59 protein-coding genes (2 of these 59 cut by a window edge) are annotated in these 55015 nt (G+C 62.1%); 40 read left to right on the plus strand and 19 right to left on the minus strand.

Annotation, left to right across the window (positions count from 1 at the left end):
* The 3 genes from FFR93_RS18735 to FFR93_RS18745 form a co-directional block, all read left to right on the plus strand.
* Positions 1-3389: the 3' portion of a DUF5801 repeats-in-toxin domain-containing protein gene (locus tag FFR93_RS18735; RefSeq protein ID WP_138394315.1), read on the plus strand. Its footprint begins 163 nt before the window's first position; only the last 3389 of its 3552 coding nucleotides appear in the window; its start codon lies beyond the left edge, outside the window; it ends in the stop codon at positions 3387-3389.
* Positions 3390-3469: 80 nt separating this feature from the next.
* On the plus strand, positions 3470-5194 hold the full coding sequence (locus tag FFR93_RS18740; protein ID WP_138394498.1) for a type I secretion system permease/ATPase: 1725 nt from the start codon (positions 3470-3472) through the stop codon (positions 5192-5194).
* A gap of 17 nt (positions 5195-5211) precedes the next feature.
* Positions 5212-6546, plus strand: a complete 1335-nt coding sequence (locus FFR93_RS18745) for an HlyD family type I secretion periplasmic adaptor subunit (protein ID WP_138394316.1) — start codon at positions 5212-5214, stop codon at positions 6544-6546.
* A 17-nt stretch (positions 6547-6563) separates the two neighbouring features.
* On the opposite strand, the gene FFR93_RS18750 is transcribed toward FFR93_RS18745, so the two are convergent.
* A complete protein-coding gene (locus FFR93_RS18750) occupies positions 6564-8147 on the minus strand; it encodes a peptide chain release factor 3 (protein WP_138394317.1) in 1584 nt (527 codons plus the stop codon).
* Between the two features lie 90 nt (positions 8148-8237).
* Between FFR93_RS18750 and dut the strand changes: the two genes are divergently transcribed.
* From dut to FFR93_RS18770, 4 genes are all read left to right on the plus strand, one after another.
* Positions 8238-8708, plus strand: coding sequence for a dUTP diphosphatase (dut, locus tag FFR93_RS18755; protein WP_138394318.1), 471 nt, complete (start codon positions 8238-8240; stop codon positions 8706-8708).
* Positions 8709-8798: 90 nt separating this feature from the next.
* Positions 8799-9533, plus strand: a complete 735-nt coding sequence (locus FFR93_RS18760; RefSeq protein WP_246661337.1) for a hypothetical protein — start codon at positions 8799-8801, stop codon at positions 9531-9533.
* 12 nt (positions 9534-9545) lie between these two features.
* A complete protein-coding gene (locus FFR93_RS18765; protein ID WP_246661338.1) occupies positions 9546-10349 on the plus strand; it encodes a hypothetical protein in 804 nt (267 codons plus the stop codon).
* A 164-nt stretch (positions 10350-10513) separates the two neighbouring features.
* Positions 10514-11413, plus strand: a complete 900-nt coding sequence (locus tag FFR93_RS18770) for a GNAT family N-acetyltransferase (RefSeq protein WP_138394320.1) — start codon at positions 10514-10516, stop codon at positions 11411-11413.
* Between the two features lie 21 nt (positions 11414-11434).
* Here FFR93_RS18770 and FFR93_RS18775 read toward each other — a convergent pair whose 3' ends face one another.
* On the minus strand, positions 11435-11899 hold the full coding sequence (locus FFR93_RS18775; protein WP_138394321.1) for an Lrp/AsnC family transcriptional regulator: 465 nt from the start codon (positions 11897-11899) through the stop codon (positions 11435-11437).
* A 98-nt stretch (positions 11900-11997) separates the two neighbouring features.
* Here FFR93_RS18775 and FFR93_RS18780 point away from each other — a divergent pair, with 98 nt between their 5' ends.
* Positions 11998-12909 carry a DMT family transporter gene (locus tag FFR93_RS18780; protein ID WP_171049213.1) on the plus strand — a complete coding sequence of 304 codons (912 nt, stop codon included), beginning with the start codon at positions 11998-12000 and terminating at the stop codon, positions 12907-12909.
* A gap of 49 nt (positions 12910-12958) precedes the next feature.
* Here the strand turns inward: FFR93_RS18780 and FFR93_RS18785 are convergent, their stop codons facing one another.
* Positions 12959-13477, minus strand: a complete 519-nt coding sequence (locus FFR93_RS18785) for a DNA starvation/stationary phase protection protein (protein ID WP_064707721.1) — start codon at positions 13475-13477, stop codon at positions 12959-12961.
* 215 nt (positions 13478-13692) lie between these two features.
* Between FFR93_RS18785 and FFR93_RS18790 the strand changes: the two genes are divergently transcribed.
* From FFR93_RS18790 to FFR93_RS18800, 3 genes are all read left to right on the plus strand, one after another.
* On the plus strand, positions 13693-14310 hold the full coding sequence (locus FFR93_RS18790; protein WP_138394323.1) for a LysE family translocator: 618 nt from the start codon (positions 13693-13695) through the stop codon (positions 14308-14310).
* Positions 14311-14452: 142 nt separating this feature from the next.
* Positions 14453-15415, plus strand: coding sequence for a cysteine synthase A (gene cysK, locus FFR93_RS18795; protein ID WP_064707720.1), 963 nt, complete (start codon positions 14453-14455; stop codon positions 15413-15415).
* Between the two features lie 216 nt (positions 15416-15631).
* Positions 15632-16093: a hypothetical protein gene (locus FFR93_RS18800; protein ID WP_246661339.1), complete on the plus strand. Its 462-nt coding sequence runs from the start codon at positions 15632-15634 to the stop codon at positions 16091-16093.
* Between the two features lie 218 nt (positions 16094-16311).
* On the opposite strand, the gene FFR93_RS18805 is transcribed toward FFR93_RS18800, so the two are convergent.
* From FFR93_RS18805 to rsmI, 5 genes are all read right to left on the minus strand, one after another.
* On the minus strand, positions 16312-17844 hold the full coding sequence (locus FFR93_RS18805; RefSeq protein WP_138394324.1) for a YifB family Mg chelatase-like AAA ATPase: 1533 nt from the start codon (positions 17842-17844) through the stop codon (positions 16312-16314).
* Between the two features lie 154 nt (positions 17845-17998).
* On the minus strand, positions 17999-18946 hold the full coding sequence (gene gshB / locus FFR93_RS18810; protein WP_064707718.1) for a glutathione synthase: 948 nt from the start codon (positions 18944-18946) through the stop codon (positions 17999-18001).
* 88 nt (positions 18947-19034) lie between these two features.
* Positions 19035-19538: a cupin domain-containing protein gene (locus FFR93_RS18815; protein ID WP_138394325.1), complete on the minus strand. Its 504-nt coding sequence runs from the start codon at positions 19536-19538 to the stop codon at positions 19035-19037.
* 113 nt (positions 19539-19651) lie between these two features.
* A complete protein-coding gene (locus FFR93_RS18820) occupies positions 19652-20020 on the minus strand; it encodes a YraN family protein (RefSeq protein ID WP_138394326.1) in 369 nt (122 codons plus the stop codon).
* Positions 20010-20927, minus strand: a complete 918-nt coding sequence (gene rsmI, locus FFR93_RS18825; RefSeq protein ID WP_138394327.1) for a 16S rRNA (cytidine(1402)-2'-O)-methyltransferase — start codon at positions 20925-20927, stop codon at positions 20010-20012. The genes FFR93_RS18820 and rsmI overlap by 11 nt, the downstream gene beginning before the upstream one ends.
* 259 nt (positions 20928-21186) lie before the next feature.
* Here rsmI and dnaN point away from each other — a divergent pair, with 259 nt between their 5' ends.
* The 8 genes from dnaN to FFR93_RS40950 all read left to right on the plus strand — a co-directional run bounded on the left by dnaN (position 21187) and on the right by FFR93_RS40950 (position 27126).
* Positions 21187-22305, plus strand: coding sequence for a DNA polymerase III subunit beta (dnaN, locus tag FFR93_RS18830; protein WP_064707714.1), 1119 nt, complete (start codon positions 21187-21189; stop codon positions 22303-22305).
* Positions 22306-22360: 55 nt separating this feature from the next.
* Complete coding sequence (locus tag FFR93_RS18835) at positions 22361-23266, plus strand: DUF72 domain-containing protein (protein WP_138394328.1); 906 nt, start codon at positions 22361-22363, stop codon at positions 23264-23266.
* Positions 23267-23361: 95 nt separating this feature from the next.
* Positions 23362-23961 carry a phospholipid N-methyltransferase PmtA gene (pmtA, locus tag FFR93_RS18840; protein WP_064707712.1) on the plus strand — a complete coding sequence of 200 codons (600 nt, stop codon included), beginning with the start codon at positions 23362-23364 and terminating at the stop codon, positions 23959-23961.
* Positions 23962-24543 (plus strand): histidine phosphatase family protein, encoded by a 582-nt coding sequence (locus FFR93_RS18845; RefSeq protein ID WP_138394329.1) that lies wholly within the window; start codon positions 23962-23964, stop codon positions 24541-24543.
* A gap of 6 nt (positions 24544-24549) precedes the next feature.
* A complete protein-coding gene (pyrF, locus tag FFR93_RS18850; protein ID WP_138394330.1) occupies positions 24550-25257 on the plus strand; it encodes an orotidine-5'-phosphate decarboxylase in 708 nt (235 codons plus the stop codon).
* Positions 25258-25279: 22 nt separating this feature from the next.
* Positions 25280-25567, plus strand: coding sequence for a DUF1330 domain-containing protein (locus tag FFR93_RS18855; RefSeq protein ID WP_138394331.1), 288 nt, complete (start codon positions 25280-25282; stop codon positions 25565-25567).
* A 109-nt stretch (positions 25568-25676) separates the two neighbouring features.
* Positions 25677-26657 (plus strand): complex I NDUFA9 subunit family protein, encoded by a 981-nt coding sequence (locus tag FFR93_RS18860; RefSeq protein WP_138394332.1) that lies wholly within the window; start codon positions 25677-25679, stop codon positions 26655-26657.
* A gap of 316 nt (positions 26658-26973) precedes the next feature.
* On the plus strand, positions 26974-27126 hold the full coding sequence (locus tag FFR93_RS40950) for a hypothetical protein (protein WP_171049214.1): 153 nt from the start codon (positions 26974-26976) through the stop codon (positions 27124-27126).
* A 184-nt stretch (positions 27127-27310) separates the two neighbouring features.
* Here FFR93_RS40950 and FFR93_RS18865 read toward each other — a convergent pair whose 3' ends face one another.
* Positions 27311-28108, minus strand: coding sequence for an undecaprenyl-diphosphate phosphatase (locus FFR93_RS18865; RefSeq protein ID WP_138394333.1), 798 nt, complete (start codon positions 28106-28108; stop codon positions 27311-27313).
* Positions 28109-28338: 230 nt separating this feature from the next.
* On the opposite strand from FFR93_RS18865, the gene FFR93_RS18870 reads away from it, so the two are divergent.
* The 3 genes from FFR93_RS18870 to FFR93_RS18880 are packed head-to-tail and all read left to right on the plus strand — an operon-like array spanning position 28339 to position 31069.
* Positions 28339-29031, plus strand: a complete 693-nt coding sequence (locus tag FFR93_RS18870) for a glutathione S-transferase family protein (protein WP_138394334.1) — start codon at positions 28339-28341, stop codon at positions 29029-29031.
* Positions 29032-29042: 11 nt separating this feature from the next.
* Positions 29043-30200, plus strand: a complete 1158-nt coding sequence (queG, locus tag FFR93_RS18875; protein WP_138394335.1) for a tRNA epoxyqueuosine(34) reductase QueG — start codon at positions 29043-29045, stop codon at positions 30198-30200.
* A complete protein-coding gene (locus FFR93_RS18880) occupies positions 30200-31069 on the plus strand; it encodes an SDR family oxidoreductase (RefSeq protein WP_138394336.1) in 870 nt (289 codons plus the stop codon). The genes queG and FFR93_RS18880 overlap by 1 nt, the downstream gene beginning before the upstream one ends.
* A 161-nt stretch (positions 31070-31230) precedes the next feature.
* On the opposite strand, the gene FFR93_RS41520 is transcribed toward FFR93_RS18880, so the two are convergent.
* A complete protein-coding gene (locus tag FFR93_RS41520; RefSeq protein WP_246661341.1) occupies positions 31231-31635 on the minus strand; it encodes a hypothetical protein in 405 nt (134 codons plus the stop codon).
* Here FFR93_RS41520 and FFR93_RS18885 point away from each other — a divergent pair.
* The 9 genes from FFR93_RS18885 (at position 31535) to guaA (ending at position 41428) form a co-directional block, all read left to right on the plus strand.
* Positions 31535-31840 carry a septal ring lytic transglycosylase RlpA family protein gene (locus FFR93_RS18885; protein WP_245296596.1) on the plus strand — a complete coding sequence of 102 codons (306 nt, stop codon included), beginning with the start codon at positions 31535-31537 and terminating at the stop codon, positions 31838-31840. The genes FFR93_RS41520 and FFR93_RS18885 overlap by 101 nt on opposite strands.
* A 132-nt stretch (positions 31841-31972) precedes the next feature.
* Positions 31973-33262 carry an RsmB/NOP family class I SAM-dependent RNA methyltransferase gene (locus FFR93_RS18890; protein WP_138394337.1) on the plus strand — a complete coding sequence of 430 codons (1290 nt, stop codon included), beginning with the start codon at positions 31973-31975 and terminating at the stop codon, positions 33260-33262.
* A gap of 202 nt (positions 33263-33464) precedes the next feature.
* Entirely contained in the window at positions 33465-34742 is a 1278-nt protein-coding gene (locus FFR93_RS18895; protein ID WP_138394338.1) for an imelysin family protein, read from the plus strand.
* 47 nt (positions 34743-34789) lie between these two features.
* Entirely contained in the window at positions 34790-36328 is a 1539-nt protein-coding gene (locus FFR93_RS18900; RefSeq protein WP_138394339.1) for a di-heme oxidoredictase family protein, read from the plus strand.
* Complete coding sequence (locus FFR93_RS18905; RefSeq protein WP_138394340.1) at positions 36328-37428, plus strand: imelysin family protein; 1101 nt, start codon at positions 36328-36330, stop codon at positions 37426-37428. The genes FFR93_RS18900 and FFR93_RS18905 overlap by 1 nt, the downstream gene beginning before the upstream one ends.
* Before the next feature lie 4 nt (positions 37429-37432).
* Complete coding sequence (locus FFR93_RS18910; RefSeq protein ID WP_138394341.1) at positions 37433-38512, plus strand: DUF1513 domain-containing protein; 1080 nt, start codon at positions 37433-37435, stop codon at positions 38510-38512.
* 154 nt (positions 38513-38666) lie between these two features.
* A complete protein-coding gene (locus FFR93_RS18915) occupies positions 38667-39116 on the plus strand; it encodes a PaaI family thioesterase (protein ID WP_085776653.1) in 450 nt (149 codons plus the stop codon).
* Complete coding sequence (locus FFR93_RS18920) at positions 39113-39751, plus strand: 5'-methylthioadenosine/S-adenosylhomocysteine nucleosidase (RefSeq protein WP_138394342.1); 639 nt, start codon at positions 39113-39115, stop codon at positions 39749-39751. The genes FFR93_RS18915 and FFR93_RS18920 overlap by 4 nt, the downstream gene beginning before the upstream one ends.
* Before the next feature lie 114 nt (positions 39752-39865).
* Positions 39866-41428 carry a glutamine-hydrolyzing GMP synthase gene (gene guaA, locus FFR93_RS18925; RefSeq protein ID WP_064707697.1) on the plus strand — a complete coding sequence of 521 codons (1563 nt, stop codon included), beginning with the start codon at positions 39866-39868 and terminating at the stop codon, positions 41426-41428.
* A 96-nt stretch (positions 41429-41524) separates the two neighbouring features.
* Here the strand turns inward: guaA and FFR93_RS18930 are convergent, their stop codons facing one another.
* Positions 41525-42427 (minus strand): AraC family transcriptional regulator, encoded by a 903-nt coding sequence (locus FFR93_RS18930; protein ID WP_171049215.1) that lies wholly within the window; start codon positions 42425-42427, stop codon positions 41525-41527.
* Positions 42428-42637: 210 nt separating this feature from the next.
* A complete protein-coding gene (locus FFR93_RS18935) occupies positions 42638-43393 on the minus strand; it encodes an SDR family oxidoreductase (protein WP_138394343.1) in 756 nt (251 codons plus the stop codon).
* Between the two features lie 281 nt (positions 43394-43674).
* Between FFR93_RS18935 and FFR93_RS18940 the strand changes: the two genes are divergently transcribed.
* Positions 43675-44205 (plus strand): dihydrofolate reductase family protein, encoded by a 531-nt coding sequence (locus FFR93_RS18940; RefSeq protein WP_138394344.1) that lies wholly within the window; start codon positions 43675-43677, stop codon positions 44203-44205.
* A 278-nt stretch (positions 44206-44483) separates the two neighbouring features.
* On the opposite strand, the gene FFR93_RS18945 is transcribed toward FFR93_RS18940, so the two are convergent.
* Positions 44484-45380, minus strand: coding sequence for a LysR family transcriptional regulator (locus FFR93_RS18945; protein ID WP_138394345.1), 897 nt, complete (start codon positions 45378-45380; stop codon positions 44484-44486).
* A gap of 126 nt (positions 45381-45506) precedes the next feature.
* On the opposite strand from FFR93_RS18945, the gene FFR93_RS18950 reads away from it, so the two are divergent.
* Together FFR93_RS18950 and FFR93_RS18955 are read left to right on the plus strand one after the other, a co-directional pair.
* Complete coding sequence (locus FFR93_RS18950; protein WP_138394346.1) at positions 45507-45881, plus strand: Atu4866 domain-containing protein; 375 nt, start codon at positions 45507-45509, stop codon at positions 45879-45881.
* Between the two features lie 54 nt (positions 45882-45935).
* Positions 45936-46670, plus strand: coding sequence for an SDR family oxidoreductase (locus tag FFR93_RS18955; protein WP_064707871.1), 735 nt, complete (start codon positions 45936-45938; stop codon positions 46668-46670).
* Positions 46671-46706: 36 nt separating this feature from the next.
* On the opposite strand, the gene FFR93_RS18960 is transcribed toward FFR93_RS18955, so the two are convergent.
* Positions 46707-47270, minus strand: coding sequence for a methylated-DNA--[protein]-cysteine S-methyltransferase (locus tag FFR93_RS18960; protein ID WP_064707689.1), 564 nt, complete (start codon positions 47268-47270; stop codon positions 46707-46709).
* Between the two features lie 299 nt (positions 47271-47569).
* Here FFR93_RS18960 and FFR93_RS18965 point away from each other — a divergent pair, with 299 nt between their 5' ends.
* The 3 genes from FFR93_RS18965 (at position 47570) to ybaK (ending at position 49554) form a co-directional block, all read left to right on the plus strand.
* On the plus strand, positions 47570-48631 hold the full coding sequence (locus FFR93_RS18965) for a succinylglutamate desuccinylase/aspartoacylase family protein (RefSeq protein ID WP_138394347.1): 1062 nt from the start codon (positions 47570-47572) through the stop codon (positions 48629-48631).
* Between the two features lie 90 nt (positions 48632-48721).
* Positions 48722-49072: an ArsC family reductase gene (locus FFR93_RS18970; protein ID WP_064707687.1), complete on the plus strand. Its 351-nt coding sequence runs from the start codon at positions 48722-48724 to the stop codon at positions 49070-49072.
* An 8-nt stretch (positions 49073-49080) separates the two neighbouring features.
* A complete protein-coding gene (gene ybaK, locus FFR93_RS18975) occupies positions 49081-49554 on the plus strand; it encodes a Cys-tRNA(Pro) deacylase (RefSeq protein ID WP_064707686.1) in 474 nt (157 codons plus the stop codon).
* Here the strand turns inward: ybaK and FFR93_RS18980 are convergent, their stop codons facing one another.
* Positions 49555-49998 (minus strand): helix-turn-helix domain-containing protein, encoded by a 444-nt coding sequence (locus FFR93_RS18980; protein WP_064707685.1) that lies wholly within the window; start codon positions 49996-49998, stop codon positions 49555-49557.
* 82 nt (positions 49999-50080) lie between these two features.
* Here FFR93_RS18980 and FFR93_RS18985 point away from each other — a divergent pair, with 82 nt between their 5' ends.
* Positions 50081-50764 (plus strand): glutathione S-transferase family protein, encoded by a 684-nt coding sequence (locus FFR93_RS18985; protein WP_138394348.1) that lies wholly within the window; start codon positions 50081-50083, stop codon positions 50762-50764.
* Positions 50765-50768: 4 nt separating this feature from the next.
* Here the strand turns inward: FFR93_RS18985 and FFR93_RS41940 are convergent, their stop codons facing one another.
* Positions 50769-50903 carry a hypothetical protein gene (locus FFR93_RS41940; protein WP_259663805.1) on the minus strand — a complete coding sequence of 45 codons (135 nt, stop codon included), beginning with the start codon at positions 50901-50903 and terminating at the stop codon, positions 50769-50771.
* Between FFR93_RS41940 and FFR93_RS18990 the strand changes: the two genes are divergently transcribed.
* On the plus strand, positions 50893-52146 hold the full coding sequence (locus FFR93_RS18990; protein ID WP_138394349.1) for an aminopeptidase: 1254 nt from the start codon (positions 50893-50895) through the stop codon (positions 52144-52146). The genes FFR93_RS41940 and FFR93_RS18990 overlap by 11 nt on opposite strands.
* Here FFR93_RS18990 and FFR93_RS18995 read toward each other — a convergent pair.
* On the minus strand, positions 52094-53005 hold the full coding sequence (locus FFR93_RS18995) for an EamA family transporter (protein ID WP_138394350.1): 912 nt from the start codon (positions 53003-53005) through the stop codon (positions 52094-52096). The two genes, FFR93_RS18990 and FFR93_RS18995, sit on opposite strands and share 53 nt — an antisense overlap.
* Positions 53006-53086: 81 nt before the next feature.
* Between FFR93_RS18995 and FFR93_RS19000 the strand changes: the two genes are divergently transcribed.
* Positions 53087-53584, plus strand: a complete 498-nt coding sequence (locus FFR93_RS19000; protein ID WP_138394351.1) for a MarR family transcriptional regulator — start codon at positions 53087-53089, stop codon at positions 53582-53584.
* On the opposite strand, the gene FFR93_RS19005 is transcribed toward FFR93_RS19000, so the two are convergent.
* A complete protein-coding gene (locus FFR93_RS19005; protein WP_138394352.1) occupies positions 53585-54175 on the minus strand; it encodes an NAD(P)H-dependent oxidoreductase in 591 nt (196 codons plus the stop codon).
* 2 nt (positions 54176-54177) lie between these two features.
* Positions 54178-55015, minus strand: partial view of an exodeoxyribonuclease VII large subunit gene (gene xseA / locus FFR93_RS19010; protein ID WP_138394353.1) — the 3' portion only. The gene runs 743 nt beyond the window's last position; 838 of the gene's 1581 nt are visible here — the last part of the coding sequence; its start codon lies off the right edge, out of view; it ends in the stop codon at positions 54178-54180.

Below are 55015 nucleotides of genomic sequence, written 5' to 3' on the forward strand. Positions count from 1 at the left end.
AGAGCAATTTCGTCGTGGCCTCGGCGAGCGCCGGGGAAACCATCAGCGCGGTCGTTCTCACCCAGAACGCATCCGGCACCCCGTACTCCACCACGGTCGGCGTCAACAGCAACATTCGCACCGTCGATGGCAATTATGTCTGGCTATTCCAGGATCCGAACAATGCAAACGTCGTGATCGGCATCATCGGCACGTCCGACCCGCTCACCGCGCCGGCCGCGGGCGGGCCGCTCGCCTTTTCGCTGGCGCTGATCAGCACCAGCGCCACCAATGCCGACCTCTACACCGTCCAATACGTGCCGCTATTCCATACCGATGCGACCAATCCCGACGACCGCATCGATCTGACGAATAAGGTGTATGCCTCGGTCACGGCAACTTCGGTGGTCAATTTCAGCCAGCTTGGAGATGCCCCATCCGGGCATAATAACTGGTATATTCTCGACGCCGACGCAGCCAGCCCGCAGAAGATCCTCGTCACCGCTCACGACAATGGCGTGCAGGCGGAAGTCAATGTCAGCACGCAGGGCCTCGGCGTCGCGTCGCAAGACGTTCGGTTCGGCCGCGAGCTCCAGATCGACCTCATCACCGGCGGTACCCAGAGCGCTGGCAAGGATTTCACCAACACGCCAACCGCGCCCGACTACGGCTCTCACATCGAGAACGTCTTCAGCGCCGGCTTCTCGGTCTCGCAGTCGACTCCAACCGGCACCGTCGCCGACATCGAGATCCACGCTTATAACAATGACGACAATGTCGAAGGCGCGGCCTTCCCCACAGACGATAACGATACCGAGATCAACATCACCGGCGTGACATTCAAGCTGAACGGCGTCACAAAAACAGCCGCTGAGCTCGGTATCACGGTGAACCTCGCCGGCACCGGACTGATCCTCGAGAATGTCGGAGAGGGCGTGACGGTCGATTTCACGACCGCGGGCGGAGCTGGCGGAACCTTCGACCGATTTACCATCAAGAATATCGACACCGAGAAAGACTTTTTCGATGTGAAGGAGGTGCACTTCAGCGGTGCTGTGGGCAACGCCTACAATGAAGAAGTCGGATCCTTCATCAACTTCGACGATGACGGGCCCAGCATCACGGCAACCGGCACCCCGCCGCAACTGACAGTCGACGAGACCGTGCTGACGACCAACGCCAGTGCCGACTTCTCGGCCTTCTTCACCTCGAATGCCGGGGCCGATGGCGGCGGCGCCACCCCCATTATTTATGCGCTCGGCATCAACCAGGTCACCAATGTCAGCGGCCTCACCGACACCGCAACCGGCCAGTCCGTGCTGCTGTTCCTCGAAAGCGGCAGTGTGGTCGGGCGAGCCGGAGCTGGAGGGCCAGTCGTCTTCACCGTCAGCGTCAGCGCCGCCGGCGTCGTCACCCTCGACCAGCAGCGGGCCATCGTCCATGCCGACGCCACTAATCCGGATGACAGCCGAACCCTGGCGGCCGCCAACCTCGTCACCCTGACCGCTACCATCACCGACGGTGACGGCGATCCCGCCCCGGCCACCCACAATATCGGCCAGAACCTCAACTTCAAAGATGACGGGCCTAGCATCACGGCAAGCGGCACTGCACCGCAGGTGACAGTCGACGAGACCGTCCTGACGACCAACGGCACCGGCAACTTTGCCACCGCCTTCACCTCGAATGCCGGCGCCGACGGCGCCGCCACCGCCACCTATGCACTCGGCATCAGCCAGGTCACCAATGTCAGCGGCCTTACCGACACCGAAACCGGCCAATCCGTGCTGCTCTTCCTCGAAAGCGGCAATGTGGTCGGGCGAGCCGGAATAGGCGGGCCTGTCGTGTTCACCGTCAGCGTCAGCGCTGCCGGGGTCGTCACCCTCGATCAGGCACGGGCCATCATCCATGCCGATGCCACCAACCCGGACGACAGTCGGACACTGGCGGCCGCCGACCTCGTCACCCTGACCGCAACCATCACAGATGGTGACGGCGATCCCGCCTCGGCCACCCGCAACATCGGCCAGAACCTCAACTTCGAGGATGATGGACCGACAATCACAGTGCCGTTCGACGGCGACCCCGTTACCGCGGGCATCCAGCACGAGACTCTGGCCAACGTGCTCAACGCATCGGCCAGCGGCAACTTCGGCTACAATATCGGCGCGGATATTCACCCGGCCGCGTTCTATGCCACCGGCTCCGACTTCGTCGACCAGGATGGCGGGACGGCCGGCGTCCAGATCGGACTGACAGGCACCATCACCGGCGGCGGCGGCGGCAGTCTTCTCAGTTCGAATGTGACGCTCGCCTCGGAGAGCCTCACCTCCGCGACGTTCAACTTCACCTTCACCTATGACAAGGATCCGGCGGCCGGCAACCAGGTCGGCACAGCGGGCGGCACTCTCGTCTTCGACAAGGCCGCCGACACCTACACCATCCAACTGACGGACCCGCTCGAAGGCTTCAGCTTCGACGTGCTGCACACCAGCGAACTCTTGTCGAAGGAGCCCACAGGCAATACCGGCCATCCGCCGATCGTGGTGGAACGGTTGCAGGCGGATGATCCGAATACGCCGGATGACGAAGACTTCTACGTGCAGTTCACCGGCAATCTGATCAACAAATCTAACCCGTTCAGCTTGACCGGCAATGGCGAGGGATCATCCGGCGATTCCACCTTCACGGTCGGCGGCCACGAGATGGTCAGCAATGCCAATGAAACCTGGGTGTCGGCGACGCAGAGCACCAACGGTGTTGCCGGCGACACGATCCAGAAAGACGAACTGCTCACCTTGCGGTTCTTCAACAGCAATGTCGGCATCATCAACGAGGCCCTCACCCCGACGGCGACCGCCGGCTCGATGGCCATCAAGTTCGACGGCATCGGCAATAGCGAGGATCTGATGGTAATCCTCGACCTGATCGACAAGAACGGCGCCGACAATATCGCCGGCAACGGGGACGACAATGCGACGATCACCCGGGCCGTCTACATATCGAACTCCGACATCTTCAAGGCGGGTCAGGTCCCTGCCCCTTACAGCAGCGAGTTCACGCTCGACAACAATGACGGCCTCGTGATCATCGAGCAGAACGACTACAACGCGGCCGGCGAAGACTATGTGCTGCAGGGCGCCCAGATCATGCAGTCGGGCAACGGGATCACCGGCAACAACGCCGCGATCGATCTGATCAGGGCGACCGGCGCCAATGGCGGCAGCAATGCGACCGGCAATCTGGTGAACTTCGACGCCACAGATAACGACGTGCTGAAGATCACCGATATCGGATTCACCTCGACCGTGACCGAGACACCGAACGCCAACCTCGACTTCGCCTTCAAGGTGGCGGACGCCGATGGCGATCAGACAGAGATCCAGCACATCCTTGTCGACGTCGCCTGACATCCGACCAAAGGGGGCAGCAAGCTGCCCCCTCACTGCCTTTGCATGCTCATGTAATCTCGTACGCCAGAGATATGATGATGAAAACAAACCGGCCATCCCCTGCCCTGCAGGTGGTGATGAAAGAAGCCAGACGCGCCATCCGGCCGCTGATCTGGTTCAGCGGCGGCATCAACGTGCTGATGCTGACAGGAGCGCTCTACATGCTCCAGGTCTACCACCGTGTGTTGTCAAGCCACAGCCTAGAGACATTGGTCATGCTCTCGCTGATGGCGGCCGGCGCGCTTGCCGCAATGGCGGGGCTGGAGGTGGTGCGCGGGCGACTTCTGGCAACCGTCGGATCCTGGATGAACGCACGCCTGGCGCCGGTGCTGCTGACCGCATCGGTGGAATATGCCGCCTCGGCGCCCAGCCAGGCCAATGCCCGTCCGCTGCGGGACCTCGACCAGGTGCGGAATTTTTTCACCAGCCCCAGCATCTTCCCGATCCTCGACGCACCCTGGGCGCCGCTGTTTTTCGCCGCGATCTTCTTCATGCACCCTTGGCTGGGCTGGCTGGCGCTGGGGGGCGGAGCAGTACTTTTCGGCTTGGCCCTGCTCAATGAATGGCTCACACGCAAGCCGCTGACCGAGGCCGCAAGCGCGCAGTCGCAGGCCTATGTCCAGGCGGAAGCCGCGATCCGCAACGCCGAGGTCGTACAGGCAATGGGCATGTTGAAGCCCTTGCTGGAGAGCTGGAGGAGTCAGCAGGACGAGGCGAACAGGGGACAGGTCGTGGCCGCCAACCGTGGCGGAATCATCTCGGCCATCGCACGTTGTCATCGGCTGGCCCTGCAAATGGGCATATTGGGGCTGGGGGCTTATCTCGTGCTTCGCAACGAAGCTTCTCCGGGGATCATGGTCTCCGCCTCGATCCTGATGGGGCGCGCCTTGTCGCCGGTCGAACAGGCGATCGGCACATGGAAGGCGACGGTGGGGGCGCGGGCCGCCTATCGGCGCCTCGCGGCCGTCGCCGGCCAGCACCCCGAGGCCACGCCGGTCCTGGCGCTACCACGACCGACCGGCAGGTTTGAGGCCGACAATATCGTGCTTGCCCGACAGGGCGGCGAACATATCCTGAAAGGGATCAGCTTTCATCTCGAGCCCGGTGAAGCAATGGCTTTGATCGGCCAGAGCGCAGCCGGCAAGACGAGCCTGGCGCGAATATTGGCCGGCGCCTGGCGTCCGTCCGGCGGTCGGGCGCTGCTTGACGGCATGGATGTCGCTCAGTGGGCGGCAGAAGACCGCGGCCATCATGTCGGTTACCTGCCGCAGGACATAGAGCTCTTCGCGGGGAACGTCTGCGAAAATATCTGCCGTTTCGCCAAGGTCAGCCCGGTGGTCTTCGACAAGGTCGTCAAGGCCGCACAGCTCGCCGGCGTTCACGAACTGATCAAAGGGCTGCCGAAAGGTTACCTTACCGAGATTGGCGAATCCGGCGCGGTCCTGTCAGGCGGACAGCGCCAGCGCATCGGATTGGCGCGGGCTCTCTACGGCGACCCGGCGCTCGTCATCCTGGACGAGCCCAATTCCAACCTCGACCGCGAGGGTGAGGAAGCATTGATCGCAGCCCTCGGCACGGTCAAGGCTGCAGGCACAACCGTTATCCTGATCGCCCATCGGCCTAACATCATGGAGACGGTTGACAAAATACTGGTCCTCAATCGCGGCCAGCAAGACCTCTTCGGCCCACGTGACTACGTCTTCAATGAGCTCGCGGCACGCGTACGCAAGGTCGCTCAAATGCCGACGAAAGTGGTGAAGTAGCGAGGAACGAAACAGCCATGAAAAACATGAAGGTCGTTCCGTTGCCCGTTTCGCCGCCGCCTGCACCTGTTCCCCTGCGTCTCGCAGGCGTCACTTTCACCGGCTTCGCGATCATGTTCCTGTTCTTCGGCATGGCCGGGGGCTGGGCGACGCTCGCACCGTTGGAGAGTGCCGCGGTAGCGCCGGGCGTTATCAAGGTGGCCGGCGATCGCAAGCTCATCCAGCACCTGGAGGGCGGCATCATCGCCGATCTGAATGCCGCCAATGGCGATATCGTGAAGGCGGGCACGATCCTAATCCAACTCGACGGTACACAGGCGAGGACGAAGCTCGACCTCATCCAGAACCGCATCGCAACGCGCGAGGCGCTGGCCGCCCGCCTGAGGGCCGAGCGTGACGGCAAGACCGAGATCGAGTTCGATCCGGCCCTGCTTGCAAACTCCACCAAATCGGCAAGGGACGCGGTGGCCGCCCAGCGTGATGTATTTTCGGCGAAGCACCACAATTTGAAGGACGAGCGGGAAATTCTCAGCCAGCGCCGTCGCCAGACCGCGGAAGAGATAACCGGACTGGAGGAGCTCATCATCACCGAGGACAAGCAGATCGAGGTGTTCGAGAGTGAAACCAGAGATCTCGAAAGCCTCCTCAAGCGTGGTCTCGTCACCCGCGAGCGCGGCCTGCTGCTCAGACGGCAGCAGCGGGAAGTCGAGGGAGAGCGCGCGACCAATGTCGCGGCCATCGCCCGCGCCAGGAGCGCCGTGGCTGAGATCGACATGCAGATCCTCAACCTCACCACCTTGCGGCTGAACGAGGCCGTCGAGGAGTTGAGCAAGGTCGAGGCGGAACTGTTCGACCTCAGGCAGGAGGAGCGTTCCGCCAGGGATGTGCTCGGCCGCACCAACATCGCCGCACCCGTCGACGGCATCATCATGGACCTGAAGGTCCACACAACAGGCGGAGTCGTAAAACCCGGCGAGACCCTGATGACCATCGTGCCGCTTGGAGAGCAGCTTATCGTCGAGGCCATGGTCAGACCGGAGGATGTCGAGACCATCGCTCCCGGGCAACTGGCGCGCATCAGTTTCCCGGCCTTCGCCCGCTATAACCTGCCGCCGCTCGACGGCGTCGTGGAGATTGTATCGGCTGACAGGATGGTGGAGGAACGCAGCGGCGCGCCTTATTTCGCCGCGACCGTTTTGATCGACAAGAGCGAGCTTGCCAAGCTTGAGGGGCGTAAACTCCTGCCCGGCATGTCGAGCGAGGCGATGATCCGGACGGGTGCCCGCAGTGTGCTTTCTTATCTGGCCGAGCCGATCACGCAGAACTTCCGGCGGGCGATGCGGGAAAAATAGTTGCCTGCGCCGCCCGATCACGCCGCCTTGGCGGCGTGATATTCCTTGATGGCGACCATCTTGATCGCCGGATAGCGCTCCGCCTCGTAGCGCAGCGAGAAAGCGTCCTGGGCGAGGAAAACGGGATCGCCGTCGAGGTCGCGGGCAATATCGCCGCGTTTGACGGTGAGGAACTTCTCGAGATCGGCCGGCTGATCGGCCGAGATCCAGCGGCAGACGGAAAAACGCGACATTTCGAAGGAGACCGGCAGGCCATATTCGGCCATCAGCCGTTCCTTGAGCACGTCGAGCTGCAGAGCGCCGACCACGCCCACGATCGCCGGCGAACCGTCTTCGGGCGAGAAGAGCTGGACGACGCCTTCCTCTGCCATCTGCTGCAGCGCTTCCTTGAGCTTCTTCGCTTTCATCGCATCCTCGAGGCGCACGCGGCGCAGGATTTCCGGCGAGAAGTTCGGGACGCCCTGGAACACCAACGCTTCGCCTTCGGTCAGTGTATCGCCGATGCGGAGCGTGCCATGATTGGGAATGCCGACGACGTCGCCGGCATAGGCGGTGTCGGCGAGCTGGCGCTGCGACGCAAAGAAGAATTGCGGCGCCGTCAGGCCGAGCTGCTTGCCGGTGCGGGCAAGCCTCGCCTTCATGCCGCGCTCGAGCTTGCCCGAGCAGATGCGGGCAAATGCGATGCGGTCGCGGTGGTTCGGGTCCATGTTGGCCTGGATCTTGAAGACGAAGGCCGTCATCTTGTCGTCGGTGGCATGCACGGTCCTGGTGTCGGCGACCTGGTCACGCGGCGGCGGCGCGAATTCGCCGAGCGCGTTGATGAGGTCGCGAACGCCGTAATTGCGCAGCGCCGAGCCGAAGAAGACAGGCGTCATATGGCCTTCGAGGAAGGAATCGCGGTCGAAGGGGCGGCAGGCCTCGATGGCAAGCTCGGTCTCATCGATAAAGGCCTGGCGTTCGTTTTCCGGCAGCCTGTCGGCGACCGCCCGCGGGCCGTTGACCGGCGTCGTCTCGACCTCGGTGTCGGAACCGCGGGCGGTGCTGTTGGCCAGATGATAGGAGCCGCAGAAGGTTTTCGAGCGGCCGATCGGCCAGGTGATCGGCGCCGTATCGAGCGCCAGCTTCTCCTCGACCTCGTCGAGGATCTCGAAGGGATCGCGGCTTTCCCGGTCCATCTTGTTGATGAAGGTGATGATCGGAATGTCACGCATGCGGCAGACTTCGAAGAGCTTCAGCGTGCGCGGCTCGATACCCTTGGCAGCATCGATGACCATGACGGCGGCATCGACGGCGGTCAGGGTGCGGTAGGTGTCGTCGGCGAAATCCTCGTGGCCCGGCGTGTCGAGGATGTTGAAGACATTGTCGTTATATTCGAAGGTCATCACCGAGGTGACGACCGAGATGCCGCGCTCGCGCTCGATCTTCATCCAGTCGGAGCGCGTCTGCATGCGATCCTTCTTCGCCTTGACTTCGCCGGCGAGCTGAATGGCGCCGCCGAACAGCAGTAGCTTTTCGGTGAGCGTCGTCTTGCCCGCGTCCGGGTGGGCGATAATAGCGAATGTGCGGCGGCGGGAGACCGCCTCGGCGAGACTTTCGGCCATGATGTGAATCCTGTGGAATTGCGGCGTATCTAACGATTAAAGCCCGGCAATGCAATTGACCTTGCCCGCGCAGGCGCAAAGTAATGGGCCATGACCATTCATCACGATCTCAGCCCGACGCTGAACCTCATCCGCCTGGCCAATGGCGAAGGCCTCGATCTGCCCGCCTATGAAAGCAAGGGGGCGGCCGGCATGGACCTGCGCGCCGCCGTTGCCGAGGGCGAACCACTGACGCTCTCCCCGGGCAAACGGGCCCTGGTGCCGACCGGCTTCATCTTCGAAATCCCCGAGGGTTTCGAGGGGCAGGTGCGGCCGCGCTCCGGCCTTGCCTTCAAACACGGCATCACCTGCCTGAATTCGCCGGGCACCGTCGACAGCGACTATCGCGGCGAGGTGAAGGTGCTGCTCGTCAATCTCGGCGAGGACGCTTTCGTCATCGAGCGCGGCATGCGCATCGCCCAGATGGTGATCGCGCCGGTGACCCAGGCGCGGGTGGCGGAGATCACCGAGACAAGCGAGACGGCGCGTGGCGCGGGCGGGTTCGGCTCCACCGGCGTTTGATCGACGGTTCGAATGAAGCAGCCGAACGGCTGATAAGCAGCGTTTGTGGGGGCGCTTATGCTATTCAAGAGAGCGCCTGGGGGCGTGGTTATGGGTCTAGCGGCAGCGCTGATTTCGACTCCGGCGCTTGCGTTGGATTCAACAAAGCTCCAGGCCATTCGCTCTTCGTTATCTGTGAAAGAGATCGTGGCTTTTGCAATGACGAAATCAACAGCGCCGATCCTCAACATCGACAATCCGGTCGACGTAAACATCGTCATCAATGTGAAGGGCATGGAGCGGAACGATATTCAAGCTTTACAGCTAGAGTTTTTCCGCTTGTTTTTTGGTCTCATGGCTTACGTAGACGTTCGGCTTAATTTCGACGCCAGCCAATCCATAGGCTACTCAGCTGGAACGTCATATGCCCCTTTCGGTGATCAGAACCGGCGGTCGAATAGCCAGGCAGTTGACGTGTTCGTTGATCGTGATGCGCTCAAGCTGGCAAAATTGGGCCAGATAGCAGTGCACGACATAGACACGCTTCGAAGCAAGCCGGACACGTTGGAATGCTACCATGAGCTCCGGAAAGGATACTCGGCTATCAACGTTATCGTCGATCGCGATATCAATCCTGTAGGTTGCCTTTACACGGTTCTGCTGCAGTCGATCGGCCTAAAGGGACCTTTCGGCGGAGTTGCGGCAACATATCGTGCCGGCGAGGTTCCCGGCTTCAGGCGCAATGCCGAAATGGCGGCAGCATATGCCATTCATGAGTGCCGATCTCTCATCGATAAAATAGATCAGTTTGAGCAGTGTATCACAGGAGTTCTGAAGGGGAACTAAGGAGCCGCGGAGTTGCCCAAAATAAGCGGCGTTGGTGGGGCATTTATGCTATTCGGGAAAGTGCGTTTAGGCGTGATTGGGGGCCTAGCGGCAGCGCTGGTCGCAACACCGATGCTTGCGATTGATTCAGCGAAACTCCAGTCGATTCGGTCGTCCTTCTCCACCGAGGAGGTGGTCGCATTCGCTGTGGCGAAATCGGCAGCACCGATTTTCGACATCGACAAAACCATCGATATGCACATTGCCCTCAACGTGAAGGGTATGGACAGACGCGATATTCAAGCTTTGCAGATCGAGCTTTTGCGCGTGGTTTCCGCGATTGGGGCTTACGCGGAAATCGGTATCAATTTCGACGTCAGTCGATCCATCGATTACTCGCCTGCAACGCCGTATGTGCCTTTCGGCGATCAGAACCGGCCGCCAAACACCCAGACTCTCAACGTGTTCATCGATCGTGATGCGCTTAAACTGGCAAAGTTGGGCCAAATTGCAGTTCACGATATAGACACGCTACGGAGCAAGCCAGACACGTCGACGTGCTATCACGAGAGCCGAACGGGGAACCCGGTCATCAATGTCCTCGTCGACCGCGACGTCAATCCGGTGGGCTGCCTCTATGGAGTTCTACTACAATCGGTCGGAGTTACGGATGCTTTTGGCCGAGATGCTACCACTTTCAATTCCGGAAGGATTCCCGGGTTTAGGATCAACGCCGAAATGGCGGCAGCATATGCCATTCGCGAATGCAGATCTCTCATCGATAAAAAAGATCAACTCGGGATGTGTTTGAAAGGCGTTCTCGGTGAAGGGAAATAAGGAATTCCGGATTGGCCGAGGCTGCTTGCATTCCCTTGCAGTATACCTTCGATCGCGGATTTTTAAAGCGGGTCGCAACAATCCTGGTTCAAGCGGACGGGCTGCCGTCCTTTGTTTTTATACATCTCGTTATTCCCCGCTGCACATTTGGTGAGACACCTCTGATGGCAAATCGCCTCGACAGCGCCGGCCTGACCTTCCGGCAGGATTACTTCGACGACCCGACCGGCTGGGCGGCCTTGGTCTGTCTGCTCAAGGATATTTTCGGCATCGACATCGGCCCGCTGCAGCAGCTCGGCGGACCCGATCCCAGCAGCATGCCGTTCGGCTGGTTCGATGCCACGGGAGAGCTTGCGGCCAATATCTCGGCCTTTGCGCTGCCCTTCGTCATCAATGGCAGGGTCGTCCATGCCGCCGGGCTGCAATCCGGCGCGGTGCGGCCGCAGTGGCGCGGCCGCGGTCTCTATCGCGACCTGACGGTGAAAGCGCTCGACTGGTGCGAGCAGCAGGGCTTCGAGGCCGTCATCCTCTATACTGACAAGCCATCCCTCTACGAACCTTACGGTTTCCGCTCGATACCGCTGCACCGCTACGAAGGGGCAGCCCCTGCTCCCTCGACTCCAGGCGCACCTGCCCTGCCGCTTTCACCAACAAATGCAGACGATCTTGCCCTGCTGCAATCGCTGCTGAAAGCACGCAGCCCGGTTTCGACGACGCTCTCGGTAACAACAAATGCGGCGATGTTTCTCATCAATACGCAGCTTGATCCCGATATCCGAGTCAGCTTCCTCAAAGACCAGCAGGCGGTCATCGCCTGGAAGATCGACGAAGCGGGCCGCTTCAACCTTCTCGATGTCGTGGCGGCGCAGATCCCGACGCTTGCGGCCATCGTTGGCGGACTGGAGATGGCACCGACCGCCGTCGAGGTGTTCTTCCGTCCGGACAAACTCGGCTGGGCGGGTGTGCCGCGACCACTGGAAAGCGGCACGAGGCTGATGCTACAGGGGCTTGGTGATGTCGCCCCGGCCTCTCCGGCGATGCTGTCGCCGATGGCGGATTTCTAGAGGATACCGCCCAGTCAATCTCTACCTTTTCCGCGAAAGCGGCGGCAGACGACGTTTGACGGGCGAGGATTTGATCATCGAGGTGTTGGTTTCTGCCCTTTCGGCGACCCTATCCAGGATGCCGTCAAGCTCCGCCATGGAACGCACCACCAGGCGGGCAATGAAACAATCCTCGCCCGTCACCTTGTCGCATTCGACGATTTCGGGGATCTCCTGAATGATGCGCTCGACGATGTGCAACTGCCCCGGCAGCGGTCGAACCCGCACGATCGCCTGCAGGGGATAACCGACGGCGGCGGGATCGAGATCGATGGTGAAGGCCTTGATGACGCCGCGCTCCTCCAGCCGGCGCAGGCGCTCGGCGGCACTCGGCGAAGAGAGGCCCGCCTGCTGCGCCAGTTCTTTCAGAGAGACGCGCGCATTGCCGGCCAGCGCCTCCAGAATGGCCTGATCGATGTCGTCGAGCTCCTGCACATCATTAGCCATCGTGTTTATTTTTCCTTTTAGGATTAGGCCAAAATGAACTCTGGCCTTCCCAGTGTTATATAGAATCACCTGCTGACGCAATATTATCATCGGATCAAATGGAGGCGATCATGAGCAGCGACATCAAAAGAGGTTCGGTGGAAATGACGGCAGCGATGCTGATCTCGGGGACGATCGGCTGGTTCGTCGTCATGTCGGGTCAACCGGTCAGCGGCGTCGTCTTCTGGCGCTGCCTGTTCGGCGCGCTCACCTTGTTCGTCATCTGCGGCGCCCTCGGGCTGCTGCGGCCCGGCATCATCACGCTGCGCGCCTTCGGCATCGCCGTCTTCGGCGGCGTCGCCATCGTCGTCAACTGGCTGCTGCTCTTCGCCTCCTATTCGCATGCGACGATCTCGATCGCCACGACCGTCTACAATACCCAGCCCTTCATGCTGCTGGTGCTCGGCGCGCTGTTCCTCGGCGAGAAGATCACCGCCGCCAAGCTGTTCTGGCTGGCACTGGCCTTTGCCGGCATGGCGGCCATCGTCGAAGCGAAGCCGCAGACGGGCGGGGCATCGGACAGTTATGGGCTCGGCATTCTGATGGCCCTCGGCGCCGCCTTCTTCTACGCGTTGGCGGCGCTTGCCGCGAAATGGCTGAAGGGCACGCCGCCGCACCTGATCGCGCTGATCCAGGTCGCAACCGGCATGCTGATGCTGGCGCCGATGACCGAGTTTTCGCAGCTGCCCGGCGATGCCGGCGGCTGGGCGATCCTCGTTTCGATCGGCGTCGTCCATACCGGGCTGATGTATGTGCTGCTCTACAGTGCGATCCAGCGGCTGCCGACCCATCTCACGGGCGCGCTTTCCTTCCTCTATCCGATCGCCGCGATCCTCGTCGACCGGCTGGCATTCGGCCACGCGCTGCAGCCGATGCAAATTGCCGGCGCGGCGATTATCCTGCTTGCCGCCGCCGGCATGAATCTCGGCTGGATGCCGCGGTTGCTGCGGCCGAGGGCGCTCGAGAGTTGAGAGCTGAGCATTCCCCGGACAGGGCGAGCCGCCCGGGATAATGCCGAGATTATTTCTGGCCGCGCGTCGTTTCGAACAGGAACCAGGTGCGGCGCTCGGCCTCGTCGATCCAGTTCTCGATCAGGCTGGCGGTCGCGACATCATTATGTTCGTCGCAGAGGTCATGCACCTCGCGCAGCAGTGATACGAGCTGGGCATTGTCCTCGCGTAATTCCGACAACATGTCCTCGGGGGTGACGAAATCCGCGTCGTTATCAGCAATGCGCTGTTGGCGAGCGATCTGGCCGATCGATCGCAGAGTCGTGCCGCCGATCTTGCGGGCACGCTCGGCAATGTCGTCGGTCATGCTGAAGATCTGCGCTGCCTGCTCGTCGAGCAGCAGATGATAGTCGCGAAAATGCGGGCCGGACATATGCCAGTGGAAATTCTTGGTCTTGAGATACAGCGCGAAGACATCGGAGAGCAGCGCGGTCAGCGCCGCCGAAATATCGGTAATGGCGTTGGTCGACAGACCGGACGGCGTCTTGAGCGGCGAAAGCCTGCGGGATTCGGCTGAGGTAAGGGACATTCATTTTCTCCTTCGTGATGAAACCTGTTGGTGACCGCCGGGGAGCCTCGGCGGCGCGTGCTTGCGAAGAGGAAATTAACAAGGCCCGACCGCTTGCCAAGTAGACCCTTGTTCAGCAGACCTATTCTTAATGCTTATGGACAGATCAGCGCCAAAGCATTGATGAAGCCACGTCGCGTGCTTATAGGAATGTGACACACCCCTTGGATTTGACGATGAGCCTTGCCGCCTTGCTCGCCTATGCCGGAGCGCTTTTCATCGCCGCGGTCATTCCCGGGCCCGGCATCACTGCGATCGTCGCCCGCGCGCTAGGGTCGAATTTCCGCGAGACCTTCTTCATGGGTCTCGGCCTGGTGCTCGGCGACATGGCCTATCTCACCGCGGTCATTCTCGGCCTCGCCTTCGTCGCCCAGACCTTCACCGAAGTATTCATCGCCATCAAGATCGCCGGCGCCCTCTATCTCGGCTACATCGCCTGGAAACTCTGGACGGCGGGACTGCTGCCGCAGGATGTTGCCGCGCAGCGATCCGGCAATATCGGCCTGTCCTTCCTTTCAGGCCTGCTGGTGACGCTCGGCAACCCGAAGACAATGCTCTTTTATGTGGCGCTCGCGCCGACGCTGATCGATATCGGCAATATCACGCTACGCGACTATGCGCTTCTGCTCGCAGTCACCTTCGTGGTGCTGATCGCCGTGCTCGTGCCATATATGCTGCTTGCCTCGCGCGCCCGCACGATGCTGAAACAGCCGCGCGCCCTGCAGGCGCTGAACCGAGTTGCAGCCGGGATCCTTGCAGGCACGGCGGCCTTCATCGCCACGCGGGCAGCGTGAAATAAACATCCGTCAAGGAACGGTTTTCAAAGCTTATTTTCTCTCCGCCACCCCGCCCGGGACGAACGCGCTCTGGTCTCATTCCATCTTTGACCCTATTCTCCTCTCCGATTTCAGGGACCGAGTCCAAAGGGAGAGAACCATGTCGCACAAACCCGGCCGCGGCCGCATCTATTCTTCGATCACCGAGACCATCGGCGACACGCCGCTGGTGCGCTTCGACAAGCTGGCGCGGGAAAAGGGTGTGGCGGCAAATCTGATCGGCAAGCTGGAATTCTTCAATCCGATCGCCTCCGTCAAGGACCGTATCGGTGTGGCAATGGTCGAAAGCCTGGAATCGCAGGGCAAGATCACACCCGGCAAGACGGTGCTGATCGAGCCGACCTCCGGCAACACAGGCATCGCGCTCGCCTTTGCCGCCGCCGCCAAGGGATACCGGCTGATCCTCACCATGCCGGAGACGATGTCGGTCGAACGCCGCAAGATGCTGGCGCTACTCGGCGCCGAGCTGGTGCTGACGGAAGGGTCGAAGGGCATGAAGGGCGCCATCGCCAAGGCGGAGGAGCTGGCCGCCTCGCTTCCCGACGCCGTCATTCCGCAGCAGTTCGAAAATCCGGCCAATCCTGAGATCCACCGCAAGACGACGGCCGAGGAAATCTGGAACGATACCGAGGGCAAGGTCGACATTGTCATTTCGGGCATTGGCACCGGCGGCACGATCACCGGCGTCGGCCAGGTGCTGAAGAGCCACAAGCCCGAGATCCAGATCATCGCCGTCGAACCGGCCGATTCGCCGGTACTCTCAGGCGGCAATCCCGGACCGCACAAGATCCAGGGCATCGGCGCCGGTTTTGCCCCGAAAATCCTCGATACCGGCATCTATGACGAGGTCGTCACCGTCACCAATGACGAGGCCTTCGAACAGGCCCGCCTCATCGCCCGGCTCGAAGGCGTGCCGGTCGGCATCTCCTCGGGGGCGGCGCTGACGGCCGCCATCAAGGTTGGCAGCCGGCCGGAAAATGCGGGCAAGAACATCGTCATCATCATTCCGTCCTTTGCGGAGCGCTATCTCTCGACGGCGCTGTTTGAGGGGCTGGGGAGCTGAGGTAGGGCTTTATCTAACGGTTTCCCATTCTTAATCCTCGCGGGAATATTGGGGCGCTGCGGCGCCCCTTGCTCTTGCTGATGTGATCCGCTGGGGTGGAACGCAAAATTGGATAAAACTTGGGGGCAAAGTCACGATCTATACTGTTAAGTTGGGATTTGCGTTCGATCTTATCGGATCGAAGAAAGCTAAGTGCACTGTTGTGGGAAGGAAAGAATGCTGAACGCGCAGGGGCGATTATTATGTACAGCAGTTTTGGTTCTATCGGCTATTGGTCTGCGGCAGACTGCGGCAATGGCGCCGTGTCCCAGCCAGAAAGAACTGCTTGCGAAGGCGGAGGTCGTCGTGGAGGCAAGGGTCAGATCACTCTCCATCAGCCCTTCTGGTTTGATAACGACCGACAACGATTTCCCAGGGCAGTTGGTAAGAGCAGAGTTGGAGATCAAGAAGGTCGTCAAAGGAAAGTTCCCTGCAAAAGAGGCCATAGCGTACGGCATCCCATTTCCTCCTGGGCCGTTCACTGAGTTGACTACCATGGCGCTACTCTACGGTTACGAAGGCCACGACACGTTCGAGTGGGAACTTTCGCAGGCCGACATGGACCATGGTATGGGGTGGTTCAGGATCAATGACTGCATCTATTACAAATTCCCCGAGTTAGCCGTCGATCCCCGCTGACGACGGTGACCCGCCCCTGCATTACGCAGAGCTAGCCGCAGACGTTCGTCCCATCGAATTCGGTCTAGACCGAAACTTGTCGTTGATTGAAGGCATGGCTTGTTCCCGATGTCGCGTGAGCAGGGCATTGCTGTCATACGCTTTATCACCGCGCACCGCCGTGCCCACCTGAGCCACGAGAAGAGCAGGACTTCAGCGCGCCGGCGGCCCCCATCTGGTTACGCCGCCGCCGTCAACCTCTCACCAGCGATGCGATAGGAGATCGCTTCGGCAAGATGCAAGCGCCCAACCGTCGGCTTGCCATCGAGATCGGCGAGCGTGCGGGCGACCTTGAGGACGCGGTGGTAGCCGCGGGCGGAGAATTTCATCTTTTCGGCAGCGTCTCGCAGCAGCTGCAGGCCGGCGGCATCAGGTTCGGCGAATTTTTCGATCATCGCGGTGGAGCAGCGGGCGTTGGTGCCGATATCCCTGGCGCCGGCGCGCTCGAAGCGCTCCTGCTGGAGCTCACGGGCCCGGGCGACGCGGCGGGCGACGTCGGCGCTGGCCTCGGCTGCCATCGGCCGAATGAGGTCGGCGGCCGAGACGGCGGGCACGTCGATGCGGATATCGATGCGGTCCATCAGCGGGCCGGAGATGCGGGCCTGATAGTCGCTCATGCAGCGCGGGCCGCGGGCGCAGGTGTGGCCGGGCTCACCGGCCATGCCGCAGCGGCAGGGGTTCATCGCCGCGATCAGCTGGAATTTCGCCGGGTAGGAGACGCGGTGGTTGGCCCGGGCAACGACGCATTCGCCGCCTTCGAGCGGCTGGCGCAGCGCGTCCAGCGCCTGCGGCGTGAACTCGGGAAATTCGTCGAGGAAGAGCACGCCGTGATGGGCAAGCGAGGCTTCGCCGGGACGGGCGCGCAGCCCGCCGCCGACAAGGGCGGCCATGGTGGCGGAGTGGTGCGGGGTTCGGAAAGGCCGGCGGTCGGACAGCTTGCCGCCGGTGAGCTGGCCGGCGATCGAATGAACCATCGACACTTCAAGCAGTTCGGCGGGCGAAAGCGGCGGCAGGATCGACGGCAGCCGCGACGCCAGCATCGACTTGCCGGAACCGGGAGGTCCGACCATCAGCAGGTTGTGGCCGCCGGCGGCCGCCACCTCGAGCGCGCGCTTGGCGCTTTCCTGGCCCTTGATCTCGGCCAGATCAGGCAGGTTGGCGGCATTGGCGCGTATCGACGGCTCCGGCCGGGAGAGCACCTGCGTGCCGCGGAAATGATTGGCAAGAGCAATCAGGCTGCGCGGGGCGAGAATATCGACCTCGGCGCCGGCCCAGGCGGCCTCGGCGCCGCTTTCGGCCGGGCAGATCAGTCCCTTGCCGAGCGCATTGGCGCCGATGGCGGCCGGCAGCGCGCCAGCGATGGCGGCGATCGTGCCATCGAGATTGAGTTCGCCGACGACCACAAAATCCGACAGCGCATCGGCAGGAATGGCGCCGAGGGCCGCCATCAGCGCGAGCGCGATCGGCAGATCGAAATGCGAGCCTTCCTTCGGCAGATCGGCCGGCGCCAGATTGACGGTCACTCGCTTGCCAGGCAGCGCCAGGCCGGAGGCGTGAAGCGCGGCCTGCACGCGCTCGCGGCTTTCGGCCACCGCCTTGTCGGGCAGACCGACGATCTGCATGCCGACCTTGCCGGGCGCGATCATGACCTGGACCTCGACCGGCACGCCCTCGATGCCCTGGAATGCCACCGTACTGACACGCGCGACCATATGCCCACCCTTGTCCCGCAAACTCTTAGAGACCGCCCCTGTGGCCGTTGAAAGCCAGCGGTTGCAATCTGGCACGGAAGCAGGACTAAAACAAGAACAATAAAAGAACGCAGGCGGATATCAGCGGTGATCGCGGTTGTACCCGATCGCCGCCTCAGGTGCGCTTGCGCTCGATTGCATCCCAGAGCAGGCTTGCTATGTCGGCGCCGCCGAACTTCCTGACCTCGCGGATGCCTGTCGGCGAGGTGACGTTGATCTCGGTCATGTAATCGCCGATCACGTCGATGCCGACGAGCAGGAAGCCGCGTTCACGCAGAGCGGGACCAATACGCTTGCAGATCTCTTTTTCGCGCGGCGTCAGTTCGGTCGCCTCGGCGCGGCCGCCGACATGCATGTTGGAGCGGCTGTCATGCTCGGCCGGCACGCGGTTGATGGCGCCGGCGAACTCGCCGTCGACCAGGATGATGCGTTTGTCGCCCTTGCGCACGTCGGGCAGATATTGCTGGGCGATGAAAGGCTCGCGGAAAAGCTGGCCGAACATTTCCAGTAGCGAGGAGAGATTGCGGTCGTCGCGGGTCGAATGGAAGACGCCGGCGCCGCCATTGCCGTAGAGCGGCTTCAGGATGATGTCGCCCATCTCGTCGCGGAAGCGGCGGATCTCGGCCGGGTCCTTGGTGATCAGCGTCTTCGGCATCAGGTCGGAAAATTCGGTGACGAAGATTTTCTCCGGGGAATTGCGCACCCAGGCCGGATCGTTGACGACGAGCGTCTTCGGGTGGATGCGCTCGAGCAGATGCGTCGAGGTGATATAGGCCATGTCGAAGGGCGGATCCTGACGCAGCAGCACCACATCCATGGTCGAGAGATCGACGCGCTCGGGCGTGCCGAGCTCGAAGTGATCGCCCTTGACGTCGCGCAGCAGCATCGGCTCGACGCTGGCAAAAAGCTTGCCGTCGCGGAAGCTCAGGCGGTCAGGGGTATAGTGGAAAAGCCTATAGCCGCGCGCCTGCGCTTCCAGGCTCATGGCGAAGGTAGAGTCACCTGCGATATTGATGCCGGCGACATGATCCATCTGGACCGCTACATTGGTGATCTTGGCCATTTCCGTCCCTCGCTGAATGCCGGACAGATGTAGGTCGGCCGGGCATCAAACGCAACGGCCAATCAAGGGCGGCAAAGGCCGGTGATCGTCAGGCGGCGATCCCCTGGTTGCCGCCATTGCGCAGCAGGTTGCGCAAGCGATAGGCGATCGCCAAGGGCTTGGGGAACGGCTTGCGCAGGAAGGCGACCTTGCGGACGTAATTGTCGACGCGCCAGCTGGCCCAGGTCCCACCCGCGAAAAAGGCGACGTCGCCGGTGCGCAGGGTCCGTTCGGTGCCGTCTTCGGCGGTGATATGGACCTCGCCTTCGAGGATCATCACGGTCTCGTCCCAGCCGAAATACCAGCGGAATTCGCCTGCCGTGCAGTCCCAGATCGCCGTTAGCGACGCCTCGTCATGACCCCGCGAATGTTCTGCGGTGCGTGCTTGCGGATTGCCGCTGACAATCCAGTCCGGGTTGATCGGCGTCGATTTGAGCGGCAGCAAGTCGCTCGCATGGGCAATGAAGGATTTACCGGCCGGCTTCGCCACGACATACGGCACGGAGCGCGCAGCCATTGCGACCGCACTTGCAAACATCAGCTTCCAGGCCATGAAACAACCCCAATTGTTACCCCTACGCAGATTGCGATAGCAGAGAGTCGTAAGAAGCTGGTTCAAGCCGAAGCTAAAGTTTTAACGATCCGAAACCTCAGTACCGAGAGACGCTAAAACGCATCCGGAAAGTGCCGCGGCAGCCGGCCTGGCATGACCGCGACGATATCGTAGCGCTGGGAAAGGCGGGCCTGATCGGCCTGGCGGGCGAGCCAGAGATCGCTTGCCGCCCGTATCCGCTTCTGGGAGGCGACCGAGACGGCGTCGATAGCCGCAGTCTCGCCATGACGGGCTTTGACCTCTACAAAGACGGCGAGATCGCCCTTGCGGGCGACGATATCGATCTCGCCGAGCCGGGTTCGGTGGCGCAGCGCCAGTATGCGGTAGCCCTTCAGCATCAGGAAGACGGCGGCGACATATTCCGACATGCGGCCCCGTCGCAGCGCTTTCCTTTTGATGTCGGTGAGGTTTTTATCGCCCATTGCCGCCCTTCATCTCCAGCAGGCGCTGGTAGAGGACCTTGCGTGGCAGGCCGGTGAGACGCGCCGCCTCGGTCGCGGCCTTCGCCGTCGGCATCGACATCGACAGATCGGCAAGCACGGCCTCGACATCGGCTTCCGGCGTTTCCACAGGCTGCGGCGGACCGACGACGAGAACGATCTCGCCCTTGACGTTTTCCACCTGCTGGTAATGGGCGGCGAGTTCGGCCAGCGTACCGCGGCGGAATTCCTCATAAGTCTTGGTGAGCTCGCGGCAGACGGAAGCCGGCCTTGCCGGGCCGAGCACATCGGCGGCAGCAAGAAGTGTCGCAGCAATGCGATGGGGCGATTCAAAGAAGATCAGCGTCGCGGGTGCGGTGGCGAATTCACCGAGACGGTCGCGGCGAGCCTTGTCCTTCACCGGCAGGAAACCGGCGAAAAGAAAGGCGTCATTCGGCAGGCCGGAACCAATAAGGGCCGCGAGCGGCGCCGAGGCTCCGGGAATGGGAATGACACGGTATCCGGCGGCAATCGCCTGCTGGGCCAGCCGATAGCCGGGATCGGAGACGAGCGGCGTGCCAGCATCCGACACCAGCGCCACCGACCGGCCGGCCTCCAGCGCATCGATGAGCCGCGGGCCGGCCTCGTCGGCATTGTGCTCGTGATAGGCGAAGGGGCGGTTCTGGATGCCGTAACGATCGAGCAGAACGCGGGTGACGCGCGTATCCTCGCAGGCGAGCACGTCGGCGCCGGCCAACGTTTCCAATGCGCGCAACGTGATGTCGCCGAGATTGCCGATCGGGGTGGCGACGAGATAGAGCCCCGGCTCCAGCGGTCGCGCCGGCACCGTCATATTGTGCAGGCGGAAACTCCGCCTCGCGGCGGCATCCGCTGTGGTTTGCTCGTTCATGCCGTTTGCTTTCGTCCCGCCGTCATCAATCCTCTATGGGGACCTTTATGGGCGAGCCGCACCGCTTCGGCAAGGCTTCGGATTTCTGTGAGGATTGCTCCGGAAAACCGCAAATGCAGGCGCGCGGCCATCCATGCCTCTTGCAAAGCGATGCTGAAGTCTGCCATTTTGCCCCTCCACTCCCCCGGTCCACGGTCGGGAAAGCATTCTCGGGTGCTCGATGCGCCCGGACAGTCACGGTCGAAAGCGGTAGCATCCCATGCGTATTACTATTGAGCGGTCAAACCTGTTGAAATCGCTGAACCACGTCCACCGCGTGGTCGAACGTCGCAACACGATTCCGATCCTGTCCAACGTATTGCTCAAGGCCGACGGCCAGAACCTCGACATGAAGGCGACCGACCTCGACCTCGAAATCACCGAGGCGACGCCTGCCAGCGTCGAACAGGCCGGCGCCACCACAGTTCCGGCCCATCTTCTCTACGACATCGTGCGCAAGCTTCCCGACGGTTCGGAGGTGCTGCTGGCCACCAGCACCGACGGCGGCTCGATGACCGTGCAGTCCGGCCGCTCGAAATTCTCGCTGCAGTGCCTGCCGGAATCCGACTTCCCGGATCTGACCGCCGGCACCTTCACGCATAGCTTCAAGCTGAAGGCGTCCGATCTGAAGATGCTGATCGACCGCACCCAGTTCGCGATCTCGACGGAAGAGACGCGTTATTATCTGAACGGCATCTTCTTCCACACGATCGAGAGCAACGGCGAGCTGAAGCTTCGGGCGGTCGCGACAGACGGCCACCGGCTGGCCCGCGCCGATGTCGACGCGCCGTCCGGCTCCGAGGGCATGCCCGGCATCATCATTCCGCGCAAGACGGTCGGCGAACTGCAGAAGCTGGTCGACAATCCGGAAGCGATCGTCACCGTCGAGGTTTCCGACGCCAAGATCCGCATGACGATCGGCTCGATCGTTCTGACCTCGAAGCTGATCGACGGCACATTCCCGGATTACCAGCGCGTCATCCCCACAAGCAACGACAAGGAAATGCGCGTCGACTGCACAAGCTTCGCCCAGGCTGTCGACCGCGTCTCGACGATCTCCTCCGAGCGCGGCCGCGCCGTGAAGCTCGCGCTGTCCGACGGACAGCTGATGCTGACCGTCAATAATCCCGATTCCGGCAGCGCCACCGAAGAAGTCGCCGTCGGCTACGATACGGATGCGATGGAAATCGGCTTCAACGCCAAATATCTGCTCGACATCACCGCACAGCTTTCCGGCGAGGAAGCGATCTTCCTCCTGGCCGACGCCGGTTCGCCGACACTGATCCGCGACACCGCCGGCGACGACGCGCTCTACGTGCTGATGCCGATGCGCGTCTGACGGGAACGAAGGCGACCGCTTTCGGTTTTCCTCCTGTCGAACAGGAGGATTCCAGATGAAGAAGACGGGAGCGGTGCGCATCGGCATTTCAGGCTGGACTTATGCGCCCTGGCGCGGACAATTCTATCCGGAAGGCCTTCCGCAGAAGCAGGAGCTTTCCTACGCCGCCCGTCATTTCCGTTCGATCGAGATCAACGGCACCTTCTACGGATTGCAGAAGCCCGAAAGCTTCGGCCGCTGGCGGGACGAAACGCCTGACGATTTCGTCTTTGCGGTCAAGGGGCCGCGCTTCCTCACCCATGTCAGGCGACTGAAGGAGATCGAGGCGCCGCTCGCCAATTTCTTCGCCTCCGGCCTGCTCAGGCTCGGTCCCAAGCTTGGGCCGATCCTCTGGCAGTTCCCGCCTAACATGGCCTTCGATCCCGATCGTTTCGAAAACTTCCTGTCGCTGCTGCCGCATGATCACGACGCTGCGATAGCGCTTTCGAAGCGACATGACGAGCGCCTCAAACAGGCCTGGCTCGAAAGCGACGGACACCAGCCGATCCGCCATGCCCTAGAAATCCGCCACGACAGCTTTTGCTCAGCCGAGTTCATCCAGATGCTCCGGCGGCACAAGGCAGCGCTCGTCTGCGCCGATACGGTGAAATGGCCGCTGTTGATGGATATCACCGCCGACTTCATCTATTGCCGCCTGCATGGATCCGAGCAGCTCTATGTGAGCGGCTATGAAGACGAAGCGCTGGATATATGGGCGGAACGCATCCGCGCCTGGACAAGCGGTGGAGAACCTGGCGATGCGACGCGCGTTCTGGAGCCTCTGCCGGCGCGCGCCAAAGGCCGCGACGTCTATCTCTATTTCGACAATACCGACAAGAAGCTGCGCGCGCCTGTCGATGCGGGGCACCTGGCCGAAAGGCTTGCCGATCTCATGCCTCGTTCCCATCGAAACGCCGCATGAGTTGTTGATGCCGATGTCCTTGTTGCGAAAAACCTTGTCCTGAGAGCGACAAGCAGCATATTAAGACGGTCGATCAACGTGCGGATGGGTGGAGAATGCGCTTACGGGTCAAGGTGAAGGAACGGCTGGGGAAGAAATTCGATGATGAAATCCGCTTCTTCCGGGGCATGATGCAGGGACCGAAGACGGTGGGCTCCATCGTGCCGACCTCCTCAATCACCGCCAAGCGCATGGCCAGCGTCATCGACCTCAGTTCCGAGCTGCCGGTGCTCGAACTCGGCCCCGGCACCGGCGCCATTACCAAGGCCATCCTCGGCCGCGGCGTCCGGCCGGAAAATCTGGTGGCGATCGAATATTCGACGGATTTCCACCAACATCTGCTACGGACCTATCCCGGTGTGAACTTCATCAACGGCGACGCCTTCGATCTCAAAACCACGCTCGGCGATTACGGCGACCAGACCTTCGATTGCGTCATCTCCTGCATTCCGCTTCTTAACTTCCCGATGGCGATGCGGGTCTCGCTGCTCGAAAGCCTGCTTGATCGCCTGCCTGCAGGACGGCCGGTGGTGCAGATCTCCTATGGCGCGATCTCGCCGATCGCCGCCAATGGCGATCGTTACAGCATTCATCATTTTGATTTCGTCATGCGCAATATTCCGCCGGCACAGCTCTGGATCTACCGGCGAGGATAAATGTTCGGACTTTATATCACCCATCCGCAAGTCAAAATCGACCCGCAGGTTCCCGTTCCCAAATGGGGTCTCTCAGACATCGGCGCCGAACGCGCCCGCAAGGCTGCTTCGAGAGACTGGGCGAAACGGCTGACCCGCATCATCTCCAGCGACGAGACGAAGGCGATCGAGACGGCCGAAATCCTGGCGGAAGCATCCGGCACGAAAATCGAGATCGTCGACGCCATGCACGAGAACGACCGTTCGGCCACCGGCTTCCTGCCGCCGCCACAATTCGAAGAGGCGGCGAACTGGTTCTTTGCCAATCCCGAAGAAAGCTTCAAGGGCTGGGAGCGCGCCATCGATGCGCAGGCCCGGATCGTAGCGGCGGTCAAGGCCGTTCTCGCCACCCATGATACGGCATCACCGATCGCCTTCGTCGGCCACGGCGGCGTCGGCACGCTGCTCAAATGCCATCTGGCGGGGCGGCCGATCTCCCGCGACCGCGACCAGCCGGGCGGCGGCGGCAATCTCTATGCTTTCGGCCTTGCGGATGTCAGTTTAACATGCGACTGGACACCCATCGAAGAGTGGCGGGGGTGACTTCACATGGACGCACGCGAGCGGCTGATCGTCGGCCTGGATGTTCCAGCGATCGGCGAGGCGGAAAGACTGGTTTCCACGCTCGGCGACGACATTCTCTTCTATAAGATCGGTTATCAGTTGGTCTTTGCCGGCGGTCTGGAATTCGCCCGCGACCTTGCCGCGAGCGGCAAGAAGATTTTTCTCGACATGAAGCTGCTCGACATCGACAACACCGTCGCCTCCGGCGTCGAGAATATCGCCAAGATGGGCATGTCGATGCTGACGCTGCATGCCTATCCGAAGGCGATGCGGGCGGCGGTGGAGGCTGCGGCCGGCTCCGGCCTCTGCCTGCTCGGCGTCACCGTGCTGACCTCCATGGATGCCGAGGACCTCGCCGAGGCCGGCTACAGTCAAGACCCGCACGGCCTGGTGCTCAGGCGCGCCGGACAGGCTCGCGCCGCCGGCATGGGCGGCATCGTCTGCTCGGCGGCGGAGGCGGCCGAGGTGCGGGAGATCGTCGGGCCCGATATGGTGATCGTCACCCCTGGCATTCGCCCGACCGGCAGCGACAAGGGCGACCAGAAGCGGGTGATGACGCCTTTCGACGCGCTGAAGGCGGGATCGACCCATCTCGTCGTCGGCCGGCCGATCGTCAAGGCGCCCGATCCGAGAGAGGCCGCCCGCGCCGTCCTCAACGAGATGGTGAGCGCGCTCTGGCCGGCAAACCGCTGAAAGAAGAGAAAGAGAGAAGATCATGGCCAAGGCATATTGGATCGCCCGCGTCGACGTCCGCGACGCCGAGCGCTACAAGGACTACGTGGCGGCGGCCAAACCGGCCTTCGAAAAATACGGCGCGAATTTCCTGGCGCGCGGCGGCGCCATCACCGAGCTTGAGGGCAAGGCGCGCGCCCGCAACGTCGTGATCGAATTCCCTTCGATGCAGCATGCGGTGGATTGCTACAATTCGCCGGAATACCAGATCGCCGCCAAAATCCGCCAGGAAGTGGCGGATGCGGAAATGGTCGTCGTCGAAGGCGCCTGAGCGCCTTCGCATGCGCAAAACTCGCGGCGCAATAGGCCTTCCCGTCGCCCCGGGATTGGGCTAATACGGGTGCCGACAAAGCATCCCTAAGCCTTTCGAGGAACCTGCCATGACCCTTGCCAACCTGCCGCCGCTCGTCACCGTGTTCGGAGGCTCCGGCTTCGTCGGCAGGCACGTGGTGCGGGCGCTGGCCAAGCGCGGCTATAGCATCCGCGTCGCCGTGCGCCGGCCCGATCTCGCCGGCTTCCTGCAGCCGCTCGGCAATGTCGGCCAGATCTCCTTCGTGCAGGCGAACCTGCGCTATCGCAACTCGATCGATCGTGCCGTCGAGGGCGCCAGCCACGTCGTCAACTGCGTCGGCATCCTGCACGAGACCGGCCGCAACACTTTTGACGCCGTACAGGAATTCGGCGCGCGCGCGGTCGCCGAAGCGGCGCGCAATGCAGGCGCCACCCTCACCCATATTTCGGCGATCGGCGCCAATGCCAATTCCGATTCGGATTATGGCCGCACCAAAGGCCGTGCGGAAGCCGCGATCCTCTCGATCAAGCCGGATGCAGTGATCTTTCGCCCATCGATCGTCTTCGGACCCGAGGATAGCTTCTTCAACAAGTTCGCCGACATGGCCCGGATGTCGCCCGTCCTGCCGCTGGTCGGCGGCGGCAAGACGAAATTCCAGCCGGTCTATGTCGAGGACGTCGCCGAGGCGGTCGCCCGCGCCGTCGACGGCAAGGTCGCCGCCGGCAAGATCTATGAACTCGGCGGACCCGAGGTGCTGAGCTTCCGCGAATGTCTCGAGCTGATGCTGAAGGTGACGAGCCGCAAGAATCCGCTGGTGTCCCTGCCCTTCGGCCTGGCTTCGCTGATCGGCAGCGTCGCCTCGCTAATCCCGTTCGTGACGCCGCCGATCACCCCGGATCAGGTGCGCCTGCTCAAGCGCGACAATGTTGTTTCCGCAGAAGCTGAGGCGGAAGGCCGCACACTGAAGGGGCTCGGCATCGCGCCCACCATGCCGGCATCGGTGCTCGAGTCCTATCTCGTGCAGTACCGTCCACACGGCCAGTATACCGGCTCCGGCAAGGCTGCCTGACCATACTACCCGAGTAACGATAGCGCCGCCCGCGATCCGCGGGCGGCATTTTGCTTTGCGGCAGCAACTTAACCGTTATGGCGCCTTTTGCGCCTCTGGAAAGGCGTCCGGCGCACTCATGCCCGCGCAAGCTCCTGCCCGCTATATCGAGCAGCGTTGCATAAAAGGCGCAGCGGAAATTTTGTGGAGTTAACGGCAAATTTAGCAGGAACGTTTATTGCTATTTGCCATTCCACTGACTACCAAACCCCGCGCGTCTCCAATGGACTCGACGCCTGCGAAAGCGTGCGGCAATCACTGTGAAAGGCATTTCTCGATGGGCAAGTCAATCGCGCTCCTTTTTGCGTGTGCGGCGCTGATTATCATGGCAGGCTCCTTCGTTGCGCCCGGTTCGGTCGCGGCGGTCAAGGGCGACTGCTCGCCGGCTTACGGCGTCGATCCTTGCTCGACGGCTTCGATCCGCCACTGACGAAAGCCTGCGCTTGGCGCCGGTCTCTACGCAGACTGATTGCGAGAGCGGATGCCTAACCAGGGCCTTTCAAACAACGCTCGCCCTTGCCTGCGTTCCGTCGACGGGCGCACAGTCCTCACCATTGCGCTTGAGCGCGTCGCGTCCGCGCCGGGAGTTGCGCGGACGCGACGGTGGGAGCATCTCAGCTGATCATGCCTGTTGTGGCCATGCCGAGCAGCAGGACACCGAGAATGATGCGGTAGACGGCAAACAGCGTAAAGCGGTTGCTCCGGATATAGGCAAGCAGCCATTTGACCGCGATGAACGCGACGATGGTGGAGACGACGAAGGCGATGGCGAGCGCAGTCCAGTCTTCACCTGCCGCGCCGCCATCCCTGAAGGCTTTCAGCAGTTCATAGCCGCTTGCGGCGTACATTGTGGGGATGCCGACGAGAAAGGCGAATTCCGTCGCCGCAGCGCGATTGCCCGTACCGGCCAGCATAGCGATGAAAATCGTAGCGCCGGAGCGCGACGTTCCCGGGAAAACGCCGGCAACGATCTGGGCAATGCCGACCAGGATGGCGACAAGCCAGGTGATCTGTTTATGCGGCGGCCGGCGCGCGGCAGCCCATTCGGCAAAGATCATCCAGATACCGCCGATGATCAGCGCCCAGGCGATCGGCGTCGCCGTCTCCGGCAGTTCGAAGCCGAGCTTCTTCACGACGAAGCCGAGGATGGCGGTGATGAGGAAGGCGACGATCAGCTTGGCGGCATAGTCGCGATTCTCAGGTTCCCGCCAGCCAAGCACCAGGTCGACGAGACGACGCCAGTAGATGATGGTCACAGCAAGGATGGCGCCTGCCTGGATAACGATGTTGAACATGTCCGACCGATGACCCAGCCATTGCTCGGCAATGATGAGATGGCCGGTGCTCGAGATCGGCAGAAATTCGGTGATTCCCTCAATGACACCTAGAATCGCGGCATTTATATAATCCATACATTGTCTCCGGTTTAGAGTTCGGCCGGGCCTGAGCGCTTGGGTCGATCAGGCTGCCGCTTCCATTCGTTCGTTAGACCGTGTTTTGCCATCGTCAGATGGCGTAAAATCCGATTCGCTTGTATTGGCGGGGCCAAGCTCCTATAGCTTCAACCAATGAGTCATGACTAGGGCGCTATAAATGAGCTGCCGCACAGTCCTGTAACAGCAATCATAAAGCACGAGTATCGATGCCCACGCTTTATCACCATCCCATGTCATCCGCATCTCGCTTCGTCCGGCTGATCCTGGCGGAATACGGCTATCAGACGGATCTGATCGAGGAGCAGACATGGGAGAAGCGCCGGGATTTCCTGGCGCTCAACCCGGCCGGCACGCTGCCGGTCTATGTCGACGACAGCATGCGAGCGCTCTGCGGCGCAAGCGTCATTTCCGAATATCTCGACGAAACGCACGGGGTCCTGAAGCGCGACCGGCGGCTGCTTGCCGAGGACCCTTTCCAGCGGGCAGAAATCCGCAGGCTGACCGAATGGTTCATGCAGAAGATGGAAAACGACGTGACGAAGCCGCTCGCGCGTGAGCGTGTCTACAAGTTGCAGATGACCGCCGATCAGGGTGGCGGAGCGCCGGATTCCAAGATTTTACGCACGGCTCGCGCGAATATCCGCCAGCATATGCGTTATCTCACCTGGCTAGCAGGCTCGCGCCAATGGCTGGCGGGCGAGCGGATGAGCTACGCGGATCTCGCCGCCGCCGCCTCGGTCTCGATCCTCGATTATCTCGGGGAAATCGAGTGGGCCGAAGCCCCTGTCGTCAAGGAGTGGTACCAGCGGCTGAAGTCGCGCCCCTCCTTCCGGCCGATGCTGACCGAGCGAGTGCGCGGCCTGACGCCCGTTTCACACTATGCCGATCTGGATTTCTGACGAGGGCTCCCATGCCCGAAGCTCATAGAGATGACAAAGAACAACGCCGCCGCGACAATTTGACCGAGTTTGTCCGGGCGGAATCTGCCGCCAAGGGCTTCGATCTCTGTCGCATCACGCGTCCCGACGCGATCCCAGACGCGAAGCAGCGCCTCGGAGAGTTCATCGAGGCCGGGCGGCACGGGACGATGGAGTGGATGGCGGAGACGCGCGAGCGGCGCGGCGATCCCATGAAGCTCTGGAGCGAGGTGCGATCCGTCGTCGTCTTCGGCCTCAACTACGCCCCCGATGAGGATCCACGCAGCATTCTCGAGAAGCCGGACAGAGCGGCGATCTCCGTCTATGCCCGCAACCGCGACTATCACGACGTCATCAAGGGCCGGTTGAAGGAGATCGCCACGCGTTTTGCGGCGCGGGCCGGCGCCGACGTCAAGGTGTTCGTCGACACGGCGCCAGTCATGGAAAAGCCGCTGGCGGCCGCCGCCGGTCTCGGCTGGCAGGGCAAACACACCAATCTCGTCAGCCGCACGCATGGTTCGTGGCTGTTCCTCGGCACGATGTTCACCACCGCCGATCTTGCCGTCGATGCGCCGGAGAACGACCATTGCGGCTCGTGCCGCGCCTGTCTCGACGCCTGCCCCACGGCCGCCTTCCCGGCGCCCTACCAGATCGACGCGCGGCGCTGCATCTCGTATCTCACCATCGAGCACAAGGGACCGATCGATCCCGAGTTGCGGGTGCTGATCGGCAACCGCATCTATGGCTGCGACGACTGTCTCGCCGCCTGTCCCTGGAACAAGTTCGCAAGTGCTGCCTCCGAGATGAAGCTGCAGGCGCGGGAAGAGCTGCAGGAGCCGTCCATCGCCTTTCTGCTGACGCTCGACGATCCCGCTTTTCGCGCCTTTTTCAGCGGCTCGCCGGTGAAGCGGATCGGCCGTGACCGTTTCGTCCGCAACGTGCTGATCGCCGCCGGCAATTCCGGCGAGAAAGCGCTCATCGCGCAATGCCGCCTGCTCGCCGACGATGCCTCGCCGGTGGTTCGGGGGATGGCGGTCTGGGCGCTTTCAAGGCTGATGGAGACTGGCGAATTCTCGGCCTTTGCCGCAGAAAGGGCTGGTGAGAGCGACGACGACGTTCTGAACGAATGGCGGCTGGCAGGAGTGGGCTGATGCATGTGATGATCTTTGGCTGCGGTTTTTCCGGCACGGCGATCGCCGAGGCCTTCGCCGGCGACGGCGTGCGCGTCTCCGGAACGACCCGTTCGGCAGAGAAGATGGAAGCGCTCCGCCGCGCCGGCATCGAGGCATTCCTGTTCGATGGCGAGACCATGGAAGAGCGACTCGTCGAAGCTTTGGCTGATGTCACCCATCTGGTGCAGTCGATCGCACCTGGGAAGGCCGACCCGCTGCTGCGGCTGCTTGATAAAGACGGCGCGGGCCTGCTGCCGAGGCTCGAATGGATCGGCTATCTCTCCACCGTCGGCGTGTATGGCGATCACAAGGGCGCATGGATCGACGAGGAAACGCCCTGCATCCCCGTTTCCGGACGGTCGAAAGAACGGCTCGAGGCCGAAGAGGGCTGGCTGGCGATGGGTCGCGAGCGCGGCGTGCCGGCGGCGGTGCTGCGTCTTTCCGGCATTTACGGGCCGGGGCGCAACGCCTTCTGCAATCTCGAAAAGGGCACGGCGCGGCGGCTGATCAAGAAGGACCAGGTCTTCAACCGCATCCGCGTCGAGGATATCGGCGCGGCGGCACGCTTCTTGTCGGCGCGTGGCCTCGGCGGCATCTATAATGTCACCGACGACCGGCCGGGGCCACCGCAGGATGTGATCGTCGAAGCGGCACGGCTGATGGGTGTCGAACCGCCCCCGGAACAGGCTTTCGAAACCGCCGAACTGACGCCGATGGCGCGTTCTTTCTACGGCGAGAACAAGCGGGTTTCGAATGCGAAACTGAAGGCTGCCGGCTTCGAATTCTCCTTCCCGACATACCCTATGTCGCTTGCACAATTGTGGCGGGACGGGCGCTGGCGCGGTTAAACTAGGCCACCATTTCTGGCCCGTTGTCATCACCCGAAATGAGTAGGAAATTCCTACTTTCCTCATTTATCAGAATAATTCTCGCGGCATATTATAGTTAACGGCCTTTGAATTTGTCCAAATGTGGCAACGAATATGGCAGAACCAGAAAAAAAATTTCGCTAATTTTGTGAATGCCGGGAAGTTTGATTTCCTATGGAAAAAATCATCTGAGTTTTAGCTGATTTCATTGCGTTTTTTCCACACTCTGCCGGACGCGGCGAAATCTCATATTTAATCAATGACATCACTAATATTACAGAATGTAACATTCCGTGATAGCGTGCGGCACTTTTTTGCCACTTTTCGACGGATTTAAGCCCCGCCGCCTGCAAGGGCGTGAGTTCAATAGTTGAGGGATAATCCGTTTTGAAGAAAATCAGCCGTTCTATTATCGCTGCCGCAACTATTGCAGCCTGCTCTTCCATGCTTCCGGCGGAAGGTTTTGCTGCAAATGGCTGTGGCGGTGCTTCATGGTACGCACTACGCTCCAAAACTGCTTCCGGAGAACGTATGAACCCCGCCATCTTGACTGCCGCACATCGTTCGCTCGCATTCGGCACCAAGGTGAAGGTCACCAACCGCAACAATGGCCGCACCGTCGTCGTCCGCATCAATGATCGCGGTCCGTTCATCCGCGGCCGTGTACTCGATCTGTCGCGCGCCGCCGCACAGAATATCGGCATGGTGAGCTCCGGCACGGCGAAGGTCTGCTACCAGGTCATCAGCTAAGCCCCGACTGCGCCGTAAGCGGCGCTTGCTCTTGCCGCCAATCGCGGTTACCACGCGATTGAACCCTGTAGACAATCCGCCGAGCCTCTGTGTGCGGAGCGTTCACATGGCATGGCAACAGGAGATATGTGAATGCGTCTGGGCGGCCGCCTCGAAGGGGCGATTTCTGTGCTCGCGGATATCGATGCCCGCAAGCGGCCAGTCGCCGACGCGCTGAAGGACTGGGGGCTGGCGCACCGCTTCGCCGGTTCCGGCGATCGCGCCGCAATCGGCAATATCGTCTACGACGCCTTGCGCATGCGGCTTTCGCATGCCTGGCTGATGGACGACGACAGCGCCGCCGCCATTGCCCACGCCGTCATGTTCCGTCAATGGGGCTTCACATCGGACAGCCTCGCCGCTGAACTCGCCGACGACAAGTTCGCGCCGGCTCCACTTCCGGCCGAAGCCCTCGCGGCCTTTGCAAGCCGCTCGCTCGACGACGCGCCGCCGCATATCCGCGGCGATATTCCCGAATGGGTTCAATCCTCCTTCGAACAGGCTTTCGGCACGGGCTGGCTCACCGAGGCACAGGCGCTTGCCGCCCGCCCCACACTTGATCTGCGCGCCAACATCCTCAAAGCCTCGCGCGACAAGGCCGTAAAGGCGCTCGAAAGAGCCGGCGCGCATGCGGCGAAGATCGCCCGCTACGGCATCCGGATTGCCGCAGGCGAAGGCGCCTCGCGGCTTCCCAACGTGACAGCCGAGCTTTCGTTCCAGAAAGGCTGGTTCGAAGTCCAGGACGAAGGATCGCAGATCGTCGCCGATCTGGTGCTCGCCAAGGAGGGTGAACAGATCCTCGACTATTGCGCCGGCGGCGGCGGCAAGTCGCTCGCCATGGCCGCCGCCATGCAAAACAAGGGTCAGGTTCACGCCTACGACGCCGACCGCAAACGCCTTGCGCCGATCATCGAGCGACTGAAGCGAGCGGGCACCCGCAATGTCCAGGTGAATGACGACGCCAGGGGATTGTCTGGGCTTACCGGGCGCTGTGACAAGGTGCTGGTCGACGCGCCCTGCACCGGCACCGGGACGTGGCGGCGCCGCCCCGATACGAAATGGCGGCTGACGGCGAAGAACCTCGACGAACGCACCGCCCAGCAGCAGGACGCGCTGGCACAGGCGAGCGGCTTCGTCAAACCGGGCGGCGAGCTGATCTACGTCACCTGCTCGGTGCTGCCTCAAGAAAACGAGGAGCAGGTGCGCCGCTTCACTGCCGGAAGCCCCGATTTCCACATCGTCAGCGCCCTGCCCGCCTGGGACGCGCTTTTCGGAAAGCACGCGCCGCGTCCGCATTCCTCCGACGGCCTGACGGTGACGCTGACGCCGGCCTCCACCGACACGGACGGCTTCTTCTTCTGTCGCATGCAGCGCAAGGGCTGACGCCTCGCGGCATAAGCAGACGGAGGCGGCCCTCGGTAGCCGGACGGCCTGCTGATCTTCAGGCAGAATGCGCTTGAAATTGGCGGTTGACGATCATCCGCCATTCTTGAAATCATTCCAAACTAGAGCGTTTGACACCAGTTTGCTTTTGCGCGAAGAGACGGAGGCCGATTAGACGGAAGATCCGTCACAGGAGAGGATCATGAAGCTCAACAGCAAATTTTGCGCAGCCGTGCTGGCGATTGCCCCCGCAGCCCTGCTCGCCCATCCAGCGCAGGCCGAGACCGATGCTAGCGCCGTGGTGAAACACTATGCCGAGGTGGCGCACGCCAAATACGAGGACTCGCTGACGACGGCCAAGGCGCTCGACGCTGCGATCGACGCCTTCCTGAAGGCGCCGACCGACGAGACGCTGAAGACAGCGAAGGACGCCTGGATCAGGGCGCGCGTTCCCTACCAGCAGACGGAAGTCTATCGTTTCGGCAATCCGGTCGTCGACGACTGGGAAGGCAAGGTCAATGCATGGCCTCTCGACGAGGGCCTGATCGATTATGTCGATCCCTCCTACGGCACCGAGAGCGACGAAAACTCGCTCTATGTTGCGAATGTTATCGCCAACAAGGCGATCAAGATCGACGGCAAGGATGTCGACGCCTCGAAGCTGACGCCGGAATTCCTCTCCGGCACGCTGCAGGAAGCCGGCGGCATCGAAGCCAACGTCGCGACCGGTTATCATGCCATCGAATTCCTGCTCTGGGGTCAGGACCTTAACGGCACCGGGCCTGGCACCGGCAACCGTCCGGCAACGGATTACGACCTCAAGAATTGCACGCATGGCAATTGCGACCGTCGCGCCGAATATCTGAAATCGGCTTCCACCCTGCTCGTTTCCGACCTCCAGGAAATGGTGGACGACTGGAAGCCGGACGGGGCTGCGACGAAGAATGTCGAGGCCGATCCGAAGGCCGGCCTCGCCGCGATCCTGACGGGCATGGGCTCGCTTTCCTATGGCGAGCTTGCCGGCGAGCGCATGAAGCTAGGCCTGTTGCTGCATGATCCTGAAGAAGAGCATGATTGCTTCTCGGACAATACCTACAACTCGCACCTGAACGACGCGATCGGCATCGCCGCCGCCTATACCGGCAACTATACCCGCGTCGACGGCACCAAGCTCAGCGGCCCGTCGCTGCACGACCTCGTCGCCGCCAAGGACAAGACGCTCGATGCCGAGATGGAAGGCAAGCTCAACAAGACGCTCGATGCGATGAACGCCATGGCTAAACGGGGCGAGACGGTCGAGAAGTACGACCAGATGATCGGCGAAGGCAACAAGGAGGGCAATGCCGTCGTCCAGGCCGCCATCGACGGACTGATCGACCAGACGAAGTCGATCCAGCGCGTAATTGCCGCACTCGATCTCGGCACGGTTCAGCTTGAAGGTTCCGACAGCTTGGATAATCCTAACGCCGTCTTCAAATAAGCAAGAAGGCGGGCCGCTTCGAAAGCCGAAGCGGCCCGGACTCTGAAATGTCGCATGCCCCGGCCCGCCGATTGATCGCCAGCGCATCGCTCTGCGCCATGCTTGCCGGATTTTCCGCGGCCATCGCCGGCGGTTTCGACCTACCGAGCACACGCAGCGACCTTTCCGAGACCGATCTCAAACGCGTGGCCGAGGTCACGCGGCCGACGACGGATTTTTCCGAGGCCGAGCAATACGAAGCGATGCAGGCGGGGGCGGCGACCTCGGTCGATCCCGTCACGGAGGACAGCTTCTCGCATATTTCGGCCAATATACCCTTCGATGAAGAGCAGAATTTCAAGCTCGGCAATGCGCTGTTCCGCAAGCTCTGGGTTTCCGCTCCTTCCTCGACACAGGCCTCCGATGGCCTTGGGCCGTTTTTCAACGCCCGCTCCTGCATGAGCTGCCACGTCAATGACGGCCGGGGCAAACCGCCGGAGGGCGGCCCAAGCGCCACCTCGATGTTTCTGCGGCTGGCACGCGCGGCCAAAACGTCCGAGGAAAAGAAGGCGATCGCGAATGCCGATATCGTCAACTTTCCCGATCCGGTCTACGGCCATCAACTGCAGGACCTTGCCGTTCCCGGCCTTGCCGCCGAAGGCAAGATGGCGATCAGCTATCGCGAGGAAAAGGTGACGCTTGGCGATGGCGAGGTCGTGTCGCTGCGCCGGCCGAATTATGCGGCGACGAATCTCGCTTACGGGCCGCTTGACGCAGCGACGACCATTTCGGCGCGAATGGCGCCGGCGATGATCGGCCTTGGATTGATCGAAACCATTCCCGAGGCCGATATCAGTGCCCATGCCGACCCCGATGATGCAGACGGCGACGGCATTTCGGGCAAAGCCGCGATCGTGCGCGACCGCCGCAGCGGCAAGATCGCGCTCGGCCGCTTCGGCTGGAAGGCGCAGAACGCCACGGTGCGCGATCAGAGCGCCGACGCCTTCGCCAACGATATCGGCATCTCGACGCCCGACCGGCCGGACGCACATGGCGACTGCACGAGCGCAGAAGAAAAATGTCTTGAGATGCAGACCGGCGTGCAAAAGCGGCTGGGCGAAGAAGAAGCACCGGGACCTATTCTCGAGCTCGTCACCTTTTATTCGGAAAACCTGGCCGTGCCGGCGCGCCGCAAGGCGAGCTTTCCCCGGACGCTGCAGGGCAAGCGGCTTTTCTACGAAACCGGCTGCATTTCATGCCATGTGCCGAAATTCGTTACCCGGCGGGATACCGCCAACAAGGCGCAGTCCTTCCAGCTGATCTGGCCCTATTCCGATTTTCTCCTGCATGACATGGGCGACGGCCTTGCGGACGGGCAACAGGTGGGCCTTGCAAGCGGACGTGAATGGCGCACGCCGCCGCTATGGGGTATAGGACTGACCCGGACTGTCAGCGGACACAGCTTTTTCCTGCATGACGGCCGTGCGCGGGATCTGACCGAAGCGATCCTCTGGCATGGCGGCGAAGCTGAAAGGGCCCGCAACGCTTTCTCCTCCCTGTCCCGAGACGATAGGGAGGCACTGATTACATTCCTGGAGTCACTTTGATGCGCCTTTGGCACCCCCTGCTCTGCCTCACTCTGATCGGTCTCGCCACATCGGCGGCCGCCCAGACAGCCGCGCCTCCGGCAGGGTTGAACGAGGATGCCGTTCCCGCCGTGATGCAGCGTGCGGTCGACGAGGTGATCCGCCCCGGCTATCGCAACATGCAGCAATCGGCCGCCCGGCTGACGACGGCGATGAAGGATCTCTGCGACGACGGCACGCAACAGACGCTCGACAAGGCGAAATCAGCTTTCGACGACACGATCCGCTACTGGTCGACCATCGAGATCGTCCAGATCGGCCCTGTCATCCAGGACAATCTCTTTGAGCACATCCTGTTTTATCCCGACCGCAAGGGTGTCGGCCTGAAGCAGGTGCAGGCGTTGATCGCCAAGGCCGATCCGAAGGATGCCACCGTCGATGCCATCGCCGGCAAGAGCGTCGCGCTGCAGGGCCTGACGGCGCTGGAATATGTGCTCTACGGCAACGGCTCCGACGACCTCGTCAAGCAGAAGGGCGGTTTCCGCTGCCTTTACGGCCAGGCGGTCGCCGGCAATATCCAGCGTGAGGCGGGCGAAGTCGTCGCAGCCTGGGAAAAGCCCGACGGCGTGCAGGCGAGCTGGAAACATCCAGGCCCACAGAGCAATGATTTCATCGACGACAGGGAAGCCGTGACAGCACTGCTCGGCATTCTCGTTCACGGTGCGGAAAACGTCCGCGACCAGCGGCTGGAGCAGTTCTACAAGGGCAAGGACACCGCGCCGCGCCCGCGCATGGCCATCTACTGGCGTTCGAAGAACACCTGGAAATCCATGGCTGCCAATCTGGAGGGCCTGCGCACGCTGTGGCAGAAGGCCGGCATGGCCGAGCTTCTGCCTGCGGACAAGAAGTCAATCGCCGCTTCGATCGACGAGGATTTCAAATCGCTGCTCGACAGCGTACCGAAGCTCAATCCCGACATCGACGTCGCCGTGAGCGATGCCGAGAAGCCCAAGCTCGACGCGCTGCTTGCAGAAAGCCGCGAGCTGATCACCAGAATAAGTGACGAATATGGCGCGGCGATCGGCCTTTCGGCAGGCTTTTCCTTTTCGGACGGAGACTGAAGAGATGATAAGAAGCACGACGATCGATCGGCGCAGCTTCCTCAAGGCGGCAGGGATCGGCTTCCTGGCGGCTTTGACACCGAGGTCGCTGCTGGCCTTGGAACGCACGGACGCCGTCTACGCCTCGGGCATTCGCGCCGCCGACGGCTCCTTTGCCATCGCGACCGTCACAGAGCGCGGCGAAATCATCGATGAGGTGGCGCTCCCCGCCCGAGCCCACGGCATGGCATTCAGCGCCGCCACGGGCAAGACGGTCGCCTTTGCGCGCCGGCCCGGCACCTATGCGATGATCTTCGACCCTCGGAACAAGGGCGAGCCGATCGTCATCAGCTCCCGGGAAGACCGGCATTTCTACGGCCACGGCGCCTTCTCTCCCGATGGCCGCCTGCTTTACGCCAGCGAGAACGATTTCGATGGCAATCGCGGCATGATCGGCATCTACGATGCAACCGCCCGCTTCACCCGCATCGGCGAGTTCGAGACCTACGGTATCGGCCCGCACGACATGACCGTTTCCGATGACGGGCGCCTTCTCATCGTTGCCAATGGCGGCATCGAGACACATCCGGACTTCGGCCGCACCAAGCTCAATCTCGGGGCGATGCAGCCGTCGCTGGTGTTGATCGATGCGGCAACGGGCGCGTTGATCGAAAAACACGTGCTGCCGGACGAATGGTCGCAGCTGTCAACCCGCCACGTCGACCTCGGCGGCGAGGGCCGCATCTGGTTCGCCTGCCAGTACGAGGGCGGCCGCAAGGACCTGCCGCCGCTCGTCGGTCATTTCGCCAAGGGGGAAGATCTTTCCTTCGTCGAGCTGCCGGAGGAGACGACGCGCAGGCTTGCCAATTACGTCGGGGCGATCGCCGTCAATCGCAGCGAAGGCCTCGTCGGCATCACTTCGCCGAAAGGCGGCGCGTCGGTGACGATCGATGCCAGGACCGGAAAGGTGCTGGCCGAAATCGCCGTTCCGGAGGCGGCCGGCATCGCGCCGGCACGCGGCGGCTTTGCGGTCTCCTCCTATGAGGGCGATTTCCTGTCCAGGCGCAGCGACGTCGCCTGGGACCAGCATATCGTCCGGATCTAGGCATCTGGCGCTAATGTCCAGCCAAACGCGGCTCGCAGGGTTGCCCCGGCGACACGGCTTGGGGTTTCCAGCGGCGTCCAGATGGATTTCTGCGACGTTCAGCTTGTCGAATCCAGCCCGCCATGCCACTTTCCCGGCTTCGAGAGGGGTAGCCATGAGCGAGACTGACAGGGGCGATTTCCGCGCGCGAATCCGCCGCAATTTTGCGCGCCAGGCGGCGATGCAGACGATCGGCGCGGAGCTGACGCGCGTCGAGCACGGCGTAGTCGAGATCGAGCTTCCCTTCGACGTCAAGCTGACACAGCAGCACGGCATCCTGCATGCCGGCATCATTTCCGCGGCGCTGGATTCGGCCTGCGGTTTTGCGGCCTACAGCGTCATCGACCCGGAGGCTTCGATCCTGACGATCGAGTTCAAGGTCAATCTCATGTCGCCGGGGCGTGGCGAGCGCTTCCTGTTTCGCGGGGAAATCACCAAACCCGGTTCCACCATCATCGTCGCCGATGGGCGAGGCTATGCGATCAGCGACGGGCCGGCGAAGCTCATCGCCTCCATGACCGGAACGATGATGGTCATACGCGGGAGAGAAGGAATTACGGGATGAAGTTCGAACTGAAGTCGGTCGCGGGAAAATCCATGCTGTTCGTCATGGCGGCGGAGGCCGAATATGGCCCCTTCCTGCGGTCGCGCATCGAACCTTTGATGACCGGCGTCGGCCCGGTCGAGGCGGCGGTCGCGCTGACCAAGACCTTGGCGCGGCTCGATGCGGCCGACGACCTGCCGGATCTCGTGGTTTCGCTCGGCTCGGCCGGTTCGGCAAAACTGGAGCAGACCGAGGTCTACCAGGTGAGCTCGGTTTCCTACCGCGACATGGACGCCTCGCCGCTCGGTTTCGAAAAGGGCAGGACGCCTTTTCTCGACCTGCCGGCGGCGCTTGAACTGCCGTTACGCATTCCCGGCATTCCCGAAGCCAGCCTTTCCACCGGCGGCAATGTGATTTCGGGTGCAGCCTATGGCGGCATAGACGCCGATATGGTTGACATGGAAACCTACGCGGTGCTGCGCGCCTGCCAGGGCTACAAGCTGCCGCTGATCGGCCTTCGCGGCATCTCCGACGGCGCGGTCGAGCTGCAGCATATTTCCGGATGGACCGAATATCTGCACATCGTCGACCGCAAGCTCTCTTACGGCGTCGACAGCCTGTGCACGGCCCTGGAGGACGGCGTTTTCTGGTTCTAGGCTGCGCACCGCGCCCCCTTGTCAGGCGCGCGGGGGGACAATCGGAACAATAAAAACCCGATGCCGAAGATTTCCCGGATTGCAAGGCGAAGCGCTTTTCATTAAAGCCTCGCCATGACCCAGACAGCACATCCCGACTCCGTTCTCATCGTCGATTTCGGCAGCCAGGTGACCCAGCTCATCGCACGGCGCGTGCGCGAGGCCGGAGTCTATTGCGAGATCGTTCCCTTCCAATCCGCCGAAGAAGGCTTCAAGCGCCTGCAGCCGAAGGCGGTGATCCTGTCCGGCAGCCCGGCGTCCACGGTGGACGAGGGATCGCCGCGAGCGCCTGACATCATCTTCGACAGCGGCCTGCCGGTCTTTGGCATCTGCTACGGTCAGCAGACGATGTGCATGCAGCTCGGCGGCAAGGTCGAAAGCGGCCATCACCGCGAGTTCGGCCGCGCCTTCCTCGATGTCGACAAGGATTGCCAGCTGTTCGAAGGCCTCTGGTCCTCCGGCTCGCGCCATCAGGTCTGGATGAGCCATGGCGACCGCGTCACCGCACTGCCCGAGGGTTTCGAGGTGGTCGCCACCTCTTCCAACGCGCCCTTTGCCTTCATCGCCGACGAGAAGCGCAAATATTACGGCGTTCAGTTTCACCCTGAGGTCGTGCATACGCCTGACGGCGCCAAGCTGATCGGCAACTTCATCCACAATGTCGCCGGCATCAAGGGCGACTGGTCCATGTCGGCCTATCGCCAGAAGGCGGTCGACGAAATCCGCAAACAGGTCGGCGACAAGCGCGTCATCTGCGCGCTTTCGGGCGGCGTCGACAGTTCGGTTGCAGCACTCCTGATCCACGAGGCGGTCGGCGACCAGCTGACCTGCATCCTCGTCGACCACGGCCTGATGCGCAAGGACGAGGCGGCCAATGTCGTTGCGATGTTCCGCGAGCACTACAATCTGCATCTGCTGCACGTCGATGCGTCGGACCGCTTCATCGGCGAACTCGAAGGCGTCAGCGACCCGGAAACCAAGCGCAAGATCATCGGCCGGCTCTTCATCGAGACCTTCGAGGAAGAGGCAAAGAAACTCGGCGGCGCCGATTTCCTCGGCCAGGGAACGCTCTATCCCGACGTCATCGAGAGCGTCTCCTTCACCGGCGGCCCGTCGGTGACGATCAAGTCGCATCACAATGTCGGCGGACTGCCGGAGCGAATGAAGATGCAGCTCGTCGAGCCGCTGCGCGAACTGTTCAAGGACGAGGTGCGCGTGCTCGGCCGCGAACTCGGCCTGCCCGACAGCTTCATCGGCCGCCACCCCTTCCCAGGCCCCGGCCTCGCCATCCGCTGCCCCGGCGGCATCACCCGCGAAAAGCTCGAGATCCTGCGCGAAGCCGATGCGATCTACCTCGACGAAATCCGCAAGGCAGGCCTCTACGACGCCATCTGGCAGGCCTTTGCCGTGCTGCTTCCTGTCCAGACCGTCGGCGTCATGGGCGACGGGCGCACCTATGAATTCGTCTGCGCGCTGCGCGCCGTAACCTCGGTGGACGGCATGACGGCCGACTTCTACCACTATGACATGGAATTCCTCGGCCGCGCCGCCACCCGTATCATCAACGAGGTGCGCGGCATCAACCGGGTGGTCTACGACGTCACATCGAAGCCGCCCGGCACGATCGAGTGGGAATGATTTTGCCCATTCGGCGGTATCCGAGAATACGGCACGGACTACATAGGACACTGGTAATAAAAAGACGGTGGCGGCCTATCTCGTGCTGTAATGCCGTCACGCTGCATGCATTATTCGGTTCTTTGCCTGCTTGATGTCACGGACGGGAGGCACGCCGAACATGCGTCCATACTCGCGGGTGAACTGTGGCACGCTTTCGTAGCCAACCGCATAGGCCGCGTTGCTTACCGGTTGTCCCTCAGACAGCATCATCCGCCGCGCCTCAATCAGACGCAGTTGCTTCTGAAACTGGAGCGGCGATAGCGAGGTGATCGCACGAAAATGCTCATGGAAGGACGACACACTCATGCCGGCCACTTCCGCGAGACGTTCGACGCCCAGCGGCTGGTCATAACACTCTCGAATAAGCGCTACGGCCTTGCCGATGCGCTGGGCATGACTGTCAATCACGCCCAGACTACGGATCGCTGATCCATGGCGGCCGGCGAGCAGCCAGAAATGAAGCTCGCGCATCAGTTGCTCCTGCAGCACCGGAAGGACGGAAGGGCGATCGAGCACGCGCAACAGCCGCAGCGCCGCCTCGGCGACCTCGGCTTCGGTAGGATCAACCCGGACCGGCCCGTCGACAGACCCCTGTACCGCGCGCATCTCGACTGCGAGTGGCTTGATCACCGCGGGATCGAGCTCGAAGACGAAGGAGTAATAGGGCACACCAGCATTCGCGCGTGTGATCTGACTGACAGTCGGCACGTCAGCGGCGATCAGCAGCGAGTCGCCGGCGCCGAAGTCGAAGGTCTGACTGCCCATCGTTACCCGCTTGCCACCCTGCACAACGAGCGCAACGAGAGGTCTATTTATCGCATATTGCAATTCGCTGGGTGCGGTCGCGCGGATCATGCTGAGCCCGGGCACGGGTGTACGAGCAATGCCGAGATCATCGGCGTTGGCATCGGCGTAGCGGCGAACGGCTTCTAGCAGCGTCTGTGTCACGCCAGCCATTCTATGCACATGACTCGCTTGCGCAAGCTGGCTTGGACAATCGGGCAAGAACGTCGCCGTTCCGCCCTCAGGAGCGACAAGAGCGGACGCAAGCCATACTGATCGTCGTGCTATCTGACGCGCCCCTGTTGCCATCAAAACCTCTCTCGACAAAGGCGCCGCCGGTGACCGGCGGCGCCTTTTACGCTGCGCTTGCTGGCGGCTGCAGCATTAAATTACCTGGCCACCGGAGACCTCGATGCGCTGCGCGGTGATCCAGCGATTGTCGGGGCCGAGCAAGCTGGCGACCATAGGCCCAATGTCATCGGGAACACCGACCCGACCGAGAGCGATCATGCCGGCGAACTGCTTGTTGAGGTCCGGCATGTCGCGCACGGCACCGCCGAGGAAGTCAGTTTCAATGGCGCCCGGCGCCACCGTGTTGGCGGTGATGCCGCGATTTGCAAGTTCCTTGGCCATATAGATGGTCAGTATCTCGACCGCACCCTTGGCTGCGGAATATGCGGAGAAGCCGGCCGCGGAGACACGCGTGAGGCCCGACGAAAAATTGACGATCCGACCACCGTCGGCAAGCAGTGGCAGAAGCGTCTGCGTGAGGAAGAATACGCCCTTTACATGGGTGTTGAAGAGTGCATCGAACTGCGCCTCGGTCGTTTCAGCGAAGCTCGCCATTTCGCCTTGCCCCGCGTTGTTCACCAGATGGTCGAAGTTATCGCGGCTCCAGGTCGTCGACAGGGCCTGCCGAGCAGTGTCGGCAAATGTCCTGAACGAAGAAACGTCCGCCACATCGAGCTGCAGTGCTACCGCCTTGCGGCCAAGAGCCTCAATCTCGGCAACGACTGCCTTCGCCTGTTCGGCGCCGTTTCGATAAGTCAGGATGACATCGCCGCCATGGCGCGCGATGCTGATCGCGGTATTGCGGCCGAGGCCGCGGCTCCCGCCAGTCACGAGGGAAATGGTCGTCATATTAGGTCTCCTTCATCGTGCGTTTCGACGACCTTCTTATGGAGCCTTCTCCAACCCGCGGGTTGCCGGTTTGTCGAGCAGTCTTGCCTGTTTCTCCGGAGATGCACCGCAGATCGACCCAACACTCCGCCGGAAGGTTTTGGCCCCCGATCATGCAGCCTGCACGTGGAGCGCCATGAACACAAACCAATTGCAAAATGAAATCAGTCGAGCTACCCTGACCCAATTGGAAAGTGCCATGGTTGTAGCGCCGATGTGCCGCGAAATGGAAGGAAGTTGGCATGGCTAAGCTCGTGTTCGGAATGAACCAGTCACTGGACGGCTACGTCGACCATATGGCGTTCGCGCCAAGTCCCGTGCTCTTCCGCCACTTCATCGAGGGGACTCAGAGGCTGGCGGGCAGTGTCTACGGCCGGCAGATGTATGAGGTCATGCGTTATTGGGATGAGGATCACCCCGAATGGGATGAAGAGCAACAAGCCTTTGCAGCGGCGTGGCGGAAACAGCCGAAGTGGGTGGCCTCGCGCTCGTTGACGTCGGTCGGTCCCAACGCCAGCCTTGTTGGGGATGATCTCGAGGGCGCGATGCGGGCGCTGAAGGCCGAGCGCGATGGGGAGATCGAAGTTGCCGGCCCGAACCTGGCGCAAAGCCTTACCGAACTCGGCCTGATCGATGAGTACCACATCTATCTGCATTCCGTCGTGCTCGGCCACGGCAACCCCTATTTCACCGGGGCCCGACCGCCGCTCCGCCTTGTGAGCCACGATCGGGTTGACGAGAATGTGATCAAGCTGATCTATGTTCCTGCCTGATCTCGCGAACAATCCCGCAGCTTCCCTGCGGCAGGCTCGAAGCGCTTGCCGGGACGGACCTGGATGGCACCGCAATCGGTCCATTCTGACATGTGCGTCCTCAAGGGACTGTCGAAGACCGGCAGCGCCAGGGTCCGATAGCGGCGCCTTAGGAACGTTCTCCCTCCAAGAGTCGTGCAGCAAGCCGTACGCGATGGTTTCGAGGCGTAGGGGCCTGTCGTCGGCCATCATGATCTCCGTTCCCGATGCACCTGAATCAATCAGCGAGTCCCGACGCATTACGACCTGCCGGACTTCCTGACGTAATCGATCAACGCACGCAGTTTCACTGGCTGCCGCTGGCGCCTGGGATAGTAGAGATAGAAGCCGGGAAATGGAGGGCAGAAATCCTCCAGCAGCGGCACTAGCTCGCCGCAATCGATATAGGGCGCAAAGGTTTCCACCATCCCAAACGTGATCCCAGCTCCGGCGCAGGCCATGCGGATCATCATTCCCATGTCATTGGTCGTGAGCACGGGATCGACGGCGACGTCGAAGTCGCGGCCATTCTCCGTGAATTCCCAGCGATAGGGTGCCGTGTCCGGGCGCGGACGCCATCCGATACAGGCATGGTTCTGCAGGTCGCGAGGATGGCGAGGAGGAGCGTGACGCTGGAGATAGGTAGGCGATGCGGCTGCGCATTGCCTCTGGGGATCGGAGACCGGTATTGCGATCATGTCCTGCTCGATCACCTCTCCGAGCCTTACGCCGGCATCGAACCCGGCTTCGACGATGTCGAACTCGTCGTCGGTAATGGTGATATCGAGCTTGATGCCGGGGCAGGCCCGCATGAAACCGGCGAGCAAAGTTCCGGACAGGAAGCGCTCGGCGATGGAGGAAACGGTTATCCTCAGCAGGCCGCTCGGGCGCGCCTGCATGTCGCGCACCGCCTGCATCGCATCCCTGACCTGGCGCATCGAGGGACGAACCGCCTCAAGGAAGACCTCTCCGGCCTCGGTCAGGCTGACGCTGCGCGTCGTGCGCTGGACCAGGGGAGCGCCAAGGCGATCCTCAAGACGCTGCAAGGCCTGGCTGACAGCGGAGCGGGTAACGCCGAGGCGCTCACCAGCGAGGCGGAAATTCCGCGCTTCCGCCACGGCGAGAAAGACTGAAATACCTTCGAGATCGTCGACCATTGGTTAGTATACCTAACCAAGCCATCCGATGTTGGCAACTTAACCGCGTCGTCGGAGAAGATTATCTTCCTGTCGAGGTCAGGGCGTAGCCAAAACCTCGTGCCGACCGCTTCGAAAGGAAGAGCGATGCGAAAGATTTCCAGCAGTCCTGTTCGCTATTTTTTCACCGCGGCCATCCTGGCGGGCACTGCAATCCCGGCGTCATCCGCCGATGCTTCGGACAGCCGAAACCCTGCACGTCGACAGCCAAGCGAGAACACCATGCAGCAACATCCCTATCTCGGAATGTGGGTCACCGATGACGGCCGCGTCCGACACGAACTCCTGCCCGACAATCGTTACGACGAGGCCCGTGGAAGCCGGGAGAGCGCCTATCGCGGACGCTACGAGGTCACCGGAACGCATATCGAATACTGGGACGACACTGGCTTCACCGCCGACGGCGATTTCGTCGACGACAATACGCTCCATCATGGCGGCATGGTGCTTCGCCGCAAATAACCGTCCCCGAACGGACCATCACGAAAAAATTTCAACCAGCTCATGGAGCTTGAAATGTCTGATATCGAAGGAAAAGTCATAGCCATCACCGGAGCCAGCAGCGGCATCGGAGAGGCCACCGCCAAAGTGCTAGCCGCCGCCGGCGCGCGGGTCGTGATCGGCGCGCGCCGCAGCGACCGCCTGGAGGCGCTCGCCGGCGAAATCGAAGCCGGAGGTGGAACGGTGCGTCTGCGAAAGCTCGACGTCACCGACCGTGCCCAGGTGGAAGCCTTTGCAGACTTCGCCAAGACCGAATTCAGCCGGCTCGATGTCATCGTCAACAATGCCGGCGTCATGCCGCTCTCGCCGCTCGACGCGCTCAAGGTCGACGAGTGGGATCGGATGGTCGACGTCAATATCAAGGGCGTCCTCTACGGCATCGCGGCAGCCCTTCCGATCATGAAAGCGCAGGGATCCGGGCAGATCATCAATCTGTCTTCGATCGGCGGCCACAGCGTCTCGCCGACTGCGGCCGTCTATTGCGCGACGAAATTTGCCGTCCGGGCGATCTCGGACGGGCTGCGGCAGGAAACCAATTGCATCCGCGTGACCGTCATCTCACCCGGCACCACGACATCTGAACTCGCCGACACGATCACCGATCCGACGGCGCGGGAAGCCATGAGGTCGTTCAGGGCGATCACGATCAGCCCCGAAGCCGTCGCCAACTCAATCCTCTATGCCGTCAGTCAGCCTGACGCCGTCGATGTGAGCGAGATCATCATCCGCCCGACGGCCAGCCCGCATTGAGCCGCCGAGATCCTGTAAAAGAAACGCCGCCGCTGCTCAAAAACCCAGCGACTGCTGGGCGGGCGGCGGCGGGCCGAGCTGGACGCCTTCGAGTTCCAGCATGCGGGCCTTCGATGACGAACCACCAGGCGCCGAGAAGCCGCCGATCTTGCCCCCGGCGGCAAGCACTCGGTGGCAGGGGATGATCAGGGCGACCGGGTTCTTCGCCATCGCCTGGCCGACGTCGCGGGCCGCTTCCGGCCCGGCGCCGAGTTCCCTGGCCAGCGCCCCGTAAGTGGTGGTGCGGCCCCAGCCGACACGCCTTGCCGCCGCATAGATCTCCAGGAAGAAGTCGTCCTGGCCGGCCAAGTCGAGTTCGACGCCGGAAAAATCGGTTTCCTCGCCTCGGAAATAGCGTTTCACCGCCGCGACTGTCTCAAGGACCTGAGGCGTCGGCAGGCCGGGCTCGCCATCGGGCAGACGGCGCAGAAGCAGCCGCTCGGTAGCCTCGGCGGTTTTCGTCGGCAATTGGAATCGCAGGATGCCGGCGTCGCTCCAGGCGATGCCGCAGAAACCGCCCGCCGTTTCGAAGATCAGATAATGGCGCCTTGTCTCTGCCATGACACAGCCTCCGCGTTTTCGACCTCCCAAAGGATCGTATGGAGAGGCCCTCGTTTCAACCCGTTTCTTGCGCAAATCGTTCGTTTTTTGTTCTTAAGCTCTCATCCTCCATAATATCCTGGCGGCTCGGGACAGCGGAGCGGGCCTCAGGGCTTGGGAGCCCAGGCGATTTTTGGTTTCGTGCATGCTCTCAGGAGCCTCGGGCGGCGGGACAAGATCAACGGCGAGGCTTGCGCTCGCCGGATTTCCGGGCATAAAGCTGGAGCCTGTCGGGCTGGTGAACGCGGAGCAAGGAAAGCATGGACGTCTCGGAGATCATCATCCCAGGCGATACGCCGGGAATAGAGTGGCGGCTACCGGTGCTGCGTTTTGCTGGCCGTGATCCGAAGGCGCCAAAGACCTATATCCAGGCGGCACTTCATGCCGGCGAACTGCCGGGAACCGCTCTTCTGCACTTCCTCTGCGAGCGTCTGCGGCAGGCGGAAGGCGAAGGCGCAGTCGCGGGCGACATCACCATCGTGCCGCAGGCCAACCCGATCGGCGCGGCGCAATCGCATTTCGGCGAATTGCAGGGCCGTTTCGATCTCGGCTCGCGCACCAATTTCAATCGGGATTTTCCGCTGATCACCGTTGCCGATCGGGCAATGCTGACGGAAGACCTCGATGATTATCCGGCTACCGAGCAGCTGAAGCGTCAACTCCTGGACATGGCGCTCGGCGCCGATCTGGTCCTCGATCTGCACTGCGACGACGAATCGCTGCAATATGCCTATATCGATGAGGCCTTCTGGCCGGAGGCCGCCGATCTTGCCGCCGCACTCGACATGGAGGCGGTGCTGCTTTCGGATGGCGAAAGCTCGGCCTTCGAGGAGGCCGTCGGTTTTGCGTGGAAATATGAGGTTCCCGGCGAACGACGATCCCGGCTACCGGGAAGGCTTTCGGTAACGGTCGAGCTGCGCGGTAAGGGCGATGTCGATCCGCTGCTGGCGAAGCGGGATGCGGACGGGCTCTGGCGCTTCCTCGCCGCACGGGGGATCGTTAGCGACGAAAGAAGGGCGCCGGCCGTGTTTACCGGTCCCGCCGTGCCGCTGGACAATGTGGAGATCATCCGCGCTCCTGAAGGCGGCGCCCTGCTGTTCCATCGCACCATCGGCGACAGGGTTGCTGAGGGCGAGCTTTTGGCGACGATCGTCACCCGGCCGGGTCAGACTGACGGCAGCATCGACCTGCATGCGCCGCAGGATGGGCTGATCCTGACCCGAACCTCGGATCGGCTGGTGCGCCGGCGCGACGACCTTATGAAGATCGTCTGCGCCAGGCCCAGTAGGGCCGCACGCAAGGCCGGCACGCTAGAGAGTTGAGCAGGCGCTACCGGGGATAAATGCCGCGCGGCGTTTGCGCCGGCCCTTCCGCATGCTATCCCGCTGCCATCACAGGGAGACTGATCGGGTATGGCCGTCACCATCTATGGCATCAAGAATTGCGACACGATGAAGAAAGCCCGCAGCTGGCTGGAAGAGCACGGCGTCGCCTATGAGTTTCACGATTACAAGGCGCTCGGCATCGACCGCGCCCATCTTGAAGCCTGGATCGACAGGGCCGGCCTCGATACGGTGCTCAACCGCGCCGGCACCACCTTTCGCAAACTGCCCGATACCGAGCGCGAGAACCTGAACCGGGAAAAGGCGATCGCCCTGATGCTCGACCAGCCGTCGATGATCAAGCGGCCGGTGCTGGAGACTGAGGACAAGCTGGTGATCGGGTTCAAGCCGCAGATTTATGCCGGCACATTCGAAGACTGACAGCCGAAATGTCCAAGACCACGCGCGCGACACAGGTTCTTTCCCAGGCAGGTATTGCCTTCACCATCCACACCTATGATTATGATCCGGGCGCTGAGCGCGTCGGACTGCAGGCGGCGGAAGCCTTGGGCGAAGCGCCGCAGCGGGTGCTGAAGACGCTGATGGCCGAGGTCGACGGCAAAGCTGTCTGCGTCGTGGTGCCGTCAGATCGCGAAGTCAGCATGAAGAAGCTCGCCAGCGCCTTTCGCGGCAAGTCGGCCAATATGATGAAGCCCGCCGACGCCGAGCGGCTGACGGGCTACCATGTCGGCGGCATCAGCCCCTTCGGCCAGCGAAGGGCCGTGCCGACGGCGATCGAGGAGACCGCTCTCGCCGAACCGCTCGTCTATATCAATGGGGGACAGCGCGGGCTGCAGGTGCGGCTCGATCCCAAGGATGCGCTGAAGGCGTTGAAAGCGGTCGGCGCGTCATTGATCGCCTGATCAGAGAAAACGAGCGAGCAGAGCCGTTATGGTTTTTGCCTCGCCTTCGGCAAGCTTACTGCCGACATGGGCCTCGATCGCTGCGGCATAGACAGTCCACATCCGCGTTCGAAGCGTTCGGCCGGCATCGGTAATCAAGACCCAGCGCCCGCGGCCATCCTCGGCGAAGACCTCACGCCGGACCAGGCCCTCTCTTTCCAACCGATCGATCAGCCGGGACAGATTATACTGCGCCAGCAATGTCCGCTCCTCGATCTCGTAAGGCCGCAGCCTGCCGTCTTTCGAGCGCGCCAGTTCCCAAAGCACGTCGTACCAGGCAAGCGGCGGCATGCCCGCCGCTTTCAGATCTTCCTCGATCGCGCCGAGCAGCCGTTCGCGGGCGCGCATGATGCTGGTCCAGGCAGAGGTGGCGGCTTCGCTCGGCTTCGGTGTCTTTTCCGTCATAGATGCAGATACATTTATCTTGAACGAAGCCGCAAGCAATATTATATGCACATGCATCTACTTAGACTGCGAGGAGACGTTCATGAGCAGGCTTACCCTTATCAGCCACCATCTCTGCCCCTATGTGCAGCGCGCCGCGATCGCGCTTCTCGAAAAGGGGGTTGCCTTCGATCGCGTCAACATCGACCTTGCCAATAAGCCGGACTGGTTCCTGCAGATCTCGCCCCTCGGCAAAGTGCCGCTGCTCAGGATCGAAGAAGAGGATGGCAGCGAGGCCGTCCTCTTCGAAAGCAGCGTCATCTGCGAATATCTGGAGGAGACGCAGGCGGGATCCGCCTTGCATCCGGCAGATCCTCTTACCCGCGCCCGCCATCGCGGATGGATGGAATTCGGATCGTCCGTGCTTTCCGATCTCTGGGGCTATGAAACGGCTGCTGATGTGGAGCAGTTGGAGGCCAAGCGCAAGGCGCTCACCGCAAAGTTCACGACGCTCGAAGGAGCACTCGCGGATGGACCTTATTTTTCCGGCAGCAGCTTCAGCCTCGTCGACGCCGTCTTCGCGCCGGTCTTTCGGTATTTCGATGTATTCGACAAGCTGGGAGATAGCGGCATCTTCGACGGGCTTGAGCGGGTGATGCGCTGGCGGAGAGCGCTCGGCGAGCGCCGGAGCGTGCAGGTCGCCGTCGGCGAGGACTATCCGCAGCGGCTGATGGAGTTTCTCGACAAGCATAAGTCGATCCTGCTCAGGCTGCCTGCCGCCGCCTGAGACGTCATGGTGAAAGCGGTCGGGCATCGCGCTCCGCGGCTTTCAAATCGGCAGCGGCGCGCTTCATTTTCGCCGCAAACGGGTCTAAGTCTTTCAGCCTTACCTCGATGACAAAGGCAGGTTGAACCATGACTTTCATGCCCCAGAGCCAGAACACCGTTGACCCCGTCAAGCTCGAGAAGCTCGCGGAAGTCGCCGTCAAGGTCGGGTTGCAGCTGCAGAAGGGCCAGGATCTGGTGATAACCGCGCCTGTCGTGGCGCTGCCGCTCGTTCGTTTCATCACCAAACACGCCTATCAGGCCGGGGCCGGGCTGGTGAGCACCTTCTATTCCGACGAGGAAACGACGCTTGCGCGCTTCCAATATGGCAGCGACGAGAGTTTCGATCGCGCCTCCGACTGGCTCTACGAGGGCATGGCCAAGGCCTATGCCAATGGAGCGGCCCGTCTGGCGGTCGCGGGCGACAATCCTATGCTGCTTGCCGAGCAGGATCCCGGCAAGGTCGGCCGCGCCAATCGCGCCACATCCACAGCATACAAGCCGGCGCTGGAGAAAATTTCGAATTTCGACATCAACTGGAACATCGTCTCCTATCCCAACCCCTCTTGGGCGAAGGTGGTCTTCCCCGACGATCCCGAACCGATGGCGATCGCCAAGCTTGCCAAGGCGATCTTTGCGGCCTCGCGCGTCGATCTCAATGACCCCGTCGCTGCCTGGGCGGAACACAATGCCACTCTCGCCAAGCGCTCCGCCTGGCTGAACGGCGAGCGCTTCGCCTCGCTGCATTTCCAGGGACCGGGCACCGATCTGACAGTCGGCCTCGCCGACGGGCATGAATGGCACGGCGGCGCATCCACGGCCAAGAACGGCATCACCTGCAACCCGAATATTCCGACCGAAGAGGTCTTCACCACGCCGCATGCCTTGCGGGTCGAAGGCCATGTGTCGAGCACCAAACCGCTGTCGCACCAGGGCACGCTGATCGATAATATCCGGGTGCGTTTCGAAGGCGGGCGGATCGTCGAGGCTAAGGCGTCACGCGGCGAAGAGGTCTTGAACAAGGTGCTCGATACCGACGAGGGTGCGCGCCGGCTCGGCGAGGTGGCGCTTGTGCCGCATTCCTCACCGATCTCGGCGAGCGGCATCCTGTTCTACAACACGCTTTTCGACGAAAACGCCTCCTGCCACATCGCGCTCGGCCAGTGCTATTCCAAGTGCTTCCTCAACGGCGCGGCCCTCAGCCAGGAGCAGATCAAGGCGCAGGGTGGCAATTCCAGCCTGATCCACATCGACTGGATGATCGGCTCGGACAAGGTCGACATCGACGGTATCACACCGGACGGTTCGCGGGTTCCGGTGATGCGGCAGGGCGAATGGGTCTAAGCGGCATCATCGTGCGCTGACTGAGCCAGACGCCGGCAAGCACCATGGCGAAGCCGGCGATCTGTACCGGCGTCAGGCTCTGGCTAAGCGCCAGCCAGCCGAGCAGGGTCGCGACCACAGGGCTCAGAAAACCGAGCGAAGAGATCGCCGACGGCTCGATGCGCGACAGGCCGCGGAACCAGAGCAGATAGGTGAAGGCTGCGCCGATCAAGCCAAGATAGGCGATGCCGGCAAGGTTTGCGGCGGTCGGCATGGGCAGCGCCGGTTCGAGCAGAAGGGCGAAAGGCACCAGAAGGATGCCGCCCGCCGTCAATTGCCAGGCGGTGAAGGTAAGATTTGAGACCGGCGGTGCCCAGCGCCGTGCAAGCACGGTGCCGAACGCCATCGAGACGGCGCCAGCAAGGCCTGCGGCGACACCGATGGAATCGAGCGCCGCCTTTGGCGTCAACACCAGCAGCCCGACGCCGACCATGCCGACGAATCCTGCCACCACGGCCAGCGGCTGGATCGGCTTGCCGAGAAAAACTCGCGACAGCGCGATGACGATCAGCGGCTGCACGGCGCCGACGGTTGCGGCAACGCCGCCCGGCAGCCTGTAGGCCGAGACGAAGAGCATCGCCCAGAAGAACGAGAAGTTCAGCGCGCCGAGAATGAAGGCGCGGCCCCACCACACGCCCGTCGGCAGCTTCCGGACAATCAGCAGCAGAAGCAGGCCCGCCGGCAGGGCGCGCAGCAGAGCAACCGTCAACGGATAGCCCTGGGGCAAGAAGGATGTGGTGACGAAATAGGTGCTGCCCCAAATGGCGGGGGCGACAGCGGTGGTCAGCACATCGGCGAGATAGCGAGCATTTGTCTTCATATCAAGAATCTCTACTTCAAGATAAGTTCAGCATAGAGCTTTTTATCTTGACGTCAAGATATCTGATGATATCGATGTGGCATGAGCGAACAGAAGCAGGATCATGTCGACAGGATTCTGGCGCAATGGCGGCGCGAGCGGCCGGATCTCGACGTCGAACCGATGGGCATCCTCGGACGCCTGAAGCGCCTCGGCACCCATCTCGGCCGCGAAGTCGAAGCCGTGCTCATGACACACGGGCTTTCCACCTCGGCCTTCGACGTGCTGGCCACACTTCGCCGCTCCGGCGCACCTCATCGGCTTTCGCCGGGCGAGCTCCTGGAAATGACGATGGTCAGCTCTGGCACAATGACGAACAGGATCGACCAGTTGGAGAAGGCGGGCCTGGTCGAGCGTATCGTCAATCCGCAGGATCGGCGCAGTGTGCTGATTGCGCTGACGGAGAAGGGGCTTGCGACTGTCGAAGAGGCGGTCGGCGCCCATGTCGCCAATCAGCAGCGGCTGACGCGCAACCTGACGGCCGAGGATAAGGCCGCGTTCGACCGACTACTGAAGAAGTTCCTGTCGGACTTTGAATAATCAGACTTCAGCGAGCGCCTTGTGGACGCGCTCCAGATGCGCCTTGCGCCTGGCATCAGTCGTGCGGTCCATGTCGTGCAGGCTCAGCATGCGGAAGACGAGCTTCTTCGAACAGAAATTGGCGATACCGCGCTTCAGCAGGCGGCGGACGGGATTGCCCATATAGAGATGCACCAGCCACCAGGGCGAGCCCGTCGTCGTCAGCGCATAGAGCAGCCTGATATTGGTGAGTTCAGGCACGATCCGGCCGCCGGCGGCATCATGCCTGAAAGCCACACCTGGTGCGAAGACGCGATCGAAGAAGCCTTTCAGGATGGCGGGGAAATTGAACCACCACTGCGGAAAGACGAGGACGAGACCGTCGGCGGCCTTCAACCGGGCAACGGTATCGGCCACATCGGAGGTATCGTAGGACATATCGAAGTAAGCACGGCGCTCGGCCACGGAGAGGCGTGGATCGAAATTCTCAGCGTAGAGATCGAGGAGATCGACGACATGACCGGAGGCTTCCAGCGCTTCGCGAGCCGTGTGCGCGACCGAGGCGGCGAAACTTTCCGGCAGCGGATGGGCAAGCACAAGCAGGATCCGCATTGTCAGAACAGGCTTCCCTGCTTCGTCGGCTCCGCCGGTTTTGTGCTGCGCTTCTTGGCGCCACCAGGCGGGTCGCCGCCTTCCGTGGTCATGGCGCCGACACGGCCGTCGGCAAATTCGATGGCGATGCTCGCGCCAGCGGAGAGTGCGGCGGCCTGTGAGACCGGCCTGTTATCCTCATCGCGAATCACCGCGTAGCCGCGTTTCAACACATTCTTGTAGGAGAGCGACTGCAGCACGCGGTCCTGCGCCGAGAGCTCGGCGCGGGCGCGCGTCAGCTGGTGGCGGATCGCCGTATCGGCATGGCGGGAAAGATTGCCGAGACGTTCGCGGGAGCGGTCGGTTTGCGCTTTCAACCGTGCCGGCAGCGAAGCAAGGATCGCCTCGGCGCGCGCGACGCGTGACGCCGAGCGGTCGATCAGTCGTTCGACCATGCGTTCGGACCGCACCATCCGCTCGTTCAGCGTCTGACGGCGCTCGGCAATACGGCCGGAAAGAAGGTCTGGGCGCAGATGCGCGGCAACGCGCTCGAAGCCGCGGCGCTTGTTGATCGTATTCAGCTCCAGCCCACGGCCGAGGCCTGCCGCCGCCTCGTCGAAACGACGGCGTGGCAAGGCGAGAAGCTGATCGAGCGAGGGCAATGCCCGCATCAGACTACGGACGGATTGGCGGCGCTGATCCATCTGCCGGTTCATGCAGCCCTGCAGGCGGGCGGCAAGAGCGGCAGCTTGCGCCTCGAGCTCCGCCTTGACGGGCACGGCCATCTCCGCCGCCCCGGTCGGCGTCGGAGCGCGGACATCGGCGGCATAGTCGATCAGCGTCCAGTCGGTCTCGTGACCG

The sequence above is a fragment of the Rhizobium sp. MHM7A genome (genome assembly GCF_005862215.1).
Lineage (GTDB): Bacteria > Pseudomonadota > Alphaproteobacteria > Rhizobiales > Rhizobiaceae > Rhizobium > Rhizobium bangladeshense.

Excerpts from the sequence above, each read along its gene's own strand:
- FFR93_RS18740 (WP_138394498.1), top strand. The coding sequence starts at position 3,470 with ATGAAAACAAACCGGCCATCCCCTGCCCTGCAGGTGGTGATGAAAGAA.
- FFR93_RS18745 (WP_138394316.1), top strand. The coding sequence starts at position 5,212 with ATGAAAAACATGAAGGTCGTTCCGTTGCCCGTTTCGCCGCCGCCTGCA.
- FFR93_RS18750 (WP_138394317.1), bottom strand. The coding sequence starts at position 8,147 with ATGGCCGAAAGTCTCGCCGAGGCGGTCTCCCGCCGCCGCACATTCGCT.
- dut (WP_138394318.1), top strand. The coding sequence starts at position 8,238 with ATGACCATTCATCACGATCTCAGCCCGACGCTGAACCTCATCCGCCTG.
- FFR93_RS18760 (WP_246661337.1), top strand. The coding sequence starts at position 8,799 with ATGGGTCTAGCGGCAGCGCTGATTTCGACTCCGGCGCTTGCGTTGGAT.
- FFR93_RS18770 (WP_138394320.1), top strand. The coding sequence starts at position 10,514 with ATGGCAAATCGCCTCGACAGCGCCGGCCTGACCTTCCGGCAGGATTAC.
- FFR93_RS18775 (WP_138394321.1), bottom strand. The coding sequence starts at position 11,899 with ATGGCTAATGATGTGCAGGAGCTCGACGACATCGATCAGGCCATTCTG.
- FFR93_RS18780 (WP_171049213.1), top strand. The coding sequence starts at position 11,998 with ATGGAGGCGATCATGAGCAGCGACATCAAAAGAGGTTCGGTGGAAATG.
- FFR93_RS18785 (WP_064707721.1), bottom strand. The coding sequence starts at position 13,477 with ATGTCCCTTACCTCAGCCGAATCCCGCAGGCTTTCGCCGCTCAAGACG.
- FFR93_RS18790 (WP_138394323.1), top strand. The coding sequence starts at position 13,693 with ATGAGCCTTGCCGCCTTGCTCGCCTATGCCGGAGCGCTTTTCATCGCC.
- cysK (WP_064707720.1), top strand. The coding sequence starts at position 14,453 with ATGTCGCACAAACCCGGCCGCGGCCGCATCTATTCTTCGATCACCGAG.
- FFR93_RS18800 (WP_246661339.1), top strand. The coding sequence starts at position 15,632 with ATGCTGAACGCGCAGGGGCGATTATTATGTACAGCAGTTTTGGTTCTA.
- FFR93_RS18805 (WP_138394324.1), bottom strand. The coding sequence starts at position 17,844 with ATGGTCGCGCGTGTCAGTACGGTGGCATTCCAGGGCATCGAGGGCGTG.
- gshB (WP_064707718.1), bottom strand. The coding sequence starts at position 18,946 with ATGGCCAAGATCACCAATGTAGCGGTCCAGATGGATCATGTCGCCGGC.
- FFR93_RS18815 (WP_138394325.1), bottom strand. The coding sequence starts at position 19,538 with ATGGCCTGGAAGCTGATGTTTGCAAGTGCGGTCGCAATGGCTGCGCGC.
- FFR93_RS18820 (WP_138394326.1), bottom strand. The coding sequence starts at position 20,020 with ATGGGCGATAAAAACCTCACCGACATCAAAAGGAAAGCGCTGCGACGG.
- rsmI (WP_138394327.1), bottom strand. The coding sequence starts at position 20,927 with ATGAACGAGCAAACCACAGCGGATGCCGCCGCGAGGCGGAGTTTCCGC.
- dnaN (WP_064707714.1), top strand. The coding sequence starts at position 21,187 with ATGCGTATTACTATTGAGCGGTCAAACCTGTTGAAATCGCTGAACCAC.
- FFR93_RS18835 (WP_138394328.1), top strand. The coding sequence starts at position 22,361 with ATGAAGAAGACGGGAGCGGTGCGCATCGGCATTTCAGGCTGGACTTAT.
- pmtA (WP_064707712.1), top strand. The coding sequence starts at position 23,362 with ATGCGCTTACGGGTCAAGGTGAAGGAACGGCTGGGGAAGAAATTCGAT.
- FFR93_RS18845 (WP_138394329.1), top strand. The coding sequence starts at position 23,962 with ATGTTCGGACTTTATATCACCCATCCGCAAGTCAAAATCGACCCGCAG.
- pyrF (WP_138394330.1), top strand. The coding sequence starts at position 24,550 with ATGGACGCACGCGAGCGGCTGATCGTCGGCCTGGATGTTCCAGCGATC.
- FFR93_RS18855 (WP_138394331.1), top strand. The coding sequence starts at position 25,280 with ATGGCCAAGGCATATTGGATCGCCCGCGTCGACGTCCGCGACGCCGAG.
- FFR93_RS18860 (WP_138394332.1), top strand. The coding sequence starts at position 25,677 with ATGACCCTTGCCAACCTGCCGCCGCTCGTCACCGTGTTCGGAGGCTCC.
- FFR93_RS40950 (WP_171049214.1), top strand. The coding sequence starts at position 26,974 with ATGGGCAAGTCAATCGCGCTCCTTTTTGCGTGTGCGGCGCTGATTATC.
- FFR93_RS18865 (WP_138394333.1), bottom strand. The coding sequence starts at position 28,108 with ATGGATTATATAAATGCCGCGATTCTAGGTGTCATTGAGGGAATCACC.
- FFR93_RS18870 (WP_138394334.1), top strand. The coding sequence starts at position 28,339 with ATGCCCACGCTTTATCACCATCCCATGTCATCCGCATCTCGCTTCGTC.
- queG (WP_138394335.1), top strand. The coding sequence starts at position 29,043 with ATGCCCGAAGCTCATAGAGATGACAAAGAACAACGCCGCCGCGACAAT.
- FFR93_RS18880 (WP_138394336.1), top strand. The coding sequence starts at position 30,200 with ATGCATGTGATGATCTTTGGCTGCGGTTTTTCCGGCACGGCGATCGCC.
- FFR93_RS18885 (WP_245296596.1), top strand. The coding sequence starts at position 31,535 with ATGCTTCCGGCGGAAGGTTTTGCTGCAAATGGCTGTGGCGGTGCTTCA.
- FFR93_RS41520 (WP_246661341.1), bottom strand. The coding sequence starts at position 31,635 with ATGGCGGGGTTCATACGTTCTCCGGAAGCAGTTTTGGAGCGTAGTGCG.
- FFR93_RS18890 (WP_138394337.1), top strand. The coding sequence starts at position 31,973 with ATGCGTCTGGGCGGCCGCCTCGAAGGGGCGATTTCTGTGCTCGCGGAT.
- FFR93_RS18895 (WP_138394338.1), top strand. The coding sequence starts at position 33,465 with ATGAAGCTCAACAGCAAATTTTGCGCAGCCGTGCTGGCGATTGCCCCC.
- FFR93_RS18900 (WP_138394339.1), top strand. The coding sequence starts at position 34,790 with ATGTCGCATGCCCCGGCCCGCCGATTGATCGCCAGCGCATCGCTCTGC.
- FFR93_RS18905 (WP_138394340.1), top strand. The coding sequence starts at position 36,328 with ATGCGCCTTTGGCACCCCCTGCTCTGCCTCACTCTGATCGGTCTCGCC.
- FFR93_RS18910 (WP_138394341.1), top strand. The coding sequence starts at position 37,433 with ATGATAAGAAGCACGACGATCGATCGGCGCAGCTTCCTCAAGGCGGCA.
- FFR93_RS18915 (WP_085776653.1), top strand. The coding sequence starts at position 38,667 with ATGAGCGAGACTGACAGGGGCGATTTCCGCGCGCGAATCCGCCGCAAT.
- FFR93_RS18920 (WP_138394342.1), top strand. The coding sequence starts at position 39,113 with ATGAAGTTCGAACTGAAGTCGGTCGCGGGAAAATCCATGCTGTTCGTC.
- guaA (WP_064707697.1), top strand. The coding sequence starts at position 39,866 with ATGACCCAGACAGCACATCCCGACTCCGTTCTCATCGTCGATTTCGGC.
- FFR93_RS18930 (WP_171049215.1), bottom strand. The coding sequence starts at position 42,427 with ATGGCTGGCGTGACACAGACGCTGCTAGAAGCCGTTCGCCGCTACGCC.
- FFR93_RS18935 (WP_138394343.1), bottom strand. The coding sequence starts at position 43,393 with ATGACGACCATTTCCCTCGTGACTGGCGGGAGCCGCGGCCTCGGCCGC.
- FFR93_RS18940 (WP_138394344.1), top strand. The coding sequence starts at position 43,675 with ATGGCTAAGCTCGTGTTCGGAATGAACCAGTCACTGGACGGCTACGTC.
- FFR93_RS18945 (WP_138394345.1), bottom strand. The coding sequence starts at position 45,380 with ATGGTCGACGATCTCGAAGGTATTTCAGTCTTTCTCGCCGTGGCGGAA.
- FFR93_RS18950 (WP_138394346.1), top strand. The coding sequence starts at position 45,507 with ATGCGAAAGATTTCCAGCAGTCCTGTTCGCTATTTTTTCACCGCGGCC.
- FFR93_RS18955 (WP_064707871.1), top strand. The coding sequence starts at position 45,936 with ATGTCTGATATCGAAGGAAAAGTCATAGCCATCACCGGAGCCAGCAGC.
- FFR93_RS18960 (WP_064707689.1), bottom strand. The coding sequence starts at position 47,270 with ATGGCAGAGACAAGGCGCCATTATCTGATCTTCGAAACGGCGGGCGGT.
- FFR93_RS18965 (WP_138394347.1), top strand. The coding sequence starts at position 47,570 with ATGGACGTCTCGGAGATCATCATCCCAGGCGATACGCCGGGAATAGAG.
- FFR93_RS18970 (WP_064707687.1), top strand. The coding sequence starts at position 48,722 with ATGGCCGTCACCATCTATGGCATCAAGAATTGCGACACGATGAAGAAA.
- ybaK (WP_064707686.1), top strand. The coding sequence starts at position 49,081 with ATGTCCAAGACCACGCGCGCGACACAGGTTCTTTCCCAGGCAGGTATT.
- FFR93_RS18980 (WP_064707685.1), bottom strand. The coding sequence starts at position 49,998 with ATGACGGAAAAGACACCGAAGCCGAGCGAAGCCGCCACCTCTGCCTGG.
- FFR93_RS18985 (WP_138394348.1), top strand. The coding sequence starts at position 50,081 with ATGAGCAGGCTTACCCTTATCAGCCACCATCTCTGCCCCTATGTGCAG.
- FFR93_RS18990 (WP_138394349.1), top strand. The coding sequence starts at position 50,893 with ATGACTTTCATGCCCCAGAGCCAGAACACCGTTGACCCCGTCAAGCTC.
- FFR93_RS41940 (WP_259663805.1), bottom strand. The coding sequence starts at position 50,903 with ATGAAAGTCATGGTTCAACCTGCCTTTGTCATCGAGGTAAGGCTGAAA.
- FFR93_RS18995 (WP_138394350.1), bottom strand. The coding sequence starts at position 53,005 with ATGAAGACAAATGCTCGCTATCTCGCCGATGTGCTGACCACCGCTGTC.
- FFR93_RS19000 (WP_138394351.1), top strand. The coding sequence starts at position 53,087 with ATGAGCGAACAGAAGCAGGATCATGTCGACAGGATTCTGGCGCAATGG.
- FFR93_RS19005 (WP_138394352.1), bottom strand. The coding sequence starts at position 54,175 with ATGCGGATCCTGCTTGTGCTTGCCCATCCGCTGCCGGAAAGTTTCGCC.